The 46,108-nt window shown below is 54.1% G+C and carries 43 protein-coding genes and 1 tRNA gene; 28 read left to right on the top strand and 16 right to left on the bottom strand.

What is annotated here, in order from left to right:
• Positions 1-721 precede the first annotated feature (721 nt).
• The 3 genes from K0B01_10480 to K0B01_10470 all read right to left on the bottom strand — a co-directional run bounded on the left by K0B01_10480 (position 722) and on the right by K0B01_10470 (position 2,555).
• Entirely contained in the window at positions 722-1,351 is a 630-nt protein-coding gene (locus tag K0B01_10480) for a hypothetical protein (GenBank protein ID MBW6486560.1), read from the bottom strand.
• 155 nt (positions 1,352-1,506) lie between these two features.
• Positions 1,507-2,085, bottom strand: coding sequence for a hypothetical protein (locus K0B01_10475; protein MBW6486559.1), 579 nt, complete (start codon positions 2,083-2,085; stop codon positions 1,507-1,509).
• Positions 2,082-2,555 carry a hypothetical protein gene (locus K0B01_10470; protein ID MBW6486558.1) on the bottom strand — a complete coding sequence of 158 codons (474 nt, stop codon included), beginning with the start codon at positions 2,553-2,555 and terminating at the stop codon, positions 2,082-2,084. Before K0B01_10470 ends, K0B01_10475 begins: the two co-directional genes overlap by 4 nt.
• A 92-nt stretch (positions 2,556-2,647) precedes the next feature.
• Here K0B01_10470 and K0B01_10465 point away from each other — a divergent pair, with 92 nt between their 5' ends.
• A complete protein-coding gene (locus K0B01_10465) occupies positions 2,648-3,142 on the top strand; it encodes a tyrosine-type recombinase/integrase (protein MBW6486557.1) in 495 nt (164 codons plus the stop codon).
• On the opposite strand, the gene K0B01_10460 is transcribed toward K0B01_10465, so the two are convergent.
• Positions 3,082-3,585, bottom strand: a complete 504-nt coding sequence (locus K0B01_10460) for a hypothetical protein (protein ID MBW6486556.1) — start codon at positions 3,583-3,585, stop codon at positions 3,082-3,084. The two genes, K0B01_10465 and K0B01_10460, sit on opposite strands and share 61 nt — an antisense overlap.
• Here K0B01_10460 and K0B01_10455 point away from each other — a divergent pair.
• The gene (locus K0B01_10455) at positions 3,584-3,799 is read left to right on the top strand and encodes a hypothetical protein (protein MBW6486555.1); all 216 of its coding nucleotides are present in this window, start codon (positions 3,584-3,586) and stop codon (positions 3,797-3,799) included. The two genes, K0B01_10460 and K0B01_10455, sit on opposite strands and share 2 nt — an antisense overlap.
• Before the next feature lie 203 nt (positions 3,800-4,002).
• Here K0B01_10455 and garR read toward each other — a convergent pair whose 3' ends face one another.
• A complete protein-coding gene (garR, locus tag K0B01_10450; GenBank protein ID MBW6486554.1) occupies positions 4,003-4,890 on the bottom strand; it encodes a 2-hydroxy-3-oxopropionate reductase in 888 nt (295 codons plus the stop codon).
• Between the two features lie 25 nt (positions 4,891-4,915).
• Entirely contained in the window at positions 4,916-5,689 is a 774-nt protein-coding gene (hyi, locus tag K0B01_10445; GenBank protein ID MBW6486553.1) for a hydroxypyruvate isomerase, read from the bottom strand.
• A 517-nt stretch (positions 5,690-6,206) separates the two neighbouring features.
• On the opposite strand from hyi, the gene K0B01_10440 reads away from it, so the two are divergent.
• The 9 genes from K0B01_10440 to K0B01_10400 all read left to right on the top strand — a co-directional run bounded on the left by K0B01_10440 (position 6,207) and on the right by K0B01_10400 (position 17,537).
• Positions 6,207-8,081 (top strand): GNAT family N-acetyltransferase, encoded by a 1,875-nt coding sequence (locus K0B01_10440; GenBank protein MBW6486552.1) that lies wholly within the window; start codon positions 6,207-6,209, stop codon positions 8,079-8,081.
• A gap of 161 nt (positions 8,082-8,242) precedes the next feature.
• A complete protein-coding gene (locus K0B01_10435; protein MBW6486551.1) occupies positions 8,243-9,934 on the top strand; it encodes a VCBS repeat-containing protein in 1,692 nt (563 codons plus the stop codon).
• Between the two features lie 118 nt (positions 9,935-10,052).
• A tRNA-Met gene (locus K0B01_10430) sits at positions 10,053-10,129 on the top strand.
• Positions 10,130-10,188: 59 nt separating this feature from the next.
• Positions 10,189-11,178 (top strand): alpha/beta fold hydrolase, encoded by a 990-nt coding sequence (locus tag K0B01_10425; protein MBW6486550.1) that lies wholly within the window; start codon positions 10,189-10,191, stop codon positions 11,176-11,178.
• Positions 11,178-12,044, top strand: coding sequence for a CoA pyrophosphatase (locus K0B01_10420; protein ID MBW6486549.1), 867 nt, complete (start codon positions 11,178-11,180; stop codon positions 12,042-12,044). Before K0B01_10425 ends, K0B01_10420 begins: the two co-directional genes overlap by 1 nt.
• Positions 12,045-12,221: 177 nt before the next feature.
• The gene (locus K0B01_10415) at positions 12,222-14,096 is read left to right on the top strand and encodes a GNAT family N-acetyltransferase (GenBank protein MBW6486548.1); all 1,875 of its coding nucleotides are present in this window, start codon (positions 12,222-12,224) and stop codon (positions 14,094-14,096) included.
• Between the two features lie 18 nt (positions 14,097-14,114).
• Positions 14,115-15,476: a phosphomannomutase/phosphoglucomutase gene (locus K0B01_10410; GenBank protein ID MBW6486547.1), complete on the top strand. Its 1,362-nt coding sequence runs from the start codon at positions 14,115-14,117 to the stop codon at positions 15,474-15,476.
• A gap of 14 nt (positions 15,477-15,490) precedes the next feature.
• Complete coding sequence (locus tag K0B01_10405; GenBank protein MBW6486546.1) at positions 15,491-15,775, top strand: hypothetical protein; 285 nt, start codon at positions 15,491-15,493, stop codon at positions 15,773-15,775.
• A 19-nt stretch (positions 15,776-15,794) separates the two neighbouring features.
• The gene (locus tag K0B01_10400; protein MBW6486545.1) at positions 15,795-17,537 is read left to right on the top strand and encodes an ABC transporter ATP-binding protein/permease; all 1,743 of its coding nucleotides are present in this window, start codon (positions 15,795-15,797) and stop codon (positions 17,535-17,537) included.
• 153 nt (positions 17,538-17,690) lie between these two features.
• On the opposite strand, the gene K0B01_10395 is transcribed toward K0B01_10400, so the two are convergent.
• Complete coding sequence (locus K0B01_10395; GenBank protein ID MBW6486544.1) at positions 17,691-18,434, bottom strand: 4Fe-4S binding protein; 744 nt, start codon at positions 18,432-18,434, stop codon at positions 17,691-17,693.
• A gap of 18 nt (positions 18,435-18,452) precedes the next feature.
• Positions 18,453-19,205, bottom strand: coding sequence for an HD domain-containing protein (locus K0B01_10390; protein MBW6486543.1), 753 nt, complete (start codon positions 19,203-19,205; stop codon positions 18,453-18,455).
• Between the two features lie 122 nt (positions 19,206-19,327).
• Between K0B01_10390 and K0B01_10385 the strand changes: the two genes are divergently transcribed.
• The 8 genes from K0B01_10385 (at position 19,328) to K0B01_10350 (ending at position 25,165) form a co-directional block, all read left to right on the top strand.
• Entirely contained in the window at positions 19,328-20,017 is a 690-nt protein-coding gene (locus K0B01_10385) for a Crp/Fnr family transcriptional regulator (GenBank protein MBW6486542.1), read from the top strand.
• 201 nt (positions 20,018-20,218) lie between these two features.
• A complete protein-coding gene (nifS, locus tag K0B01_10380) occupies positions 20,219-21,415 on the top strand; it encodes a cysteine desulfurase NifS (protein MBW6486541.1) in 1,197 nt (398 codons plus the stop codon).
• A 27-nt stretch (positions 21,416-21,442) separates the two neighbouring features.
• Positions 21,443-21,895: a Fe-S cluster assembly scaffold protein NifU gene (gene nifU / locus K0B01_10375; GenBank protein MBW6486540.1), complete on the top strand. Its 453-nt coding sequence runs from the start codon at positions 21,443-21,445 to the stop codon at positions 21,893-21,895.
• A gap of 53 nt (positions 21,896-21,948) precedes the next feature.
• The gene (locus K0B01_10370; GenBank protein ID MBW6486539.1) at positions 21,949-22,701 is read left to right on the top strand and encodes a hypothetical protein; all 753 of its coding nucleotides are present in this window, start codon (positions 21,949-21,951) and stop codon (positions 22,699-22,701) included.
• Between the two features lie 111 nt (positions 22,702-22,812).
• Positions 22,813-23,439 (top strand): hydroxyacylglutathione hydrolase, encoded by a 627-nt coding sequence (locus K0B01_10365; GenBank protein MBW6486538.1) that lies wholly within the window; start codon positions 22,813-22,815, stop codon positions 23,437-23,439.
• Positions 23,440-23,452: 13 nt separating this feature from the next.
• Positions 23,453-23,821 carry a VOC family protein gene (locus K0B01_10360; GenBank protein MBW6486537.1) on the top strand — a complete coding sequence of 123 codons (369 nt, stop codon included), beginning with the start codon at positions 23,453-23,455 and terminating at the stop codon, positions 23,819-23,821.
• Between the two features lie 82 nt (positions 23,822-23,903).
• Entirely contained in the window at positions 23,904-24,362 is a 459-nt protein-coding gene (locus K0B01_10355) for a PaaI family thioesterase (protein ID MBW6486536.1), read from the top strand.
• Positions 24,363-24,661: 299 nt separating this feature from the next.
• Positions 24,662-25,165, top strand: coding sequence for a hypothetical protein (locus K0B01_10350; GenBank protein MBW6486535.1), 504 nt, complete (start codon positions 24,662-24,664; stop codon positions 25,163-25,165).
• 217 nt (positions 25,166-25,382) lie between these two features.
• On the opposite strand, the gene K0B01_10345 is transcribed toward K0B01_10350, so the two are convergent.
• Positions 25,383-27,254, bottom strand: a complete 1,872-nt coding sequence (locus K0B01_10345; protein MBW6486534.1) for a sigma 54-interacting transcriptional regulator — start codon at positions 27,252-27,254, stop codon at positions 25,383-25,385.
• A 333-nt stretch (positions 27,255-27,587) separates the two neighbouring features.
• Between K0B01_10345 and K0B01_10340 the strand changes: the two genes are divergently transcribed.
• From K0B01_10340 to K0B01_10305, 8 genes are all read left to right on the top strand, one after another.
• Positions 27,588-28,841, top strand: coding sequence for a 3-isopropylmalate dehydratase large subunit (locus K0B01_10340; protein MBW6486533.1), 1,254 nt, complete (start codon positions 27,588-27,590; stop codon positions 28,839-28,841).
• Between the two features lie 92 nt (positions 28,842-28,933).
• The gene (gene leuD, locus K0B01_10335; protein ID MBW6486532.1) at positions 28,934-29,470 is read left to right on the top strand and encodes a 3-isopropylmalate dehydratase small subunit; all 537 of its coding nucleotides are present in this window, start codon (positions 28,934-28,936) and stop codon (positions 29,468-29,470) included.
• A gap of 196 nt (positions 29,471-29,666) precedes the next feature.
• Positions 29,667-30,635 carry a tripartite tricarboxylate transporter substrate binding protein gene (locus tag K0B01_10330; GenBank protein MBW6486531.1) on the top strand — a complete coding sequence of 323 codons (969 nt, stop codon included), beginning with the start codon at positions 29,667-29,669 and terminating at the stop codon, positions 30,633-30,635.
• A gap of 78 nt (positions 30,636-30,713) precedes the next feature.
• Positions 30,714-32,234 carry a tripartite tricarboxylate transporter permease gene (locus tag K0B01_10325; protein ID MBW6486530.1) on the top strand — a complete coding sequence of 507 codons (1,521 nt, stop codon included), beginning with the start codon at positions 30,714-30,716 and terminating at the stop codon, positions 32,232-32,234.
• A 29-nt stretch (positions 32,235-32,263) separates the two neighbouring features.
• The gene (locus K0B01_10320; GenBank protein ID MBW6486529.1) at positions 32,264-32,728 is read left to right on the top strand and encodes a tripartite tricarboxylate transporter TctB family protein; all 465 of its coding nucleotides are present in this window, start codon (positions 32,264-32,266) and stop codon (positions 32,726-32,728) included.
• 18 nt (positions 32,729-32,746) lie between these two features.
• Positions 32,747-33,850 (top strand): mandelate racemase/muconate lactonizing enzyme family protein, encoded by a 1,104-nt coding sequence (locus K0B01_10315; GenBank protein MBW6486528.1) that lies wholly within the window; start codon positions 32,747-32,749, stop codon positions 33,848-33,850.
• 124 nt (positions 33,851-33,974) lie between these two features.
• Positions 33,975-34,928: a fumarate hydratase gene (locus tag K0B01_10310; protein MBW6486527.1), complete on the top strand. Its 954-nt coding sequence runs from the start codon at positions 33,975-33,977 to the stop codon at positions 34,926-34,928.
• A gap of 7 nt (positions 34,929-34,935) precedes the next feature.
• Positions 34,936-35,568 carry a fumarate hydratase C-terminal domain-containing protein gene (locus K0B01_10305; protein MBW6486526.1) on the top strand — a complete coding sequence of 211 codons (633 nt, stop codon included), beginning with the start codon at positions 34,936-34,938 and terminating at the stop codon, positions 35,566-35,568.
• Between the two features lie 395 nt (positions 35,569-35,963).
• On the opposite strand, the gene K0B01_10300 is transcribed toward K0B01_10305, so the two are convergent.
• Complete coding sequence (locus K0B01_10300; GenBank protein MBW6486525.1) at positions 35,964-36,278, bottom strand: hypothetical protein; 315 nt, start codon at positions 36,276-36,278, stop codon at positions 35,964-35,966.
• Between the two features lie 169 nt (positions 36,279-36,447).
• Between K0B01_10300 and K0B01_10295 the strand changes: the two genes are divergently transcribed.
• Complete coding sequence (locus tag K0B01_10295; GenBank protein MBW6486524.1) at positions 36,448-36,627, top strand: hypothetical protein; 180 nt, start codon at positions 36,448-36,450, stop codon at positions 36,625-36,627.
• Between the two features lie 155 nt (positions 36,628-36,782).
• Here K0B01_10295 and K0B01_10290 read toward each other — a convergent pair whose 3' ends face one another.
• The 6 genes from K0B01_10290 to K0B01_10265 all read right to left on the bottom strand — a co-directional run bounded on the left by K0B01_10290 (position 36,783) and on the right by K0B01_10265 (position 45,601).
• Positions 36,783-37,838, bottom strand: coding sequence for a lipid A deacylase LpxR family protein (locus K0B01_10290; GenBank protein MBW6486523.1), 1,056 nt, complete (start codon positions 37,836-37,838; stop codon positions 36,783-36,785).
• Positions 37,839-38,083: 245 nt separating this feature from the next.
• Entirely contained in the window at positions 38,084-38,374 is a 291-nt protein-coding gene (locus K0B01_10285; protein MBW6486522.1) for a DUF374 domain-containing protein, read from the bottom strand.
• A 565-nt stretch (positions 38,375-38,939) separates the two neighbouring features.
• A complete protein-coding gene (locus K0B01_10280) occupies positions 38,940-40,346 on the bottom strand; it encodes an efflux transporter outer membrane subunit (GenBank protein ID MBW6486521.1) in 1,407 nt (468 codons plus the stop codon).
• Between the two features lies 1 nt (position 40,347).
• Positions 40,348-43,521: an efflux RND transporter permease subunit gene (locus K0B01_10275; GenBank protein ID MBW6486520.1), complete on the bottom strand. Its 3,174-nt coding sequence runs from the start codon at positions 43,519-43,521 to the stop codon at positions 40,348-40,350.
• A complete protein-coding gene (locus K0B01_10270) occupies positions 43,521-44,861 on the bottom strand; it encodes an efflux RND transporter periplasmic adaptor subunit (protein ID MBW6486519.1) in 1,341 nt (446 codons plus the stop codon). Before K0B01_10270 ends, K0B01_10275 begins: the two co-directional genes overlap by 1 nt.
• Before the next feature lie 164 nt (positions 44,862-45,025).
• Positions 45,026-45,601, bottom strand: coding sequence for a TetR/AcrR family transcriptional regulator (locus K0B01_10265; protein ID MBW6486518.1), 576 nt, complete (start codon positions 45,599-45,601; stop codon positions 45,026-45,028).
• Positions 45,602-46,108: the final 507 nt, after the last annotated feature.

Here is a 46,108-nt window from a genome sequence, read left to right as displayed (position 1 = left end):
GCCTTTCTCTGGGCAGGAGTCCCTTCATCGAATCGGTCAAGAAACGCGAGGGGGCTCCTTTTACTTCCCCTCACCCTTCTTGGCTAAATCAGATTATTTGTCCACCATTTTCTGTGGCCGTGCTCAAAATAACAGTGCCAGAAAAATTTCCTGGCAATTTACGACATCGGACGCTCGGATCAAACTGAAACGTCTTTATCCGAAGTTATAGGAGTTACATGGTACTAGCCTGTTCACCAAACTGATTCATAATCGACAAGAAGTAATCGATACCAGCGCCATCAAGAGCTCCATCAAGAATCTCGTCGAGAATCATAATGTGTGTTGACGCTGTTCTTCATCTTAGCAATCTGACGCCAAGTGAACAGGATGGCGAGGTCATTGATAAGAACTTCCTTTTTGTGGGCCGAAGTATATTTAGCGGTTTCTTGTATGTCAAGAAGAGTTTGGGCACAAGATGTGGGAGATGGATGATCTGACCGGATCGGCGCTGCATTACTCACATCGTCCTTTTATGATTTTATTCTGTAAAGATGCCGGACAAGACCCTTTAGGCCGGAATTCAAGCACACGCCTGCGTCACGTCCTGTTTCTGTGTTCGTCAGGACGTTATGACTGTATGTAATCATCCCAGGAATATTCGGGGTCGGCGTAGGCGTTGGTTTGCGGATGTGGAGCATGAGCGAGATAATCAGCAGTGGCGTATTCGATGTTTGGCGGGTCATGCGTGTCTGATGAGATAGGTCTGGAAAGCTTCAAAGAATCCGGAAAGCACGTCCGGCATATCCTTTTCCTGCCCAAGCTGCTGAGCGACAACATCCCGAAGGAAGCGAGTTCGTTTGGCCAGTTCGACGGCGAGAGATTCTGCCGTGAACGCCTTGGGCAGCGAGAAACCGAGAAAGCGGTCAAGAAGGGCATACAGTTCGTCCGCCTTTTCCACCGGCGGCATCGTGCGCAACCGGTTAAGAATCAAAGGCCGGGCGGCAAGAACCGTCTCCACGCGCTCGCCGTTCCGGTATAACCGAAATTCAAGAAAGTTGGTAAGAATGAGGTTGGGGAACGTGGAGCGATAGCGCGTGAGTTGTTCAGACTCCTCGACAACGTCCAGCCTATCTTCCGTCGGCTTCTTGGCTTCGACATAGCCGATGATGCGGTCCGTACCATTCCACAGACGAAAATCGGGGTTCCCGGCATCGGTGGGTTTGGGAAGGGTAGTGACGCGCACATGCGCCCGCCCAGTTAACATGGCTATAGCCGCCAGCATTTCGGCAAGCGTCGGGTAGAAACTTTCCTCTCTCGCGTCCCCTTGCAGGGCCACGGCGGAAAGCTCTTTGAGATACTTGGTGAACACCGGTTTATCGCTAATTTTTTCCCTATTCGTGCCACCTAATCGCGGCGACGCAGTCGCCGGGAACGACCTGTATCACCAGTGGCGCCAATGAGCTTGCCGCGTCAGCGCCGCCGGCGTTCTCGCCATCTGGTGAATGCTTTTGTTGGGCTAATATATTACCAATCATCATAGTCTGTAATGTTGATTTCATTGCCTGTTTCAATATTTTTTACACTGACTGCTGTTCCGATACTGACGCTTATAAATTCATAAATGTATCGGTCTGACAACGCGAAGCTGTCAGACCATTCATCCCAGGCAATTAGATTTTTCAGCTCGTTGCCAGCAATACGATATTTAATTAATTTATTGTCATTATTTCCGATAACACCGGCGGCTGTAATACGCTCTGATTTTAAGTCAATACTTTCTTTCGTATACCAGTGCGTAATTTTCAAAGTTGAGATGGATGGTGATATTTGAAACTGGAATAAGGGAGAACCAAAACTCCCGTCAACTCCGTAATATGGCATGAAATGAATGTCAGCATCCTTATTATTCATGCTCTCTAATTTTTGTTTCATCATAGATTTCAGCCTTGGCTCTGGAATCTCGATATCTTTTAGGCGTTTAGTGACTAATTGCTCTTCAAGCACTTTCTTATTAATGTCATTGATAAATTGCTCAGCTTTTTTGGAAAAATATTCAGAAACTACAAAACTAATTTCTTTGTTTGACTTTATGACCGTAATCATCTCGATATAACTCCATGGCTTTGATTGTTGTTTGCGGCGTCATCTCCTTGATCCTTTGGAAAGGCAACGGGAAGCTGTGTGTCGGTAACCGAAAGAACAACCCATCCATCGCGCACGACTTCGACCAAGGAAGGAGAAACCAAAATTCCTGATTTGGTCAGGGACTTGTCCATCTCTTCAATCCAATGACGTTGCCAAGTTTTGTGGCCAAACATTTTCAAGAGGGTTTTTAGAAACACTCGTTTCGATTTTTTGGGAGAATCTTTAATGGCTTCGCGTATTAAATTTGCTACCTGGATTTTGTCTAACTCTGCCATATTCATGTCTCCGTTTTGACGACTATTCGCTGAGGTCAGGATAACATTGATGCCCAACAGTATTAATAGGCCTGTCTTAACATTGGGAGACATGGCCAGTTGAAAATCAGTGAAGTTTTTGTTTCCATAAGATGATACTGTTTCGTATGTCAAGCGAAATGTATCCGTGCATATTTAACATTTTCAATAAATTATAACGAACAACGCAAAGTTTGGCGCCTCACGCCACAAAAAAATCATAGGGCTTGAATTCAGGAACTGAATTTGCTATTTTTACCCAATGCAAAAGTCAGAAGACAAAGTCAGCGCTGCTGCAGACGCCTCCGTTTCGTTTCCCGGATGGCGGGAAGTCCTGCAATCGGGATGCCCCCGATCCTGCCGTTCTACGCACATGGGAACAGGATATCTTTGCCTGGCTGAAATTCCTTAAGGCCGCACACCGCCGAACCTCTATAGAATCGGTACTGGACTATCTGCACTCACTGGAGAATGAGGAGAAAAATACGGATTCGGTTCGAGCTTCCCTGCGGTGGTTTTTCAAAACTGCAGCCAACCTTTCCCAGCGGGTCACCCCCTGTACCATGCGTCACTCCTTCGCCACCCACCTGCTGTCCGGGGGAGCGGATACGCGCACGGTACAGGAACTGCTCGGCCACGCGGATGTCGCGACTACCATGATTTATACCCATGTACTCAACCGGCAGGGACTTGCGGTGCGCAGTCCGCTGGACAACCTGTAAAACATGGTAATTAAGGCAAACGTTCGCCGATGACAAGATACCGGCGCTTGCCGCTGTCGTCTGGGGGAGCAGGCGCGAGCTCTGCTATTGGGACCGGTTTCTGTCGTTCCGTGCTCATAGTCATAAAGCAACAGGCTTTTATGAATAAATTGGCGAGATAAGTGGCGCCATTGCTTTAAGGAACAGGCCGTGCCGATTCCATAGTTGGAGAGTCTTTCGTACCGGAATTTCAGGATCTTCTGCGAATTCGACCCCCGCAGGACATCGACGATATGGCCCGCGCCGAAGATTTCGCCGGTCCGTTTGACACGGGAGAGAAACATCTGCGCTGGGATGGTCAGATCGACGAGGACACTTTCCGCTTCCCCCATTCGGCAGTTGTCGCACATTCCACAACGGTCCGGAACGCCGTATTCCCGCAACTGGTCCATCTGGTCCTTCATGAGGAAGATCAGCGGGGAAACCACGATCGTTGCTGAAGCAAGGGATGGCATACTCCTTCGCAAGGATTCCGGAGCTGACGACAAGCTCTTCAGGGGTATTCCACTTCTCCACGGGGAACTGGAGGGCAAGGCTACGCTGCCGCTTTACAATGGCGCGGGTCTTGCCCATGGCCTTCTTGCCGTCCAGGGTATCATAGATGAATTTTTGCCATGACATTTCCAGAAGGTTTGCCTGAACGGTATCCAGAACGCCCTGCAGCCCGTCGCGGAAACCGAGCACGGCATAACTGATAAATCCAGACAGGTTCCTTTCCCGTACGCACAGATCGATTTGGCGGTAATATTCCTGCCAGGTATCGTTATAAATGGTTTGACAGGATGTGCGAAGCCATATCGGGCAAACCCCTCAGCTCCCATCTACCGGGAGAGCTCAATCCCGGCAAGGTTTTCATAATATCTGACCAGGGCGCTGTGATCGGCGTCGCCCATGCCGTTATCGCGGAGTGACAGCATCATTTGCATGACATTTTCGGTAAGCGGCGTCGGCGTCGAAATGCCTTTGGCGGTGTTCAGCACGTTGTTCAAATCCTTGATGTGCAGGTTGATCCGGAAGCCGGGGTTAAAATTGCGATCCAGCATCAGCGGGGCCTTGGCATCAAGGGCAACGCTCCCGGCCAGGCCACCCCGAATCGCCTGAAAAACGAGATCCGGATTGACGCCCGCCTTGGCGGCAAGCACGAGGGCTTCGGAAACGGCGGCGATGTTGGCCGCGACGATGATCTGATTGGCAAGTTTCGTTACATTTCCGGCGCCGGCTTCACCGCAGCGGACGGCGGATGAACCCATCGCCTTCAAAATCGGCAGAAATTCGTCAAAGTCCTCCTGCCGACAACCGACCATGATCGAAAGCGATCCCGCGATCGCCTTCGGCTCGCCGCCGCTGACCGGCGCATCCATCATCCGGACATTTTTTTCGGCCAGCTTCGCGGCGATTTCCCGGCTCACCAGCGGATCGAGGGAGGTCATGTCGATCAGCATCGAATTTGGGCGCATCCCCTCGATCAGACCGTTTTGTCCCAGCACAACCTCCTTAACCTCCGGCGAGTTCGGGAGCATTGTGATAATGATGTCGGCATTTTGGGCTACTTCCCGGGGCGAGGCGGCTATCTGGGCGCCGGCCTCCTTAAACTCCTTTTCGGTCGCCGCCGCTCTGCAATAAATGACAAGCGAATGCCCTGCCTTCATAAGATTCCTGCTCATGGGTTTTCCCATGATTCCCAAACCGATAAAACCTATCTTTGCCATGCTATTTTCCTCCTTGTATATTTATTTACAGATACGGCTTCAGCCAGTCAAGCCCTTCCGCGGTTTTGCGAAGCGGCTTGTACTCGCAGCCGATCCAGCCAGCGTAGCCCTGCTTATTCAGAAAATTAAAGATATTCGGATAGTTGATCTCGCCTGTTCCCGGCTCGTGACGGCCGGGGTTGTCGGCGATCTGGATATGACCGATCCGGGCGAGATTATCCCCGATCGTCTGCAGGAGGTTCCCCTCCATCACCTGCATGTGGTAAATGTCGTACTGAAGCCGGAGATTCGGGTGTCCGACCTCTTTTATCAACACCAGGGCATCGCTGGTACGGCAAAGGTGGAATCCGGGAATATCCTGATTATTCAAGGGCTCGACCAGCAGACTGATGCCCTCGTTTTCCAGGGATTCCGCGGCAAAGCGCAGGTTCCCGATCAGCGTCTGGCGGACCTTCTCCGGGGGATCAGTGGGGGTCGTTCCGACGAGGCAATTAACCAGCGGGCAGCCCAAGGCATGCGCGTACTCTGTTGCCAAACCGACACCCTCCCGGAATTCCCCTTCCCTGCCTGGCAGGCAGGCAATTCCCCGCTCCCCGGCTGCCCAATCGCCGGCGGGGAGGTTGAAGAGAACCTGGTTAAGCCCGTATTCTGAGAGCTTTTCGGCCAGCTCCTCCTTTTTAAAGGCGTAAGGGAACATGTATTCAACAGCCTTGAAACCGGCCTCGGCCGCCTGTTCGAACCGGTCGAGGAAATCTGCCTCGGTAAAGAGCATGCTGATATTGGCGCTGAAACGAATCATGAGATTGCCTCCTTATCCATATTAAAAGCGAATTTGTATTAGCATATAACGTTTGGCGAACCTCATACCACCAAATGGAGCCGGAGTCACGCATTTGAAAACGATTATTTCCCTTTTTGCACCTCGAGGGGACAAGAAATTTTTCGAGCGCATGCAGCCAGGCCATTTTTGATATTACGCCGTCCTGCGCGCACGCGACGTCCCTGTCTTTGGAGATAATCGGGTTTGAGCCGCTATTTGCGCTATTTGCGCTTGACAATCCTCAAGAGTTTGTTGAAAATCAGCGCGGGATTTTACCTTTATCCTGGAGAGGCAATTGCAAAACTCCCCATTCTTGTCATTCCCGCAACGATTCTGAGCGGGAAAACGAAGTTTAATGTTCATAATCTGGTTCTAACTGCTTGAAAAAACCATATTTCCGATAGAGACATTATGGACATTAAGCTGCGCTTTCGGGAATGACAAATGGTTTTGCAATTGGCTCTGGATGCATAAACTTTTTCAGGAGGCGATAAAAATGTTTGATGATGTCGATTCCGGATGGGAAAGCATGGTGGTTTCTCCGGACGTGGTTCTCTCGCATATAGAGCCGGGGATGAGCATTTTTCTGGGAACGGGCGTTGCCGAGCCGCGAACGCTGGTAAAGCGTCTCAAGGAATCCGACATCTACAACCTTACCGATCTGGAACTCATCCAGATTGTCAGCCTTGGGGACGTCATATCTTTAATCGAGACCCCTCGCGCCTACAAATTTCGCCTCAAAACATTTTTCGCGGGCTGGCTGGCAAGCAAGGCGATCCTCTCCGGCTCAGTCGATATGATCCCCTGCCGTTTTTCCCAGATTCCCTCTCTGGTTGAATCAGGGGCGATCCGGATCGACGCCGCTTTTGTGCAGATCACCCCGCCGGACAAGGCGGGATATGCCAGTCTCGGCGTGGCGGTTGATATAGCCAAATACGCGATGGAAAGGGCCTCCATTGTCGTGGGAGAGATCAACAGCAGCGTTCCCCGCACGATGGGAGACACCTTTGTCAATATTGCCGATTTCAACTACCTTGTAAAGGCCACGGAATCCCCAATCTATTTCAACCGCTGGCCGGTGGACAGCGTCATGGATAAGGTCGCCGCCAATGTAGCCTCGCTGATTGATGACGGCAGTTGTCTTTCCTTCTACCCCGGGGCCCTTTTTGAGGCTCTGGGCAAACATCTTGCCAAAAAGCGCAACCTCGGCGTCCATACACTATTTTTTACCGACGTCCTGATGGATCTATTGAAGAGCGGCGTTGTCACCAATCGCTGTAAAAATAATTTCAGCAACAAATCAGTTACCTCCTATGCCTTAGGAACTGCTGAACTGATGAAGTGGCTGCATCGCAACCCCCTGGTCGAGTTTCAGGGAATTAAAGTGGTTGCCGACAATGCCCGGATAAGTTTTAACGACAAGACCATTTTTATCATGCCGGTACGCAAGGTTGACCTGATGGGGGGGGTTGCCCTCCATATCGGCAAGGGCAATGTTACCGCCGGCCCCGGACATGCCCATGAATTTTATGCCGCGGCTCAGCACTCCTGCGGAGGGCGGGCAATTTTTGCCCTTCCCAGCCGCAATTTGAAAGGCGCTTCTAATATTATGCTGTCGGTTGAGGATTTCCCGAACCAATTTAACAATAAGGAATCACTCGACTGGATCGTTACCGAATATGGAATTGCCTCCATGATCGGCCGCACTGTCCGGGAACGCGCCCAGGCCCTGATTGACATAGCCCATCCTGACGACCGGGAAGAATTGGTGCGACAGGCGAAAGAGGCCAACATTCTCTATCGCGATCAGATTTATCTTGCCGGTTCCGGCGCCCTTTATCCCGATAAACTTTCAACTGTTTCTACCTTTAAGGAGGGACTTTCCGTAAATTTCCGGGCGATCAAGCCCTCCGACGAAGAGGAGATGCGGAGGCTTTTCTATCGTTTTTCCGACAATGCCGTTTATTACCGATATTTTTCTCATGTAAAATCCATGCCCCACAAGGAGATGCAGGGGTATGTAAATATCGATTATCAAAAAACATTATCACTGGTCGGAACGGTCACCGAGGCAGGCGGAGAAAGAATCATTGCCGAGGGGCGCTATGTTCGGCTAAACGATCGTCCTTACGCCGAAGTTGCCTTCATTGTCGATGAGAATTATCAGGGGAAAGGGATTGCCTCGTTTCTTTTGAAAATGCTGATTGAGGCGGCGCTGGAACAGGGAATTGAAGGTTTCACGGCGGATGTTCTTTACGACAACAAGTCCATGCTTAAGGTATTTGAAAAGGCATCCTTTCCGATCAACGCCGTCATCAAATACGGTGTTTACAAACTGGAAATACCCTTCAAAAAAACAGGGTTGCCCTAAACGCAAGCAATCGGGAAATGTCAGACTGAAGATCCCGAGGATAACTTTTCAGGCTAAGAAATCTGTTCAGCAACAATCCCGTTGAATTCTCAGGGACGAAGTGATAGAGGAGCCGTGCGTCTGATGTTTTTTAATCTATTCAAAAATAGAGGAGATCGATAATGAAATATCCGAGAATATCTGTTTTTTGCCTTTTAGCGGCGCTGTTTTTCAGCCAGCCTTCCTGGGCAAAAGACAACTACCGTATTGCCGTTTTACCTTTTTCTGTCCATAGTGCAGAAAATATTGATTATATCAGACAGGGCACTGAGGATATGCTGAGATCGAGACTTTCCCTGAATGAAAAGATGACGGTTATAGGAAAGGATACGCTCCAGCCCTTGATAAAAGAAATGGCCGGGCCGGAGCTCTCCGCAGCAGGCGTATCAGCGCTCGGCAAAAAGCTGAATGCCGATTATGTGGTCTGGGGAAGTCTCACAAAAATCGGCGCGATAATAAATATTGACGGTAAATTGCTGAATGCGGCAAACGGTTCTACCGATGTAAATTTCTCTGCGCAATGCAGCCTTGACGACATAATCCCCCGAGTCAACGATTTTTCGGAAAGAATAACAGCGCAGATATTGGGCGTTCAGCCTCTAACTGCCGCAGGTCAACCTACTGCCAAAGAAATCGTCGTCTCCCGCACGCCATCCCCCACGGCAAAGCGGGAATCAGAAATAATCTCAGCCATGGGAAAAGGCAAGAAAGGCACATTTACATCCTCGATCAACCCCTACTTTATCAACGCCGAACAGCCGCTTGACCGTAAAACCTTTTGGAAAAGCCAGCAGTTTTCCAACGAGTTCAGGGGAATTGATATCGGGGATGTAAACGGGGACAAGCTGAACGAAACGGTCTTTATTGATACCAACAATATTTTTATCTATCAAAAAAAAGGCGACTCTTTCAAACTCATCCAGCAAATTGCCGGAAAAAAGTATGACAATTATCTCAGCCTAGATGTTGCTGATATCAACGGCAACGGCACCAAGGAAATAATCGTGACGACCTATTCGGGGCAGGAGATTGTTTCTTTTGTGATGGAATACCGAAACGGCAAGTATGAAACTATCGCAGCCAATCTCCCCTGGTTCCTGCGCGTAATCCAGAATGGCGATTCCGAGCCGGTTCTTTTGGGACAGAGACGCGGCCTGGAAGACCCCTTCGACACGCCTGTTTATGAAATTTTCTGGAGTGACGGAAGGTACCAGGAGCGAAAGAGACTGAATATTCCCCAGGGGCTTTCCATATACGGGCTTACCATGGACAAACTGGGCGCGAGCGGTGCGGAAAGGATAATCGCGTTAAACAGTGACGATTATCTGTGCATCTTCGAACAGACTGCGAAACCTCTTTCCAAGGTCCTGGTCTTTGGCGGCAGTGAGGAATTTGTCTGGAAAAGCGAGGAACCCTTCGGGGGAAGCACTACCATAATCGAGCCGATGAATAAAGTGCAGTCGGGGGAAGCGGACAACAGAACCTATTTCATTAATTCGCGAATACTCACCTACGACACCAACAAAGACGGCAAAAGGGAGATCATAATCCCCAAAAACATCTCTTCTTCGTCGCGGATGTTTCAGAATCTGAAGTTGTTTACGAGCGCCGAGGTGCATAACCTGGAATGGGACGGGATGGGCATCGTTGCAAACTGGAAAACCAAGAAGATCACCGGTTATATCGCCGACTACCAGTTTAAGGACATTGACAATGATGGGGAAAACGACATCGTTCTTGCCCTCGTTCTGTCCACGGGCGGGTCGCTGAAGGCGCGCAGCGTAATCGTTTCTTATTCCCTGCAGGGCGAATAAACAACGAGGGGTTGACATTTGGCGGAAACTATTGTAGAAGCGCCCACCTTGAAGGCAGGTAAAAAAGGGAGCGTGGCGCAAGACAAGACTGTCATTGTCGCGGGCTCTGTCATAATCTGGCGGTGTAGCTCAGCCGGTTAGAGCATACGGCTCATATCCGTAGTGTCCGGGGTTCAATTCCCTGCACCGCCACCATTCAATGCAAAAGCCCGGTCCCTGACCGGGCTTTTGCATTTTTACCACGAGAGATCATCATGGACAGCTTGCTGGACGAACCTTTTTCCCCATCCTTTTTTTTCCGAAACACCCACATCCAGACAACCTTCGGGAGTCTGCACATAAGGGCGTCCGGGAAAAACGAGATGCTGGACGCTGCTGAAGAAAATATTGTCGGCGCAGGCGAAGGCGTTCGTCTGCGGGGATATCGCTCCCGGCAAAAAAATAGAAAACCGGCAGGGATTATTATTATTATCCACGGCTGGGAGGGAAGTTCCGATTCCACCTATATGCTTTCCACCGGCCGCTTTTTCTACCGGCTCGGCTATGAGGTATTTCGTCTCAATTTACGGGATCACGGCAACAGTCATGGCCTCAACGAAGGGCTCTTTCACGGCGCGCTGACCGAAGAAGCGGCCAGCGCGGTAAGGACTATCGCCAGCCGGCAACCGACCCTTCCCTGCTTTCTGATAGGCTTTTCCCTCGGGGGCAACTTTGCACTGAGAATCGCGCTGAAACAGGCACTTGCTCCCATAGACAACCTGAAAATGGTGTTTGCCATCAGTCCGGCCATCGATCCCTACAAGGCAACGCTTGCAATCGATGAGGGACCGGCGGTTTATCGCCGCTATTTCATGGCAAAATGGAAGCGCTCTTTACGGCAAAAACAAAAATGCTTCCCCGATCTTTACAACTTCGACTCGATAATGCACCACAAAAAGTTGATGCCGTTTACGGAAGCCATCATGGCATGGTATCCCCAATTCAATAATTACCGCGAATATTTCAATATTTACACGCTGACTGGCAATGCTCTGGCCTCGCTTACGATGCCGGCCTTCATTATTATGGCTCAGGATGATCCGGCCGTCCCCGTGGAAGACTTCTATCAACTGCCCGCGAATCCGCTTCTGTATGTCTCGATTCAGCGCTACGGCGGCCATTGCGGTTTTATTGATCCTTTTCCCTTCGGATGCTGGTATGAACGCCAGATCGCCCGACTGATTGCGCATCTGGAGAGTAGATAATGCAAGCGCATGAAATTCCCGATATTTTCACAAAAAGGGAACTCTTTCTACAGCGGGTGACAGAAAGAATCTGGGCGCATCCTTCTGATTACAATGATGCCTGGATGAACCTGAAATTACTGGCCAATAAAAACGACCGCCGTCTTGCCGCCGGGGTTTTGATGCCGCTGATTTTTCGCAAATCTTCGCTGGGCAAAGCTGGGACAACCGGTTCGTTCGTCATCCTGCTGATAAAACGCTCTTCCACCGTAGCCCAGGCCGGTGATCTGAGCTTTCCCGGCGGAATGCTTAATCCCATAGGCGATCGAATTCTGAGATATATCTTTCTTTATCGCCTGCTGCCGGCGCTGAGGCATAATGCCGCCAGTGCAACTGACGGGAAAAAGTCCAAATCATCCCGTCTAATTACCCTTTTTATGACAACCGCCCTGCGCGAAGCATGGGAGGAAACAGGTCTTTCGCCTTTTCATACCGAGCTGATCGGCCCCCTGCCCACCTACAATCTCATTTTTTTTAAACGTACCATCTTCCCCATTGCCGGTTTTGTAAAAAATCATGGCTTGCTTTGTCCCAACAGCGAGGTGGAAAAGATCGTGGAGATACCCCTCGCCTCGTTCTATAATCCCGCTGCGATAGGCTCTCTTGAAATAGAGACACCCGGGCAAAATACACCGCCAATCGCCTACCCTTGCCTAATTCATTACGGAAATGACGGAAAAGAGGAAATTCTCTGGGGGGCAACCTTCAACATCACGGTAGATTTTCTCAGCATAGTAATGGATTACCGCCTTCCCGAAAATAGAAAAGGCCCAGTAATCTCGAGAAAACTATCATCCGGTTATCTGTCGGCCGGCTCTCCGGCATGATCAGCGGTGGCCTCAATGAGTAAAATGATCAAGCAACAGCGCCGCCTGCTTGCTGCAATCTTTTCTTGACAGATAGAGGCGCGCCGCTTAGTATGCCTGCGCGCTGTAAGCAATGAGGCAGCGACTGTGAAAACATTATCCGGCAAACCGGATCCGATAACAGGTTTTAAAGCGCCCATGAATTCCCTCGATGACTGGAAAAAATTGTATCCCGAAAAATTTGCCGACGCAGCGCTTGTTTTTGGCAACATTCACCGGGGAGATCACATCTTTGTAGTATCCGGCTGCGGAGAGCCGCAATTCCTCGTCCAGGCAATGGTCAATTATGTTGATTCCCACCCCAAGGCATTTTTTGATACGGAGATCATTCATGTTTATTCCTTCGGCGTTGCCCCTTACACCGATTTGAAATTCAAAAGCAATTTCCGCCTCAACTCCTTTTTCATCGGCAACAATATCCGCGGGCCGGTAAATGAGGGGATGGCCGATTACACGCCCGTCTCTTTGTCCAACGTACCTGAGCTTATCAGAAGCAGCGCTGTCAAGATTGATGCAGCCCTGATCCAGACATCCCCCCCTGATGAGCATGGATATATGAGTCTGGGGGTAAGCGTCGATATGGTAAAGGCGGCAATTGACCATGCGTCGCTGATCATTGCGCAGGTAAATTCCGCCATGCCGCGCGTACATGGAGACGGATTCATCCATATCAGGGATGTTCGGTTTATTATTGAGAAAGAGGAAGCGTTACTTGAACTTCCCGATGTAACTGTTGATGATACCATGCAAAAAATCGGTGAGTACGTCGCAGGACTTGTCAAGGACGGCGACACCATCCAGGTCGGTTATGGCGGCCTGCCGAACGCCGTTTTGTCTAAACTAACCCATAAACAGCATCTCGGAGTGCATACCGAACTGCTCAGTGACGGGATTGCCTCGCTCATCCAAGCCGGGGTTGTCGATAACTCCCGCAAAACGATCAATCCCGGGAAAACCGTAGCGACCTTTGCGATGGGCAAAAAGGCAACCTATCAATTTCTTCATGACAACCCTTCCATTCTCTTTAGAACAATCGACTACACAAATAACCCGCTCATCATCGCGCAACAGGACAATATGGTTGCCATCAACAGCGCCCTGGAAATCGATTTGACCGGCCAGTCCACGGCCGAATCGATTGGCGGTTCTTTTTACAGCGGCATCGGCGGCCATCAGGATTTCATGCGGGGCGCCCTGCTTGCGAAAGGCGGCAGAACCATTCTGACGATGAAAGCAACCGCCCGGGAGGATAGCGTTTCCCGCATAGTCCCGTCGCTCCGGGAAGCCGCCGGGGTAACGCTGAACCGCGGCGATGTCCGCTATGTCGTGACTGAATACGGCATTGCCTATCTGCACGGGAAAAACATCAGGGAGAGGGCGATGTCGCTGATTGCAATCGCCCACCCCAAATTCCGCCCCTGGCTTGTCGAGGAGGCGAAAAAAAGAGGGCTGATCTACGCCGATCAGGCCTTCATCCCTGGAGAAAAAGGGGAATATCCGGAACACATAGAGACGTACCGAACGACGAAAACCGGCTTGCAGCTTTTCCTGCGGCCGGTAAAGATCAGCGACGAACCCCTGTTGAAGGATTTTTTCTATTCCCTTTCCGAAAACAGCATGAACCGCCGCTTCATCTCGTCCCGAATCGACATGCCGCATGAACGCCTTCAGGAATTCGTGGTTATCGATTATTCCAAGGAAATCGTGATCCTTGCCGTCACAGGAACCTCAAAAAAGGAAGTGATTGTAGGGATTGGACAATACTCGATTCATCCGGGTTCGCATACCGCGGAGGCAGCATTTGCCGTCCGCGACGATTTTCAGAATCGGGGCATTGCCCAGGAACTGCTTGCCTGTCTGACAAACATCGCCCGGAAAGAAGGACTTCTGGGCTTTACCGCCGAGGTTCTTCCCGAGAACAGGGCGATGCTTCATGTATTTGAAAAGGGCGGATTCGACATAACCATGAGAAGAGATGATTGTGTGTACGAATTGAAGATGCGGTTCATATAAACAAATCACGAGGTGAAAATGAATCCAGCGGTGTTTCGCGAGTACGATGTCCGGGGCCTTGTAGGAGTCGATCTTGACGAGGAATTTGTTTATCTGTTGGGTAAGGCTATCGGTTCGTATGCAGCCCGTGCCGGGGTAAAAAAGATGGCTCTGGGAAGGGATTGTCGTCTTAGCTCAGAGAGCTACCTGTCGCAAGTGGGGAAAGGGATCATGTCTGCCGGAATCGCTGTTATCGATATCGGCCTGTGTGCAACCCCGATCCTCTATTTTGCCATCCGCCATCTCCGGACGGAAGGCGGCGTCATGGTCACAGGAAGCCATAACCCTCCTGATTTCAATGGTTTCAAAATATGCATCGGCCCCGATACGATCTATGGCGAGCAGATTCAGGAATTACGGAAGATCATGGAAGCGGGAGACTACGTAAACGGCGCTGGTCAATATAATCGTCAGGACATTGCCGAAGCTTATGAGAACTACCTGTTCGAACATGTAACGATCAAGCCCGGGAAAAAAATCGTTCTCGATGCCGGAAACGGGGTAGGCGGGATATTTGCCCTGCCCCTGTTAAAGAGATATGGCTGCCAGGTTACCGATCTATACTGCGATCCGAACGGCCGCTTTCCCAACCACTTCCCCGATCCGACCGTTCCGGAAAATCTTCAGGAACTGGTTCGCCGCGTCCTCGGGGAAAAAGCCGACCTCGGCATTGCCTATGACGGTGATGCCGACCGGATCGGCGTGGTCACGGATCAGGGAAAAGTGCTGTGGGGGGATGAGCTGTTGCTGCTTTTTGCCCGCTTTATCCTGAAAGACAATCCCGGCGCCGCAATTATCGGCGAGGTAAAATGTTCGCAAAAGCTCTACGACGACATTGCCAATCATGGCGGGCGCGCCATCATGTGGAAAGCCGGCCACTCGCTGATCAAGGGCAAGATGAAAGAGGAAAATGCCCTCCTTGCCGGCGAAATGAGCGGCCATATCTTTTTTGCGGATCGCTATTTCGGGTTTGACGACGCCATTTACGCATCATTGCGCCTTCTGGAGATTCTTTCGCAAACAGAACAGAAGCTATCCACACTTTTATCCGATGTCCCGGAGAGTTTTTCAACCCCCGAAATCAGACGAGACTGCCCCGACCACCGGAAATTCGGAATTGTGGAGTCAATTCGCAATTATTACAAAGAGGGCCATGACATTGTTGCCATCGACGGGGTACGGGTCAATTTCAGCGACGGCTGGGGGCTCATCAGGGCCTCCAACACACAGCCGGTGCTTGTTCTGCGCTTCGAGGCACAGACGCAGCCAAGGCTCGAAGCAATTCGTAAAGGAATGGAGTCTGTCTTGGAAAAGGCGCTAAATCAAGACAAAACTTTTTAACCCCGAGGCTGGACATGCAGGAAATCTTGCTGCTGATCGTTATCGTTTTGGCGCTGTTTTATATTCCCCGGCAGAGGGCAGGCAAAACAGCTACTCGCGCGGCCGCCCAACTCCCCGTACTTACCGGCTGGATGCGCCTGGCGATACTGGTTACCATTTTATGGCTTGCGGGTCTTGCGGCAATTATAGAGCCCTGGGACACGAACTTATTGTTATATCTGTACACCGGGATTGCCCCCGCCTTCATTTTCTGGGGAGGGGTCTGGGTATTTTCCGGATATAAAAAATATCGCCGTTGACCTGTTACAGGAGATTTATTTGGAAACGAATGTTTTTGACCGGCGCCTGTGGAAGCGTTTTTGGGAGATTGCCAAAATGTACTGGCTTTCCGCCGAAAAGTGGCGCGCAACGGGCGTACTTGTGCTTTTGCTTTTGCTGCTTTTTTCCTTTACAGCTTTAAATGTGACGTTGAATTTTGTCGGCAGGGATTTCATGACCGCCCTTTCGGAAAAAAATATTCCGGCGTTCAATAAAAATCTGCTTTTGTATCTTGGCATTTTTATTATCGCTACCCCGGTCAGCGTCTTTTACTCGTTTACCCGAAGAATCTTGAGCGTCAACTGGCGGCTTTGGCTCACCCGCCATTTTCTGGACAAGTACTTCCGGAACAGGGCCTATTATCACATCAAGGACAACCGGGAAATCGACAATCCCGACCAGCGCATCTCTCAGGACATCTCAGCGTTTACCGCAACAAGTCTCGAATTCCTGTCAATTATATTTTTTTCTATTGTTCAGTTGATCTCGTTTATCGGCATTCTCTGGGGGATTTCCATCAAGCTTGTCCTTATCCTTTTGGGCTATGCCGCCTTCGGCACGACGGTCACCTTTTTTTTCGGCAAGAAACTGGTAAATCTTAATTTCATGCAGCTTCGCAAAGAGGCGGACCTGCGGTATGGACTCGTGCACGTGCGCGACAACGCCGAATCAATCGCGTTTTACCGCGGGGAAGAACGGGAGCAGAATCAAGTCAAGGATCGTCTGCTCATCGCAATCAAAAACCTCCGTTTTCTGATCGGTTGGCAGCGAAACCTGGAATTTTTCACGAAGGGTTACGAGTACCTAATTTTGGTGCTGCCCGTTGTGGTGATGGCGCCTTTGTACTTTGCCGGGCAAATAAAATTCGGTGTCGTAACCCAGGCGGAAAGCGCTTTTGTCCAGGTTCTTGGCGCCCTTTCCATCATCGTCTCGCAGTTCGAACAGCTAACCGGTTTTGTCGCCGGCATCACCCGTCTGGAAACATTTTCCACGGCCATTGATGACAGCAGCTCGTCAAAAAGAGTCGAGGATGCTCCCCGCATCGCGGCGAAGGAAGAATCCCATCTGGAACTTCGGCGCGTTACCTTAAAAACTCCCGACGATAAAAAAACCCTCATCCGCGATCTTTCCGTGCGGGCCAGATCAGGAAAGGGTTTACTGATCACGGGAGTCAGCGGTGTCGGCAAAAGTTCGCTACTGCGGGCAGTAGCCGGCCTCTGGGAAACAGGCGAAGGGATGATCGAACGCCCGCCTTTTGACCAGATGCTGTTTTTGCCTCAACGTCCCTATATGGTTATCGGTTCGCTGCGGGAACAGCTTCTCTATCCCCACACGGAAAAAACAGTTGACGACGCAACCTTGATAAGCGCTTTGGAAAGGGTAAACCTTAAGGATCTGCCGGAGCGGGTCGGCGGGCTCGATGCGGAACTGGACTGGGGACAACTGCTGTCTCTGGGAGAACAGCAGCGCCTGGCCTTTGCCCGACTTTTACTGACCGCACCTCGCTATGCGCTCCTCGATGAAGCCACAAGCGCCCTCGACGAGGCCAATGAAGCCAATCTTTATCATGAACTGCAAAAAAGCGGGGCCACTTACATAAGCGTCGGCCATCGTTCCAGCCTTCTGGCGTTTCACGAACAGGTTCTGCAACTGCGGGGAAATGGTGAATGGCTATTCGACAGCAGGGATATCCTGAATAATCCCCATGGCGCGGCCATTCCCCCGCTGCTTACGGCAACATGAACCGCGGGAGGGACGAACTTTGTCGCGTCCACGGTGATTTTCAAAAAATGCCTGCCTCTATAAAATTACCGGTTATGCACGCATTTTCCATTGAAAGCATTGGGGAAACCTATTGAATAACAAGAGCGGCAATTGCAAAAGGCGCCGTTGCTGCTATCTTTTCTCAATAATTTCACCGCGGGCGCTGACAATGACTTGACGAAAGGGCACGACTGCTCCCGCCGCTGCCATGCCCTTCTTGACGATTCCGGGCAGACCCTGGCAGCAGGGAACCTCCATGGTCAGCACGGTAACGCTTTTAATGCCTGCCGTTTTAAATATTTCCGCGAATTTACGGACGTAGGCCTCCGCGTCGTCGAATTTCGGGCATCCCAACATGACGGCTTTCCCCTGGAGAAAGTCACGGTGGAAATTGGGATAGGCAACGGGGGTGCAGTCCGCCGCCACCAGCAGATCGGCCCCTTGCAAAAAGGGGGCGGTGGGAGGAACGAGGGATATCTGCACCGGCCAGTGAGTAAGCGCCGAGGCGGAGCTTGCCTGCAAACGGGGTTTGTTCGCCTCCGCACAGGACGTTGCCCGCGGGAAGCTCTGAATCTGGGAGGAGGGACAGCCGCAGGCCATCGTGAGCGGCTCGCCGCTGGCGGGGAGTCGCTTCCCCTCCAGATGCTCCACTACCGCCGTTTCATCAAAATCCTCCGCCTCCCGCTCGACGATTGTGAGCGCACCCTGGGGACACTCCCCGAGGCAGGCGCCCAGTCCATCGCAATATTTTTCCGCGGAAAGCCGGGCCTTGCCGTCCACTATGGCGATCGCCCCTTCCGCGCAGGAGGGTACGCACTGACCGCAGCCATTGCATTTTTCTTCATCAATCTGGATGATTTTCCTCGTTATCTTCATGTATGTCTCCTCTCAATGTTAGTGTTGCGACGCCATGCCAATATTCTTCAAGAGCATCTCTTTGGCCAGTTTGCGACCACTTGCCGTCAAAAATGCCGTCTCGATAATCGAAATAAGTTTTTCTTCACCGGTTTTTTCCGCCTGTTTATTTTCTTCCATATTCACAATAAGATCGGCATCATAGACTGCCTTGAAGTTAGTCGTTTCTTCCGGGCGCGGATGATGGTGATGGCCGACAATGTCGCACACCTCCGCGATGATCTCCTCCCCTGCCCCCAGTCTAACCAGGATTTCCCGGGCGATGGGCGGCCCTTCCTCCTCCTGATGGTGGGCGGCGGTACTGCTGTATTTCCGTTCAGCCTCGTGAATGCCGATATCGTGGAGATAGGCGGCGCAAAGGATCACCATCAGATCGCCCTTCTCCTGCCTGCCGATCTGCTCCGCATAGCGCGCCACCCTGGTGGCATGCCCAATTCGTTTGAAGTCCTGTTTGAAGTAGCGTTTCATTTCCAGGGCAGCCCTGTCCTTGAGCAGTTCCTTGCGCTGTGCCAGCAGTTCCGGCGGCAGTTGACCGAGGCACTGGCTGGCGTGCGGGCAATAGGCGGCGCAGCCGAAGTCCATTTTGGGATTTACCATCGTCTGCCCGCAGTTTTTGCATTTACGGGTGGATTCATCCTTGAAGAATTCAATCGGGTGGCCGCAGTGGGTACAGGGAAACTCGAAGATAGCCCCCGGTTTCCAGTAACGAGTATCTTGTCCCGGACATTGCATGGTTATGCCTCCATAAATATTTTTCCCAAAACTTGATTGCACTATACATGAAAAAAATCCATAAGCCTTGACTTAAGTCAAAAGCGAGTGTTAATTTGCGTTCGAATGGAACTGGAAAAAACATGGAAATCATAAACCAGATTGCTTCTGTCCCGCTGTTTGAAGGCCTGCCCGTTGAGCAACTTCAGGATTTAGCACGGATAATGGCAGCGAAATCAATCAAACGAGGCCAGGTGATTTTTTCCGAGGGTGACGAGGCCGAGGGTTTCTACGTAATCGTTTCGGGCCGGGTAAAAATATTTAAACTCTCCCCCGACGGTAAAGAGCAGATTCTCCACATAAGCTCCCAGGGCGAACCCTTCGGGGAGGTTCCTGTGTTTGCCGGCGAGCGTTTCCCCGCGTATGCAGAGGCCATGGAAGACAGCCATACCTTCTTTTTTCCCCGCCCCGCCTTTGTAAATCTGATCAAAAAAAATCCGGCGCTGGCTCTCAATATGATGGCCTTATTGGCCCGCCGCCTGCGCCTCTTTGCCGGCATGATCGAAAGTCTTTCCCTTAAGGAGGTGCCGGGGAGGCTGGCCGCGCATTTTCTCTTTTTGAGCGACCAAAAAGAGGGCGCCCCCGAGTTGACGCTTGATATCTCCAAAAACCAGCTTGCCAGCCTGCTGGGCACGATTCCCGAAACCCTTTCACGGATTCTTGCCCGCATGAGCAACGAAGGGCTGATTGCAATCAGGGAAGCGCGTCAAGTCCAAATTCTGAACCGCGCCGGGCTGAAAAAACTGGCAGAAGGAGAAAAACGGCTGTCCTGAGTACTGAATAATTACTGCAAAATATATCTTGACAAGCAAAAAGAGCCCCCATATATTCCAAGCGTCAAACAGCAAAGCCTGATCAATCTAAGCATTGGATAGCATTGATTTAGACATGCCGGCAAGAAGCTGTAAAACTTGCGTGTTTGCCGATGTGCCGATTGATTGCAAATTGAGCAAAAACATATAAGGAGCGTTGTTATGGGAGATAGAATTATTTACCTGGATCATGCTGCAACCACCTATGTAAAGCCGGAAGTATTTGATGCCATGAAGCCGTATTTTTGCGAACATTTTGGCAATGCCTCTTCAATATACAGTTTAGGCCGAGCGACCAAAGACGCCATCGAAGCGGCCCGAGAGAAAGTGGCCCGGGCCATCGGTGCGCAGGCAAGAGAAATATATTTTACCGGCTCGGGCAGTGAGGCCGACAACTGGGCGTTGAAGGGCATTGCTGCCGCCCATAAGAAAAAAGGCAAGCATATTATCACTTCCGCAATCGAACACGCGGCGATCTTGAATTCATGCAAATATTTGGAAGAAGAGGGTTTCGAGGTAACATATCTGCCGGTTGACCGGGATGGGCTGGTATCCCTGGAGCAGGTTAAAAATGCCATTAAAGGTACTACCATTCTTATCAGCATAATGTTCGCCAATAATGAGATCGGCACTATCGAGCCAATCGCGGAGATCGGCGCCCTGGCAAGAGAAAATGGCGTTTTATTCCACACAGATGCCGTTCAGGCAGTAGGCAATATCCCTATTGATGTCGAGAAGATGAATATCGACCTGTTGTCGTTGTCCGGTCATAAGTTCTACGGGCCTAAAGGAACAGGGGTTCTCTATATTCGCAAGGGCGTCCGGATTTCCTCCTTTATCCATGGCGGGCACCAGGAAAGAGGGAAAAGGGCCAGCACGGAAAATATTCCCGGCATTGTTGGCTTGGGAAAAGCAATTGAATTGGCGACAGAAAATGTTGCTGAATATAATAAAAAACTGGTTAATCTAAGGGAAAAGACGATTGAAGGGCTTATGGCCAGTGTGCCGCATATCAAACTTAATGGACACAGAGATAGCCGATTGCCCGGCAATGTAAATATTTCGTTTCGGTACATTGAGGGAGAGTCACTGCTGCTGATGCTGGATATGAAGGGTGTCTGCGGGTCAAGCGGCTCTGCCTGCGCCTCCGGTTCATTAGACCCCTCACATGTGCTTTTGGCTATCGGCCTTCCCCATGAAATAGCCCATGGTTCCCTGAGGCTGACCTTCGGAGAAGAAAACACCGAGGAAGATGTCGCTTATTTACTGGCGGAGATCCCTAAAATTGTCGCCAGGCTGAGAGAAATGTCTCCCCTGTATGAGGCAGTCAAAGGCAAAGAAAGCGCGCAAAAGTTTTAAAAAACAGAGTAAAACGAGGTAAATAAAATGTACAGTGCAAAGGTCATGGATCATTTTACAAATCCAAGAAATGTCGGAGAAATTGCAGATGCGAGCGGCATAGGCCAGGTGGGCAATCCCAAATGCGGCGATATAATGAAAATGTATCTGAAGATCGAGAACAACATTATCGTTGATGCCAAATTCAAGACCTTTGGCTGCGGCGCCGCTGTCGCCACAAGCAGTATGGCGACCGAGCTGGTAAAGGGCAAGACCGTTGATGAAGCCATGAAAATAACAAACTTGGCCGTCGCCGAGGCGCTGGACGGTCTGCCGCAGGTAAAGATGCACTGCTCAAATCTCGCGCAGGAAGCGATTGCGGCGGCGCTTGAGGATTATCGAATAAAGAGCGGTTTTCCGCCCAATGAAAGCATTGCCTGTAAAGGGTGCTGCAATAAGTGCAACCAGACCCATGGGAGCGCTGAAATTTTTGACGACTAAGGCATCTTGAAGCGTTTTGGCGTGGATTGATTTGCTTACAGGGAGGCATGATGATGAGCGGTGACTTGAAGCAGGCAATCGGCAAGTTTTTGGAGACACAAGTTGAAGTCTGGGGTGTTGCTTCAGCAGAACGGTTTGCCGCTGCCCCGGAGGCGCACCATCCGGCGCGCATCTGCCGCAACGCAGCAACGGTTATTGTCTTCGGCTTCGCCATGCCGCAGGGCATACTGAGTTCGCCTGATTATCACCTTTATGCACTGCACCGCTGCTATCACAGCACCTATAAACGTCTTGACGACATATCCCTGGCCCTTTGCAATTATATCGAAGCCCAGGGCAAATTCCTCGCCGTTCCCGTTCCGAGCTATGCCCCGCTGGTCTTTCATAAGCTTGAACCCTGGGGCATGCTGTCTTTGAAACATGCCGCGGTAAATGCCGGCCTGGGGAGCTTTGGCCGCAGCGGCCAGACCTATCATCCGCAATACGGCTCGCGCTTGCGGTTCGCCGCCGTCGTCACCGATGCGGAAATAGAAGCCGATCCGATGCTGGCGCCCGATCCCTGCCCTCCCCAATGCACGGCTTGCGCCAAATCTTGTCCCGCCCAAGCTTTTGACGAAAACGGCCGGTTTCACAAAATGACCTGCCTTGGCTACGCGATCAAGCATGCCATTTATCCCCTGGCCCTGCAAACCAGGGAAGGATTGGAAAAAATTGAACGGGTTATCAACACGGCCGGCGACAACTACTGGATTGCCTGTGCTGAATGCATCAAGGTTTGTCCTTTAAACAGCGGACATAACGGGTAACCGCAAACCTCTTTTACCTCATCCATCTTTGGGGGCTGCTTGCTGAAGATAAAACAGTTTCGTTACGGCGCCGACAACCTCGGCTATCTGGTTTACGGAGAAGCACAAGCCATGGCCGTGGACGGCGGGGCGGCAGACGCAATCATTGCATTCGTCGCTAAACACGGTCTTTCTCTGCAGCATGTCGTAAATACCCATACTCATCAGGATCATACGTGCGGCAATGTCGCCCTGCTGAAGGGGTCGCAGGCGCGTCTTTTGACCGGCGATGACCTTCGCGGCGAGAATATTGAACTTGATCGTCAGAAGATCCGAATCATCCCTACGCCGGGACATACCAATGATTCTCGTTGTTTTTACACCGGCAGCGCCCTGATTTCCGGCGACACTCTCTTTAACGGCACTATCGGCAACTGTTTTTCCGGCGATCTGAAGGGATTCTACAACTCAATCCTGAGGCTGAAAGAGCTTCCGGAAGCGACGGTCGTTTACGCCGGCCACGATTATGTCCGCGATTCCCTGGCCTTCGCCAAGTACCTCGAACCGGGAAACCAGGCAGGCGACGACTTCCTGCGGCGTTACGACCCGGAACATGTCTTTTCCACTCTGGCCGATGAGAAAAACATCAATCCCTATTTCCGTTTCAATGAACCGGATATCATTGCTCTTTTGGCGAAGCGGAAGCTTCCCCGGGAGACACAGTGGGAACGCTGGCAATCGCTTATGAGCATCGAATAAAGGAGAATTCGCAATGAAATTTCGCTTTGCGCACAACAATTTCAACGTCCTTGATCTGGAGAAAAGCGTCAATTTCTATAAGGAGGCGCTGAATCTGACCGAGGTCCGCAGAAAGGCGCCCGCCGACGGCAGCTTCATCCTCGTTTTTTTGGGCGACGGCGAGACTGGACACCAACTGGAACTCACCTGGCTTCGAGACCGGAAGGAACCGTATAACCTCGGCGACAACGAGTTTCACCTGGCACTGATCGTGGACGACTTTGCCGCAGCCCATGCCCTTCATCAGCAAATGGGCTGCATCTGTCACGAAAACCCCAATATGGGAATCTACTTTATCCACGACCCGGACGATTACTGGATCGAAATTCTTCCCCGGCGATAAGAGCGGATAATGGGGGAGGAAAACCCCTTCCGCTCTACTCTCTCTTTAATTATAATCAAGATCAATGAGGTGCATCTTTAATATGGAGCATGGTCTGACTCAGGAAAGAAGGGATTTTCTTGCCGCCGATTTCTGCAGGGGATTTATCAAATACTGCGGCTTGAAGGCGCTGAAGGTGGAGCAAGGGTTTTTCGAATCAGAGGTGGCGATCGGCGACCATCACCGCACCCAGGATAATTTTATCCATGCGGGGCTGATGGCTGCCATGGCCGATCATACAGCCGGCTATTCCGCTTTCACGACAGTTACCGAAAACTTCAGAATCTTGACGATCGAGTTCAAAATCAATTTGCTGAAACCCGCATTTGGAAATGTTATTCGCTGCCGTTCGCAGGTAATCAGCCAAGGGAAAAGAATCATCGTTTCCGAATCTGATGTTTACGACGTCCGGGTGAGCGGTGAAAAATTGGTCGCCAAAGCCGTGGTGACGCTGATGGCAGTTCCGGCGGAACGTCTGAGGCAGGAAAAGGGGACCGGTTAAAAGTAAAAAGTAAAAGGGGATTTATTATTGCATGACAAAATCATTAGAACGGACGGCGAAAATGACTGTTGCCTCTCAATACGGCCATTGTTGAAGCGAATAGGGATTTTCAACTCAAGCCGTCCGAAACGAAATTCAACAAAAATGCCGGTGAACCGGTAAATTGGCTGTAAACTGAGATGGAAGAGAAAAAGGTTGTCTTTGGTCAAGGGAATATCCGTCTTGAGGGTCTCTATGCCAACTCGGGTGGAGCTATTGGAGCGGTAATCTCACACCCTCATTCTTTGATGGGAGGTGACATGGACAATCCCATTGTGAAGACGCTTGCTGAAACCTTTTTTGCCGCTGGTATTTCAACACTTCGTTTCAATTTCCGGGGAGCAGGAAAGAGCTCCGGATCTTTTGATGACGGGCGGGGAGAGCAGTATGATGTCCTGGCGGCTATCTCCTTTATGGAGGACCAGGGGATTACGGAGATCCTGCCTGCCGGCTATTCATTCGGGGCATGGGTGAATGCCGAAATGCTCGGCAGCAGAAACTTGCTTCCGGCACTTTTTGTTTCACCGCCGATCAATCTCTTCGATTTTGACTTTCAGACATTGCGGGGGAAAGTGGGCCTTGTTGTCTGCGGGGATCACGATCCGTACTGTTCAGTAGAGAGGATAAAAAATGTTGAGGCTGAGCTTGCCTGCCGCTTGGAGATCATCCCCGGCGCAGATCATTTCTTCCAGTCGCGAGTAGAAGAGCTTGCCGTATGCATCAAAGACTTTGCAATGAAAACACTAAAGTTCGGAACTGCTTGAAATAATATTTTATGGATGATGTTCAAATGGAACTGTCTTTGAATACCCAGAAACGCCTGTCGATTTAACACCATGTGTTGTGATAAATTTTACTTGACGTACAAGGCCGCTCCCCCTATCGCACGATTTTCGTAAAAACAAGGTCTTATCAATCAGCTTCTGCCGAATATCCGGTCTCAGCCTGAGGCATGACCCGCAGCGAACCTCTCCTGATCTCTCACCGCTGATTGCCCAGGCCTTTCATCCTCCGCCAGAGGGTTGATCGGCTGACACCGAGGAGTTTGGCGGCTTCCGTTTTCCTGCCGCGGGCAGTGGCGAGCGCCTGCCGAATCGTCTCTACCCCCATGGCGCCTGCGCCGACCGCAAAGGGTTCAACCATCTCATCCTCCCGCATCATCTGGAGTACCAGATCGACCTGAACCGTCTCCTGCCTGCAGACGGCAACAATGCGTTCGATCGTATTCTGAAGTTCGCGGACGTTGCCCGGCCAGGGGTGCCGGAAGAAGACCTCCATGGCCGCCCGGCTGAACCGGAGATGGCGATTGAGCTGGGCGGCATGTTTCGCCAGAAAGCTTCGGGCAAATGGGACGATATCCTCGGGCCTTTCCCGAAGCGGCGGCAGGTGGAGACGCAGTACATTCAGCCGGTAGTAAAGATCGGCGCGGAATCGGCTGGCGCCGACCAGTTCCTTGAGGTTTTTGTTGGTCGCGGCGATCAGGCGAATATCGACCGGCAGAACCCGATCGCTGCCAAGACGCATCACTTTTCGCTCCTGAATTACCCGCAGCAGCTTGCTCTGAAGAGAGTAGTCCATTTCGGCGATCTCGTCGAGGAGGAGGGTCCCTCCGTGGGCGATCTCAAGCAATCCCGGTTTTCCCTTCTGGCTTGCCCCGGTAAACGCGCCCCCGACATAACCGAACAGCTCGCTCTCTAAGATTTGGGCGGGAAGGGCTGCGCAGTTGATCGCGACGAACGGTTGATGGCCGCGTTTACTCGCGTTGTGGATACTCTGGGAGAAAACCTCTTTTCCGGTGCCCGTCTCTCCGGAGATCAGGATGGAGGCGTCCGCCGCTGCAAACTGTTCGGCGACCGCCACGCAGTGGCGCATCTGACGGCTGGCGCCGATTATATCCGCGAAGGTGAAGACGGCGGTATGCTCCTCCGCATAGATCTTCTTGCGGATATTCGCTTCCCACTGCTGGATGTTGCCGGTATCCTGAAAGGTCGCCACGGCGCCGATCGTTTTTCCGCTGACTCGGATCGGCACCTTGTTGCACAGGATTTGGACCCTTCCGACGTCGATGACCTGGCCGAGTTCCTCCTTTCCTGTGGCAAGAAGTCGCTCCAGCTTCAACTGCGGCAGGCTCTCCTGGATTTTTCGGCCGATTGCCCGCTTGCCATCGGTTCGGGTGATCCGTTCCGCTTCCGGATTGAACGTAACGACCTGGCGCTCCTGATCGATCGAGATGATCCCCTCATAGGCGTAGTCCAGAACGGTTTGGAAAAGCGTGCCTTTGACCTTTTCGATCCGCCTGGCCTCGGCGATACGCTCGGCCTCGAGAGCGGCCTGGATGATCCCTTCGGCGCCGCTGCGGATCATGACGCAGGGGCGGTTGTGCCTCCTTCCGGTCTGCGTCGTGATGACGCCGCCGATGACGATATCCGCCCCCTCTCGGAAGGCCTTGATAACATTGGCCTCCGCCTCGAATTCACTGTGGATGATATAGCACCTCAGGTCGATATCGAGGATCGTTCCCAGACAGTCGATCCCCATGATCATCGACGGAAAGGCGATGACGGCTATCCGACGGCCGTGGCGCCTGGCTTCCTCCAGTGCGCGGATCATGTCCAGCCCCGTAATCGGCACCTCCACCACCGTCAGACCCAGCCGCGCCTCTTTGATGGCGTCGGCCGTTCCCCCGCGGCTGATTACAATCTCTACGCCTTGCCGGGCGAGTATCCGGGCCTTGCGCACCCCGGCGCTCAGCAGCCCCTGTTCAAGCAAAATCTCGGGATGGGTTTCGGCAAGCGTGGCCCTTGCGGTGGTCAGCATCTCTTCATCGGGTGCCAGGAAGGCGATGTTCGGCACGGCTCCTCCTCAATCGTGATGAAACATTTTGCAACAAAATAAACCTTTTTTTGTTGCAATACAAGAAAACTTCCACCGGCGGGGCAAATTTTATTGCCCACGATAGTTTTTTTGTCCGCAACAGGCGAAAATAGCGCAGCTTACAATTTAATTTTTTTCTTCAAAATAAGTAACTTGAATGGATGACAGGCTCATCGTGTTATATTGCTTTTAGCCGTTGGCATTATCTTTGCGGTTGTGATGATGTCTGTGCGCTATCGGTGATAGTCATGCACAACGCCCTTTCCTCAGGGGGAGGGAAATTATCGTCTGACAACGTCAGGAGGAAAATCTGTGCACGCCGTTGAGAAAATTCTGGCCCGGGCCGCCGGAAAAGAGCGGGTAATCGCCGGTGAAATCGTCAATTGTACAGTCGATCTTGCCGGCATCAACGATCTCTACCTGCAAACGCTTCGATCGTTTGCCGAAATGGGCGGCAAGAGGGTCTTTGCCCCCGACCGGGTAGTGATGTTTCTGGATCATTTCGCCCCCGCTTCGACAATCATCCAGGCCGACAACCAGAAGCAGTTCCGTCAGTTCTGCCGCGAGCAGCGGATCGATCTCTTGATGGATATCGATCAGGGAGTCTGCCACCAGATCCTGGCGGACAGAGGGCTGGTTCGTCCGGGCATGCTGCTGGTCGTCACCGACTCCCACACCACTACCCATGGGGCATTCGGCGCCTTCGGGACCGGCGTAGGCGCCACCGATCTGGCCATCATTCTAATGACGGGACAGCTCTGGTTCCGTGTGCCGGAAGTGATCCGCATTAATCTGGAAGGGGTAACGGGCAAGGGGGTTGCCGCGAAGGATATCATCCTCAAGGTGATCGGAACACTGGGCGCCGATTACGGCGTCTATCGCGCCATTGAGTTTACTGGTCCGCTGCTGGACAGGCTCGGTGTATCGGAGCGGATGACCCTCTGCAACATGACGACGGAGCTGGGGGCCAAAACGGCCTACATTCAGCCCGACCGGATTACCTTCGATTTCCTGCAAAGCCATGGGGATACGGCTTTTCCCCTGGCGACCACCGATCCCGGCTACGACTATGCCGCGGAACATACCTTCGACGTCACCGGCCTCCGGCCGCAGGTGGCGGCGCCCCACAGCGTGGACAATGTCACCGACATCGCCGAATATCTGGGGCGACCGATCGACCAGGCCTATCTCGGTACCTGTACCGGCGGCAGGGTGGAGGATATTGCCGTAGCCGCCCGGATCCTCCAGGGAAAGCGCATCCATTCCCGGACGCGCTTCGTCGTTGTTCCCGCCTCCAAAAAGGTCTTGCTGGAGGCGATGGCAAAAGGGTATATTCAAACGTTGGTCGAGGCCGGCGCAACCCTCGTTACCCCGAGCTGCGCCGCCTGCCTGGGAACGCATCAGGGGGTATTGGCCGCAGGCGAAACCTGCATCACCGCGTCAAGCCGGAACTTTCCGGGCCGTATGGGAGATGCGGCGGCTGAAATCTTCGTCGCCTCACCGGCCTCGGTAGCCGCGGCAGCGCTGGAGGGCAAGATCGCCGATCCGGCACAATACCTGCTTTAGCGGCAGTGGCTCTGATAACAGCCTACGTAGTAAGGAGGAGAAAGGGTGGCGAACAATCGTGAGGACAAAGCGCTTGCATCAGGGGGGCGGGCATGACTGGAATCATCAGGGGCAAGGCATTCGTTTACGGCGCCAATATCGACACGGATCAGATTTATCCCGGCGGCTACCTCGACCTTACCGATCCCGAGCGGGTCGCTGAACACACCCTGGAGCGGGTTGACCCCGACTTTGTCCGTGAGGTCAAACCGGGAGACATGATCGTTGCCGACGCAAATTTTGGTTGCGGCTCCAGCCGCGAACATGCCGCAGTGGCGCTGAAGGCGTCCGGCATTGCGGCGGTGCTCGCCGAATCTTTCGCCCGCATCTTCTATCGCAACGCAATCAATCTGGGGCTGCCGCTGCTGGTATGTCCCGGCATTGCCTCCCTGGTGAAACGGCACGATCTGTTGAGCGTGGATCCGGTGGTGGGTACGGTGATCAATCTGACAACCGGCGCTACTGCCACGGCTCAGCCTCTTTCTGCATATGTATCCGCCATCCTCATGCATGGTGGTGTCAAGCCGATGATCAGAAGGAAGATGGGCCTCCTCTCGCCGGCGGACGGGACGGCCCGTGTTGACACATGACGGCAAGACGACGTCCGTAAAGACAAAGAACGAGTTTTTCACGAAGCAGGGGAAGCATATCAATGTTCCGGTATCGGGCAGGAACCGATGGTCGCCATGGCCGCCCGTAGCCGGAAGGAAATGGTCACGCGCGGATGACTGCTCCGGGCAGCGCATCCGGGAAATTAAACCTTCAACCACTATAAGGAGGAAAGAGATGAAGAAAATTGCCATCGGTTGTATCGTCCTGTTTGCGCTGCTCGCGGTTGCCCTGACCGGCAGCGTCGGTGCAGCGGGGTATCCCGAAAAACCCCTTACCTACATCATCAGTTTCAATCCCGGCGGAGAGTCTGACATCACCGCCCGGATCCAGGAGCAGGCGCTGAAGAAGCACTTCGGCCAGAACGTCGTCATCACTTACAAGATCGGCGGCGGCGGCTCCATCGGCTGGGCGGAGATGCTCCGCAGCAAACCCGACGGCTACACCATCGCCGGTCACAACCTGCCCCACATCATCCTGCAGCCGCTCGAGAGGGGTAAAGCCGGCTACAATACCCTGGACCTCAAGAGCATTTATTTCTTCGAGAGCACCCCCGATCTGCTGGTTGTCCGGCAGGACAGTCCATTCAAGACCCTCAAGGATTTCATAGACTACGTCAAGAAACAGCCCGCGGGCGTCGTGACCATCGGCGGCAGCGGCTCCTCGACGGCCAACGACTTGGGAACGGCGATGCTGAACAAGACCGCGGGAATCAAGCTGACCTACATTCCCTTCGGCGGCACCGGCTCCGCCGTTCCTGCGCTCTTGGGCGGCCACGTGACGGCGCTGATGACCTACTCCACGATGGGGGTTCAGTACGCCGGCAAGTTCCGCGCGCTGGCGATCGCCTCCGAAGAGCGGATGGCCGTCCTGAAGGATGTTCCGACCTTCAAGGAATTGGGATATGACGTTGTCGAAGGGGCCTATCGGGGAGTCGCCGCGCCTGCGGGGACACCGGACGAGATAGTCAACAAGCTGGCAAGTGTCTTCGAGAAGGTGATGAAGGACCCGGAGGTGCAGAAGAAGATGGACCAGAACGGGTTCAAGACCGAATTCTTGGGACCCGAGGCCTCACTGGCCCTGGTGAAGAAGAAGATGGTCGAATACGAGGCCATCATGAAGGATTTGGGGCGGCTGAAGAAGTAGCTCTATTGCGGCGGTTTGTGGCGGACGTCGGTTCTGTCGGAGCCGATGTCTGCCCGTTGCCGAAACGGGGGGTTGTCTATGTTTGAATATATCCTGATCGGGTTGCACAATCTCTTTACGGTACAGAACTTCCTGCTGGTCATCGCCGGGACGGTTGCGGGGATGACCATGGGCGCGCTGCCGGGACTGACGGCGACGATGGCCGTGGCGCTTCTCGTCCCCTTCACCTATTCGATGAGCCCAATCGCGGGACTCGTGACACTGGGCGCGATCTACATGGGTTGCATCTACGGGGGCGCCTTCAGCGCGATTCTGATCAACACGCCGGGAACGCCCAGCTCCATCGGCACCACTTTCGACGGCTACCCGATGGCCCGGCAGGGCCGTGGCGAAGAGGCGATCATCGGGGCCACGGTCGGCTCCGCGATCGGAGGCCTCTTCGGCGTCGTCTGCCTGATTTTTCTCAGCCCACCGCTGGCGGACATCGCACTGAAATTCGGCCCGGCCGAATACTTCTGGGTGGGGGTGTTCGGCATCACGATCATCTCCAGCCTCTCCGCCGGGGCGTTTCTGAAGGGGATCACCGGCGCCGCCTTCGGCGTCCTCATCTCCACGATCGGCATCGCCCCGATTGGCGGCGACGTGCGGTACACCTTCGGCATGACCTCGATGCAGGGAGGTGTGGAACTCATCGTGATCCTGATCGGCCTTTTCTGCATCCCCGAGCTGATCAACCTGGTCCTCCAGGGCGAATCCCACAAGGAGCGGGTCGAATACAAACGGACCAAGGGGGTCCTCTGGAAGACGACCCGCCACGTTTTCTCCATGCCAGGAAATCTGATCCGTTCCTCGATTATTGGCACGATCGTCGGCATCCTGCCGGGGGCCGGAGGTAACATTGCCAACCTCGTCTCCTACAACGAGGCGAAGCGGGCCTCCAAGACCCCGGAGAAGTTCGGCACGGGAATCATCGACGGGGTCGTTGCAACGGAAGCGGCCAATAACGCCGTCGTCGGCGGCGGGATGATCCCGCTGGTGACGCTGGGCATCCCCGGGGCGCCGCCGGATGCGATCATCTACGGTGTCCTGATGCTCCAGGGTCTCCGGCCGGGGCCGGAGCTCTTTTCCCAGCAGGCGGACATCACCTACACCTTCATGCTGGCGGTGGGGCTGTCGGCGATCGTGATGGTCCCGGTCGGCATCTACGGCGGCCGGCTCCTGTCCCGGTTCGTCTCGACGCTGTCAACCCGATACCTGGTGCCGGGGATCGCGATCCTGACGATCGTCGGCTCCTACGCGATCCGGAACAATTTCCTCGATGTGATCCTGATGCTGCTTTTTGGAGTCATCGGGTTTGGCATCCGGCGCCTGGGTTTCACCGGCCCCCCGATTGTCCTGGGGCTGATCCTGGGTCCGCTTATGGAAACCGGTCTCGTCCAGACCTATCTGTCGGGGAAAGCGTACGACTCCCCCTGGTTCGCGCTGTTCGTCAGCCCGATCTCCTGGATCCTGATCGCGATGTCCCTCTTCTCGTTTCTCTGGCCCTACTTCGGACCGATCAAGACACGGCTGCAGGGCAATGGGATTTCCAAGAAGTAGCTGCGGTAAATTAGCAAGGAGGTTTTACGATGGGTGCAACATTTCGGGATCGCTTGGGATCGGCGCTGATGCTGATATTCATCGCGGTGCTTTGGGTCCAGCGGGACTATACAACCCCCTTCGGCGGCATCTTTCCCGACCGGATCATGCTGCTGATGGCGGCTTTCGTTATCCTGGCACTGATCCTGTCGTTCACCCGGTACCGAGTGATCAAGGACAAGGAAGAGACGGAGCCTGAGGGAAACCGCTGGGGTAACGTGGCCGTCGTCATTGCGATCATGTTGGCGTGGGTTTTATCTCTCCGCTACCTTGGATTCGCGCTGACGAGTGCGGTGTGCTTCACGTCCATTGCCTGGTACATCAGCGGGGAACGAAAGAATTGGCGGACGATTGTCAAGGCGGCGGCCGTGGCGCTGATTATTACCTTTCTGATTGTTTACATCTTCGGCCGCCTGCTGCAGGTTCCCATTCCTTCCGGGGATATCTTTGATTGAGAAAGCAAGGAGAACACCATGCGTATTACAGAAATAAGAACCGAATTGCTGCGGATGCCGCTGCCGCGGCCGATGCAGGCAGCCTCCTCCAGCGGGAAAAAGGGCGGTCCGGTCAGCAACGTCAACATGCCGGTCGTCTTCATTACCACCGAAGACGGGACAACGGGAGTAGGATACTCCTGGAGCCTTTTGGGCGGCGACACCGCCACTCGCTGCATTCTGAAGGACGATCTTGCGCCGCTGTTGATCGATGAGGATGCCCTCGATCATGAACGGCTGTGGCACAAGCTCTACAGGCGAATGCAGACGGGGGGCAGGCGCGGCCTGGTCACCCAGGCCCAGGCCGCGGTCGATCTGGCCCTGTGGGACATCAAGGGGAAGATCGCCGGTTTGCCGGTTTACAAGCTGCTGGGCGGCCGTCGGGAAAGCGCGCCGGTCTATTACTCCGACGGCGGATGGCTCTATATGAGCGTATCCGAAATGGTCGCAGCGTTCGAGGAATACCTGAGCCAGGGGATGTTCGGCGTCAAGATGAAGATTGGTCATCCCGATTACCGGACTGACATCCAGCGGGTCCGGGAGGTTCGCAAGGCACTGGGTGACCAGGTCTGGATCGCCGTTGACGCGAACCAGAAATGGGACTACCCGACGGCCGTGCGGATCGGTCGCGAACTGGAACAGCTCGAAATCGCGTGGTTTGAGGAACCGCTTTTGTGCGAGGATATTCCTGGCCACGCCCGGCTCGCGGCGGAACTGGACATCCCCATCGCGATGGGAGAAACGCTGGGGTCGCGTTATGAATTCGCCGCCTATCTGCGGGCCGAGGCGGCGGACATCCTGCAGCCGGACATCATCCGGATCGGCGGCATTACCGAAATGGTCAAGGTGGCGACGATGGCCGATGTCGCCAATTTGCCTCTGGAGCCTCATCACATGATGGAAAGCGCGATCCAGGTGGCCTGCGGCGTTATGGAAACGGGCTCGATCGAATACATGCCGTGGGTGGCCGCCGCGTTTTCCGAACCCGTGCAGATTAAAAACGGCCTGATGATGCCGCCGCAGAAGCCGGGGCTGGGTCTGGAGATCCCCGAGGAAACCATCCGCCGTTTCCGGGTGGCGTGACCTCCCGTCCGTCGAAGGGGTCGCGCAAACGCAGGCGCGGGAAACCAATTGCCGTGGGCATACGCTCTGCACCGACGGACAGACGGAAAAAGGGAAACGCGCGCGGCCCCAATACCGGATGGATATGACTGCCACCGTTGCGGCAATGTCCGCAAAACATGGAGAGATGAACGTGGAACGCAACTGGACAGAGATACTGAACGGACCCGCCTTCGGCGAAGCGATCTTCGACCTCGTACGCCGGACGGCGTGTGAACTACCCGAGGATATGGAGACGGCCCTGAAGCGGGCGTATGACGAAGAGGCGCCTGAGTCAACAGCGCGGGTCGTTCTGGCGACCTTTCTCGAAAACATGGCCCTGGCCCGGAAAAAACAGGCGCCGCTCTGCCAGGACACGGGGACGCCGCTCTTTTTCATCAACCATCCGGTGGGGCTCTCCCAGCGTGCCATGCGCCGGTTGTGCGAGAAGGCGGTGGCCCGGGCGACGCAAGAGCTGTTTCTACGGCACAACGCCGTGGATCCGGTAACCGGCGTCAACAGCGGAAACAACGTGGGTAACGGATTCCCGGGGGTCTTTTTCGAGGAGTGTGATGATGAGGCCATCTCCGTAGCGCTCATCCTCAAGGGCGGCGGCAGCGAGAATGTGGGACGGCAGTACAGCCTACCCGATGACGCCCTCAATGCGGGACGCGATCTGGAGGGGATTCGCCGGGTGGTACTGGACGCAGTTCGCCGTGCGGAAGGCAAGGGGTGTCCGCCGGGGATCTTGGGGATCTGCATCGGCGGCGACCGCGGCTCTGCCTATCTCCATTCGAAGCACCAGTTGCTGCGACCGCTGGGCGATGTGAATCCCGATCCGGCGCTGGCGGCTCTGGAAGAACTGATTCTCCGGGAGGCCAACACCCTGGGGATCGGCCCCCTGGGACTCGGCGGAAAAGCCACACTTCTGGGGGTCAAGATCGGCGCACTCCACCGGCTGCCCGCGTGCTACTTTGTCACCGTGACTTATATGTGTTGGGAAAACCGCCGACGGGCCATCCGGATTGAAGCCGACGGATCCTGTCGTTTTATCGGATGAGGCAGCCATGAGCAGAGATTTGACCATTCCCATTACGGAAGAACAGATAATGGAACTCCATGTCGGCGACGCCGTGGCGATTTCCGGAATTGCAACGACAGGCCGGGATGCGGCCCACAAATACCTGGTAGATCGTCTCATCGAAGGGAAGAAACCCCTGCCGACGGAAGATCAGCGGATCTTCGACGAGTTGAAGCAGATCTATCGCGGGGGGGCCATTTACCACAGCGGTCCGATCCTCCGCAACGATGCGGGGAAATGGAGCATCGTCTCTTCCGGACCGACGACAAGCATCCGCGACGAAATCTATGAAGACAAGGTGATCGCCGCCTTCGGCCTGCGGGTCATTATCGGCAAGGGCGGCATGGGTCCGCGGACACTTGCCGCCTGTAAGACCCACAGGGCCGTCTATGTACACGGCATAGGCGGGGCCGGTGTGACCAACGCCCGGGCGATTGTCGAAGTTCTCGACGTATTCAAGAAGGAGTTCGGCTTACCGGAGGCGCTCTGGAAGATACGGCTGGACCGTTTCCCAGGAATCGTCACGATGGATGCCCATGGTCGGAGCCTCCACGAAGAACTCGGAAAGGATTTCGACGAGCGGCTGGCAGCACTTCTGCGCGGCGGCTCGGAAGGCTGACTTATTGCCGCGGGCGGGAGAACCGACGGCGTAATTAGCAGCCCCCGGACATACAAACGATCAAGCCCGTGACTGCCGACGAGGTGCATCCGTCTGCAGCGGGTTTGATTAACCGCATGATCATACCGTAATATCACAAGCTAATTATTTCAAGCTACTGGATAATTGCAAATACCAATGTAAGAGACACTTCTCACCATTGAAATTAGAATATCCTCACCAACACCCGCCACCAAGATAGAACAAGGGGTTAACCGCTGCAGCTAAACCCTTGATTTTTATGGCGGTACTGGGATTGAATAGGCTATATATCGAATTATAATGACTACTGTTTTTAAATGTGCGACTTGCATGTATACCTAAATATATACCTACCGCAAAGACCCCGTTTTCGCCTAATTTTTTGCGGTGTTCACACCCTGTTCGCTACGAGAAGAACCGTACAAGCCGAACTGAATCGTGAAGTCGGTCGCTTCGACCACCGGCCGGATGTTTCGGTGCACTTTTTCCCGGTTGTGACGATGATCCCAACTGATTTTCCAGGCGGTGTAACCTTTCTTTGCCGGTCGGATGGCGTGGGCGTTGTCAAATCCCAGAATCATCCGGGTGTACCGGTCATGAAAACTCAGGGAATACCGGATGCCGTGTGGAATGTGCGGTTCTGTGTCCACCCACCACGCCTCAAACTTGGTCCAATAGCCGTTTTCCATGGGAAAGACTTCACCGTTCAGATTCAGCAGAGTGGCACTCCACGTAGGAGGCCCCTTCCCTGGCCGACTGCGTGTCGTAATATCGATAAGGGCCGACGCCGGCTGCGAGGGCAAGCCTTTTCCCGAGAGGTTTGGTGCGCGCCCAGAGCTACCGGGTGTGGCCGTCGCAATGATGCTGAAAATGGCCTACGTTGAGCCACGAGAAATTCACGGCCCAGTGTTCGTTCAGGCCATGCAGATATTGGACGGCCCAGGAATAGGATCGATCCCGCGAATCATCCTCCTGAACGACGCCGCCCAGGATGCGGATCTCCTGGGCAATGCTCTCATGATTGCCGAGGGGGCATGAACAGGAGGGCCAGAACGAAAAATAGGATTGCCGGCACCCGCATCAATAGAGCTACCCCCTGGAGAGATCAGTCAAAAGCCGACTCTTCGTAAATGGCCGTAAGGGCCTACCAACTGTTTTTCTGATCATCTTTATTCACCTTTATTTCCCCGAATTTAAAACGTGAACGATCCGGAGATCGCCCCAAAATCCTGTTCGTCCTTCTGGGTATCAAATTCCTTCGTTCGGTGAACATAGGCGTAGGTAATCTTGAATCGATGAATGATCATGCCAATTCCGCCGATCAGATCAGCGACGAACGGCTTTTTGTCGACGCTGTGGCTGCCCCGAAAGGTATTCCCGTCGAGCAGGATGTTCCGGGCAACGGCGTTTCCGTCAACGGCCAGGAAGACGTGGATGCCGAAACGATGGAACGGGCGGAAGAAACGGGGGTCTGCGTTGTCCACCGGGGCACTGCTGTCCGATCCCGGTCGGATCAGATAGGTCCCGAAATCGTTCGGGATGTTCCAGCCGAAGCGCATCTGTCCGCCCAGATTGACTCCGGTGTAGGCGTTTCCGACAGCGACTCCCATGTAGGGAATGCAGTCAAATCCGAGACCTCCTGAACTTCCGGATTTGAATGCTTTCCATTTGCGCTCGAAATAAAGGTTCAATAGGAGTTCGTCATGGAGCTGATGCGACCACCCTGTGGATTTGCCCGAATCCGTCCAGTTATGGATCTCCTGCTGGCAATCCTCAGCATAGGAATGGCGTCCGACGATGCCAAAATCAAATTCAAGGGTGTCCATTTGACGCTGGCTCTTACTGTGGAGCCCCAGTCCAAGATAGGTGATCCCGGCATAGGGTCGGTCGTCTAAGATCAGGTCGCTCCGTTCTTTGTCCTCCGGTGTGTAGATGTTCTGTCCCAATGAGACAGAAACCGAGCGCTGCTCTCCAGGATCGTTGACGAAAGGCATCCGTTCAATGAAAAGATGCATCCATGACGGCGCAATCACAATGTCGCGATAGTCCGAAAGATCCCGGGAAATCCAAGAGATTTTTGTCCCATGGGTGTAATAGTGGTCATTATTATCGAAGGCGAAGAGATCGTTTTCCAGGTAAATGGTCAGAGTGTCAGACTTCCTCGCTTCTTCGTCCCCGGCAACGGATAGACGTGGCAAGAGAAGAAGGATCAAAATCAAAGCGATCGCAGGAAACGATTTTGGCTTCATTTCATGTCAACTTTTCAAGTGACCGGATTTTATAATGTCATCCCCCGGTTCATGGAAAATGGAAAGGCCGGACACTGCTTATATAAGATACTCCCATCCCAAATGGTCGTCGTCATGTCTCTGGTTTTCCAGCATTTGTTTTTCAATCCCCAACCTGATTTCTTAGAAAGCCTTTTCATCGATTTCTCGAGGGATGGCCATCGGTCGGTCCCACCGGATCACAATTTTGCTGAACGGCTTGGGAATCAGGCAGCGATCCCACTGTGGAGGACCCATGCCCTGCTGATGGAGATATAAACGGGGATGATCGGCGCGCCGGATTGTTTCGCCATAACGATCAACCCCGGTTTCACGACGCTTATGGGTCCTTTCGGACCATCCATGACATGAACAGCAAAGGAGTGATCCCTCAGGTCATCCACCATTGCGGTCAGGGCTTGCTTTCCGTTGTGCGAGGAGGAACCTCGAACGGGTCGAAAGTTCATGCGGCCGAAAATATCGGTAACCAGATCCCCGTCGCGGCTTTTGCTGATCATGACGGACGGCCTGTAATGGCTGAACCGCCATCTGCTGCAATCCACGTGAGCTGATGTCTTCGAAGAAACTGCTCTTTTCGATGCCGCCGGCGGGAGCAATGCACTGCCTGGCAAAATCCTCTTCTTTCAGAACCTGCAGGAGGTGACGCCCTGAGTGGTGTTCTTCCAGATGGAAATACACCAAGATGTTCAGTTGATCCTCAAAAGACATCTTCAAGGGCCGGTTGCATCCCGACTCTAAAGGTGTGATGTCGGGAAATATGTTGTTGACAGGTGTCATAAGGTTGCTGTAGGACCTTCGCGTTTTCCCCGGTTTTCTGAAAATTAAAGTGTGGGTCATTAAATATCCTCCGTAATATCATGTAGTTATGGAAATAGACCCACTAAATGCTTGATTTGTCAAGCATTATTTTAATATTAATGCATGTTTTTTATCAAAAGCTGACGAAAATGGTACACAAAAACTTAACCGACTATGCAAAATCCTAACCGGACACCGCTGAGTTTCTTTTCCACAAGAGCAAGAAAGATCATCTTCATCGGCCAGAGTCAGTTTACCTCCTTCCTACATACCTCCGCCCAGCACCCTGTAGAGCGTGACCTGGTTGGCAACCCCGGCAAGGCGGAGGGCGATCAGGCCCTGCTGCGCGCCATAGAGGGAACGTTGCGCATCGAGGACGCCCAGGTAGCTGTCGATTCCCTTGGTATAGCGCGCCTGGGAGAGGCGGTAGGTTTCCGCAACGGCGGCTACCAGCGATTGCTGCGCCGCGATCTGCCGGTTCACCGTTCCCCGCACGGCCAGGGCGTCGGCCACTTCTCTGAAAGCCGCCTGGATCGCCTTTTCGTACTGGGCCACGGATATTTCCCTTTCCACTTTTGTGACCGCGTAGGCCGACCAGGTACGGGCATCAAAAATCGGAATGGCCATCAGCGGCGCAAAGCTCCACGTGCCCGAGCCGGATTGGAAGAGACCGGACAGATCGGCGCTTGCGGTGCCGACAGCGGTCGTCAGGGAGATGCGGGGAAAGAAAGCCGCACGGGCAGCGCCGATATTGGCGTTCGCCGCTTTGAGCCGATGTTCCGCAGCAAGCACATCCGGCCGGCGCAGGAGCCGTTCGGAGGAGAGGCCGGGAGAGATCTCTTTGGGGGGGCTAACGCTGCCCAACTCCGCAGGCAGGAGTGCTGGCGGCAGAGGAGATCCGACCAGAAGATTCAAGGCGTTTTCATCTTGCGCCGCCTGTTGGGTATAGCGGGCGACATCTCCCCTGGCCGCATCCACCTGGCTTTGCGCCCGACCGAGATCCAATTTGGACGCGAGCCCGACGTCATAACTTTTCCGGATCAATTGGTAGGAGGCCTCCTGCGTTTTCAGGGTGGAGGCCACCAGTTTGAGGGCTTCCCGATCGGCTGCCAGGGCGAGATACGCCTGTGCTACCGTGGACACCAACAAAATCTGTGCGCTACCGCGGGCCTCATCCGTGGCGAGGTACTCTTCCAGCGCACGGTCCTTCAGGCTACGGATGCGGCCGAAGAAATCGATTTCCCAGGAAGTAATGCCGAGATTGACTCCGTATCGTTCTGTGGTCCTCGCGCTTCCGGTGGGAGAAAGATCAGCCGGAACGCGTTCCTGGCTCCCGCTCCCGACCGTATTGACCGAAGGCAGAAGTTCGCCCCGCTGAATGCCGTAATACGCCCGCGCCCTCTCGACATTCAAGGCAGCAAGCCGCAGATCGCGGTTGTTGTTCAAGGCGGTTTCGATGATCTTTTGCAAGCGTTCATCGGTGAAGAACTCCCGCCACGGCAACCCCTCCGCCATCGGCGCGGATGCGGCGGACTTCGTTTCCTGATAGGCCGCGCCGGCCGGCCAATCGGCCGGGACGGGAGCGGCAGGCCGCGTGTATTCCGGGGCCAGCGTGCACCCCCCCAGAAGGGCGATGATCGCACCCACAAGAAGAAACCGGTTTATATTCATATCATCGATCCTCCGATGGATTTGTATCGTTTGTCTTGGATGCTTCACGCTTCCCCCGTTTTCCGAAGAGCTTTTCGATCACCACATAGAAAAGGGGTGCAAACAAGGTCACCAAAAAGGTGGCTGTGACCATCCCTCCCAGCACGGCGGTGCCGATCGCTTTTTGGGCGCCTGCGCCTGCTCCGGTCGCAAACGCCAGCGGCATCACGCCGAATCCGAACGCCAGCGAGGTCATGATAATGGGACGCAACCTTAATTTTGCCCCTTCCAGCGTTGCTTCGATCAACCCCATTCCTTCATCCACCCGCGCCTTTGCGAACTGGACGATCAGGATGGCGTTCTTGGTCGTCAAGCCGAGGGTGGTCAAAAGCCCGATCTGGAAATAGACGTCATTGGGTAAGCCCCTGAGAGTCGATCCAATCACGCCACCGATTGCCCCAAGGGGGAGGGCCAGCAGGATCGAAAGGGGAATAGGCCAACTCTCGTAGAGCGCCGCCAGACACAGGAAAATCACCAGAATCGAAAAGGCGTACAGAAGGGCCGTATGGGCGCCGGCCTGACGCTCCTGGTAGGAGAGCCCCGTCCAGTCGAAACCGATCCCCGGAGGCAGCTTCGCGGTCAGTTCTTCCATGATCCGCATCGCCTCACCGGAACTCCTCCCCGGCGCCGGCTCGCCCCAGATGTTGATGGATGGAAAGCCGTTAAAGCGCTCCAGCTTGGGAGATCCGGAAGTCCAATGGCCGGACGCAAAAGAGGCAAAGGGGACCATCTTACCCGCAGTATTGCCCACATAGAGCTTTTCCAGATCTCCGGGCAGCATGCGGAAAGGGGCGTCCGCCTGGGCGAAAACCCGCTTGACCCGGCCTCCTTGGATAAAGTCGTTGACATAGGCGCTGCCGAAGGCCGCCGAAATGGTGTTGTTGATAGCGGCAATGGGGACCCCCAGGGCGCCGGCCTTTTCCCAATCCACGTCAATCCGGTATTCGGGCACATCTTCCAGGCCATTGGGTCGAACCCGTACCAATCTCGGGTCCTTCATGGCCATGCCGAGAAGCTGGTTGCGGGCCGCCATCAGATCGGCGTGGCCCAGACCGCCGCGGTCGAGCAACTGAAAATCAAACCCCGTGCCCTGGCCCAGTTCGATGACCGCCGGCGGCGCGAACGCAAACACCATGGCGTTGCGGATCTGGGAGAAGGCCCCCATGGCCCTTCCGGCCACGGCCCAGACCTTCTGGTCCGGCCGGCTCCGCAGCTTCCAGTCCTTGAGCTTGGCGAAAGCCAGGCCCACATTCTGTCCCCTGCCGGAGAAGCTCATGCCGGCAACCGTCATGACGGATTCCACTGCGTCCTTCTCGCTCTCAAGAAAATGGTTCCTGACTCTCTCCAAGACTTCCTCGGTCTGCTCCAGGGTCGAGTTCGCCGGGAGCATGGCCTGAACCAACAGGATACCCTGATCTTCGTCCGGGAGATAGGCGGTGGGCATCCGTTGAAACAGGTAGCCCATCGCCACTACGATCAGCAAAAAGACAAATAGATAACGCCGTTTCCTCGAAAGAGCGTGACCGACCACTTTCAGATAAACGTCCCTGGTTCGGAAAAAGATGCGGTCAAACCACCGGAAGAAGGGACGTAAGAACCGGATTCCCGTTTCCGCCGCCTCGTGCCCCTTGGGCACCGGCTTGAGAAGCGATGCGCAGAGAACCGGCGTCAGCACCAAGGCCACCACCACCGAAAGGAGCATGGAGGCGATGATGGTTACGGAAAACTGCCGGTAGATCACCCCGGTGGAACCGCCGAAAAACATCATCGGGCCGAAGACCGCCGAGAGCACCAACCCGATGCCGATCAAGGCGCTGGTGATCTGGTCCATGGACTTGGCCGTGGCTTCCCGCGGCGAAAGCCCTTCCTCGCCCATGATCCGTTCCACGTTCTCCACCACCACGATGGCGTCGTCCACCAGAAGACCGATGGACAGCACCATGGCGAACATCGTGAGCATGTTGATGGTGAACCCGAAAAGCCCCAGCACCGCGAAAGTGCCCAGGATCACCACCGGCACCGCGATGGTCGGAATCAGGGTGGCCCGCATGTTTCCCATGAACAGAAACATCACCAGGAAAACGAGCAGGATCGCCTCGAAAAGGGTCTTGACCACCTCCTTGATGGCCACCGTGACAAAGGGAGTGGTGTCGTAGGGATAAACGACCTTCATGCCGGAGGGAAAGTAGCGGCTCATTTCTGCCAGCTTGGCCCGGACGGCATCGGCCGTGTCCAAGGCATTGGCGCCCGCGGCCTGCCTGATCGCCATGCCGGCGGAAGGTTTGCCGTTGAAATAAGCCTGGATGTCATATTGCTCGGTGCCCAGTTCCGTTCGTCCCACATCCTTGACCCGTACAACGGATCCGTCCGGATTTGTGCGGATGGGGATGGCGGCAAACTCCTCCGGCGTTTTGAGCAAGCTCTGGACAATAATGGCGGCGTTCAGACGCTGGCCCTTCACCGCCGGCGCCCCGCCGAACTGGCCTGCGGAAACCTGCGCGTTGTAGACCCGCAGCGCCGTGATCACATCCTGAACCGTCATCCGGTAATCGGTGAGTTTATCGGGGTTGAGCCAGACCCGCATAGCGTACTGGGTGCCAAAGGTTTCAACCTCGCCGACCCCCGGAACCCTTGAGAGCACCTTCTCCAGGTTGGATTGGGCATAGTCTCGCAAATCATTGCCATCCATGCTGCCGTCTTCCGAGATCAGACCCACGATGATCAGGTAGTTCCTTGTGGATTTGCTGACCTTGACGCCTCCCCGTTGCACCACGTCCGGCAGGCTCGACATGGCGAGCTGAAGCTTGTTCTGCACCTGGGCCCAGGCGAGGTCCGGGTCGGTCCCCGGGGCAAAGGTCAGCTCGATGCGAGACGAGCCGGACGAGTCGCTCGCAGCGGACAGGTACAGCATCTTGTCGAAGCCGGCCATCTTCTGCTCGATGATTTGCGTCACGCTGTTTTCAACGGTCTCCGCCGAAGCCCCCGGGTAGAAGGCCGTGATGGCAATCGACGGCGGTGCGATGGGGGGGTATTGGGATATGGGCAGATTGTAGATTGCCAGGCCGCCTGCCACCATCATGACAATGGCGATCACCCAAGCGAAGACTGGACGGTCCAGGAAGAATCTCGATAGCATCACTTGCCTCCCGCTTTTACAGCCGCGAGGGCCGCTTTCCGACCTTCCCCGTTTTTCTTTGCCCCATCCGCTTCAAAGGGAACCATTTTCACGGAAGCGCCCGGTCTCACCTTTTGCATCCCCTCGACGATCACCCGATCGCCTGCTGCCAGACCCGATGACACAAGCCATACATTGCCGATGGCACGATCCAGTGTAAGCATCCTCTGTTGCACCTTGCCCTCGGCGTCCACGATCAGTGCAACGGGATCCCCCTTCGGGTTGCGGGAGACGGCCTGTTGAGGAATCAGGAGCGCTTGCTTATTGAATCCTTCTTCCACCACCGCCCGGACGAACATGCCCGGCAGCAGAACCCCCTTTGGGTTGGGAAACAGGACCCGCAGGATGACCGATCCGGTCGTCGGATCTACCGTGACGTCGCGGAATTGAAGCGCCCCTTCCAAGGGATATTTGGCGTCGTCTTCAAAGAGGAGGCGGACCTTGTCCCGGATCTCCCCGTTGTGACTGAGACGGCCGTCCTCCAGGCGGCGCCGCAATCGCAGCAGCTCGGTCGTGGATTGGGGCAAATCCACGTACATGGGATCCAGTTGTTGAATGGTAGCCAGGGCTACGGGCTGTTGCGCCGTTACCAGGGCGCCCTCCGTGAAGCCGGATCTCCCGATCCGGCCCGAGATGGGGGCCGTCACACGGGTGTACTTCAGATTGATCCGGAACGTCTCCAGCGCCGCTTCCGCCTGATGGATGGTTGCCTCGGCCGCGGCTACCGCTGCCCGGTCGCTCTCCACCTGCGCCTCGGCGGCCCGAATCGTGGCTTCGGCCACGTCGGCCTCAGTTACGGCCTGGTCGCGCTGGCTGGCGGAGACGGCGCCCTCTTTGGACAGCTCCTCGAAGCGCCCGCGGTTCGTCCGGGCGAAATCCAGGGTGGCCTGCTGCCGGGTGACGCCGGCGAGGCTCGCTCTCAGGGCGGCCCGTGCCCGGTCGGCAGCTTTCCGCATGGCCGCAAGGCTCGCCGCCGCATTGTCGTACGCCGCCTGAAAGGGGGCGGGGTCGATCTGATAAAGCACCTGGCCGGCCTTGACATCGGCGCCTTCCTCGAACAGACGCTTCTGGATGATACCGCCCACCTGGGGACGCACTTCGGCGACCCGATTGGCGGACGTCCGCCCGGCCAATTCAGTTGTCACCACAAACCGTTTCGGTTGTATGGTAACAACGGCGACTTCGGGGGGTCCAGCCTGTGGGGATCCGCCCGTGGTGGTCTGCCCGCAACCGCCCAGGATCAAGATCCCGGCAAGCACACCCCCGGCGGCGATTCGTTTTGCCCTGTCATAAATCTGCATGCGACACCTCTGTTATTTGAAATTTTACGACCCATTGTCGATCACATCCGGAAGACGACGTTTTGATCGTGAGTAAAACACAGTGAAACTCACTTCCGAGTAAAAATGAACTCTCATGCTTTATTCTAAGAATAACGCCCCGATTCCACCATGAAATATGGGCATCACCTTTTGATCGCGTCCCAGCAGGCTTCCGTGATTCGCTCAATCAGGGGATCGTCCAGGACGATGAAGCCGACAATATTGTCGCGCATCAGAGAGATCAGGGGACCGAAGGCCAGGGAAAACAGCACGGCCTTCGGAAACTCTTTGAGAACCTGCTGCTCGATCCCCTGTTCAAAAATATCCATCAGGATATCGTGGTTGCCGGACTTACCCAAAAGCTTGTCTCTGTGCAGGGAGATTCCGTACGGCGAGTTGTAGTACTGCTCCATGTAGCGGAAATGATGAGGATTCGTTATAAAATATCGGATGAGTTCCCTGAGCAGGTAGAGAAATCTTTCCCGGAGGGGCCTCCCGGATGGATAGCCTCCCTGGAGAACCGTGATGATTTTCCCTTCCAGTTCCCGGTACAACGCGGTGATGAGAACGTCCTTGCTCTCGAAATAACGGTAAATCGTCCCGGCGGCCACGCCCGCCTTTTCGGATATCTCGGCCATCGGGGTTCGATGAAAACCCTGTTCCGCAATGAGGTCGAGGGCTGCTTGCATGATGTCGCGACGCTTGTCTGATGTTTTCATGATTCAATCCCCACCCGCAAATGAGTAAACGTTCATTCTTGCGGAGTGCTTCTATCTCACAAAAATGGGCAATGTCAAGATTTTTTTTGGCATCATTACTGAAATGCCGTTCGCAGCGGTTTCCCGTATAAAAACGGTTATTGTTTCCGAACGTAAGTTTCAGAACAGCGCACCTGTTCTCGCAACCGCCGCAGCGAATCTTCTTTTGGGAAAAATCAGTGTCACCGCCGACAAAGAATGAACCCACCCACCGCCGATAAACGGACCCACCTGATCGGTTTTTTGTTAACTCAGTCGCCCTCATAAAGAGACCCGCCTTTTATTTTCGATCCGCAAGAGATACTCCCTCGTTTTCTGCAACTCACGAAATGGAGCGAACTATGGGGGCAAAGAATAGATATAAGAAGCGACCCTGCCGAGTCTGTCGCAAGTGGTTCATTGCCAATCCTCGCCTTGGGGACAGGCAGCAGACTTGCGGGTCAGAGGAATGTCAGAGGAAGTGGCATG

This window comes from Syntrophobacterales bacterium, from assembly GCA_019429105.1.
In the GTDB taxonomy this organism is placed as follows: domain Bacteria; phylum Desulfobacterota; class Syntrophia; order Syntrophales; family UBA5619; genus DYTH01.
The sequence above is the reverse complement of the archived record's forward strand: the minus strand, read 5'-3'. Positions and strand labels throughout refer to the sequence as shown.

Coding starts and splice junctions, on each gene's coding strand:
- K0B01_10285 (MBW6486522.1), bottom strand. CDS start 38,374: ATGATCAGCAAAAGCCGCGACGGGGATCTGGTTACCGATATTTTCGGC.
- K0B01_10270 (MBW6486519.1), bottom strand. CDS start 44,861: ATGCAGATTTATGACAGGGCAAAACGAATCGCCGCCGGGGGTGTGCTT.
- K0B01_10455 (MBW6486555.1), top strand. CDS start 3,584: ATGAGGAAGATCAGCGGGGAAACCACGATCGTTGCTGAAGCAAGGGAT.
- K0B01_10280 (MBW6486521.1), bottom strand. CDS start 40,346: ATGAATATAAACCGGTTTCTTCTTGTGGGTGCGATCATCGCCCTTCTG.
- K0B01_10370 (MBW6486539.1), top strand. CDS start 21,949: ATGAGCGGTGACTTGAAGCAGGCAATCGGCAAGTTTTTGGAGACACAA.
- K0B01_10350 (MBW6486535.1), top strand. CDS start 24,662: ATGGACAATCCCATTGTGAAGACGCTTGCTGAAACCTTTTTTGCCGCT.
- K0B01_10475 (MBW6486559.1), bottom strand. CDS start 2,085: ATGATTACGGTCATAAAGTCAAACAAAGAAATTAGTTTTGTAGTTTCT.
- K0B01_10405 (MBW6486546.1), top strand. CDS start 15,491: ATGCAGGAAATCTTGCTGCTGATCGTTATCGTTTTGGCGCTGTTTTAT.
- K0B01_10305 (MBW6486526.1), top strand. CDS start 34,936: ATGAGCAGAGATTTGACCATTCCCATTACGGAAGAACAGATAATGGAA.
- K0B01_10440 (MBW6486552.1), top strand. CDS start 6,207: ATGTTTGATGATGTCGATTCCGGATGGGAAAGCATGGTGGTTTCTCCG.
- K0B01_10395 (MBW6486544.1), bottom strand. CDS start 18,434: ATGAAGATAACGAGGAAAATCATCCAGATTGATGAAGAAAAATGCAAT.
- K0B01_10360 (MBW6486537.1), top strand. CDS start 23,453: ATGAAATTTCGCTTTGCGCACAACAATTTCAACGTCCTTGATCTGGAG.
- K0B01_10415 (MBW6486548.1), top strand. CDS start 12,222: ATGAATTCCCTCGATGACTGGAAAAAATTGTATCCCGAAAAATTTGCC.
- K0B01_10355 (MBW6486536.1), top strand. CDS start 23,904: ATGGAGCATGGTCTGACTCAGGAAAGAAGGGATTTTCTTGCCGCCGAT.
- K0B01_10330 (MBW6486531.1), top strand. CDS start 29,667: ATGAAGAAAATTGCCATCGGTTGTATCGTCCTGTTTGCGCTGCTCGCG.
- hyi (MBW6486553.1), bottom strand. CDS start 5,689: ATGATTCGTTTCAGCGCCAATATCAGCATGCTCTTTACCGAGGCAGAT.
- K0B01_10420 (MBW6486549.1), top strand. CDS start 11,178: ATGCAAGCGCATGAAATTCCCGATATTTTCACAAAAAGGGAACTCTTT.
- K0B01_10390 (MBW6486543.1), bottom strand. CDS start 19,205: ATGCAATGTCCGGGACAAGATACTCGTTACTGGAAACCGGGGGCTATC.
- K0B01_10320 (MBW6486529.1), top strand. CDS start 32,264: ATGGGTGCAACATTTCGGGATCGCTTGGGATCGGCGCTGATGCTGATA.
- K0B01_10310 (MBW6486527.1), top strand. CDS start 33,975: ATGACTGCCACCGTTGCGGCAATGTCCGCAAAACATGGAGAGATGAAC.
- K0B01_10460 (MBW6486556.1), bottom strand. CDS start 3,585: ATGAAGGACCAGATGGACCAGTTGCGGGAATACGGCGTTCCGGACCGT.
- K0B01_10325 (MBW6486530.1), top strand. CDS start 30,714: ATGTTTGAATATATCCTGATCGGGTTGCACAATCTCTTTACGGTACAG.
- nifS (MBW6486541.1), top strand. CDS start 20,219: ATGGGAGATAGAATTATTTACCTGGATCATGCTGCAACCACCTATGTA.
- nifU (MBW6486540.1), top strand. CDS start 21,443: ATGTACAGTGCAAAGGTCATGGATCATTTTACAAATCCAAGAAATGTC.
- K0B01_10300 (MBW6486525.1), bottom strand. CDS start 36,278: ATGGAAAACGGCTATTGGACCAAGTTTGAGGCGTGGTGGGTGGACACA.
- K0B01_10425 (MBW6486550.1), top strand. CDS start 10,189: ATGGACAGCTTGCTGGACGAACCTTTTTCCCCATCCTTTTTTTTCCGA.
- garR (MBW6486554.1), bottom strand. CDS start 4,890: ATGGCAAAGATAGGTTTTATCGGTTTGGGAATCATGGGAAAACCCATG.
- K0B01_10315 (MBW6486528.1), top strand. CDS start 32,747: ATGCGTATTACAGAAATAAGAACCGAATTGCTGCGGATGCCGCTGCCG.
- K0B01_10365 (MBW6486538.1), top strand. CDS start 22,813: ATGGCCGTGGACGGCGGGGCGGCAGACGCAATCATTGCATTCGTCGCT.
- K0B01_10275 (MBW6486520.1), bottom strand. CDS start 43,521: ATGCTATCGAGATTCTTCCTGGACCGTCCAGTCTTCGCTTGGGTGATC.
- K0B01_10290 (MBW6486523.1), bottom strand. CDS start 37,838: ATGAAGCCAAAATCGTTTCCTGCGATCGCTTTGATTTTGATCCTTCTT.
- K0B01_10265 (MBW6486518.1), bottom strand. CDS start 45,601: ATGAAAACATCAGACAAGCGTCGCGACATCATGCAAGCAGCCCTCGAC.
- leuD (MBW6486532.1), top strand. CDS start 28,934: ATGACTGGAATCATCAGGGGCAAGGCATTCGTTTACGGCGCCAATATC.
- K0B01_10295 (MBW6486524.1), top strand. CDS start 36,448: ATGATGCTGAAAATGGCCTACGTTGAGCCACGAGAAATTCACGGCCCA.
- K0B01_10410 (MBW6486547.1), top strand. CDS start 14,115: ATGAATCCAGCGGTGTTTCGCGAGTACGATGTCCGGGGCCTTGTAGGA.
- K0B01_10385 (MBW6486542.1), top strand. CDS start 19,328: ATGGAAATCATAAACCAGATTGCTTCTGTCCCGCTGTTTGAAGGCCTG.
- K0B01_10435 (MBW6486551.1), top strand. CDS start 8,243: ATGAAATATCCGAGAATATCTGTTTTTTGCCTTTTAGCGGCGCTGTTT.